Origin of the sequence: Pseudomonas sp. PSE1(2024) (genome assembly GCF_050990555.1) — a bacterium.
Classification (GTDB): domain Bacteria; phylum Pseudomonadota; class Gammaproteobacteria; order Pseudomonadales; family Pseudomonadaceae; genus Aquipseudomonas; species Aquipseudomonas aphyarum.
The window spans coordinates 57672-112540 of sequence record NZ_CP158967.1 but is presented as its reverse complement, the minus strand read 5'-3'; the positions used below and the strand labels follow the sequence as shown (position 1 = coordinate 112540).

Annotated in this window: 57 protein-coding genes (2 of these 57 cut by a window edge); 34 read left to right on the top strand and 23 right to left on the bottom strand. The window is 61.3% G+C overall.

The genetic code is table 11. The annotated features are described in order from the left end of the window. Window positions 1–129 carry the beginning of a tryptophan synthase subunit alpha gene (gene trpA / locus ABTV87_RS00545; protein ID WP_007953915.1) on the bottom strand. It extends 684 nt beyond the left edge of the window, so the window shows 129 of its 813 coding nt (coding positions 1–129); its start codon is at window positions 127–129; its stop codon lies beyond the left edge, outside the window. Continuing rightward, on the bottom strand, window positions 129–1361 hold the full coding sequence (trpB, locus tag ABTV87_RS00540) for a tryptophan synthase subunit beta (protein ID WP_007953916.1): 1233 nt from the start codon (window positions 1359–1361) through the stop codon (window positions 129–131). The genes trpA and trpB overlap by 1 nt, the downstream gene beginning before the upstream one ends. 112 nt (window positions 1362–1473) lie before the next feature. On the opposite strand from trpB, the gene ABTV87_RS00535 reads away from it, so the two are divergent. Beyond that, the gene (locus ABTV87_RS00535; RefSeq protein ID WP_085748066.1) at window positions 1474–2391 is read left to right on the top strand and encodes a LysR family transcriptional regulator; all 918 of its coding nucleotides are present in this window, start codon (window positions 1474–1476) and stop codon (window positions 2389–2391) included. Here the strand turns inward: ABTV87_RS00535 and ABTV87_RS00530 are convergent. After that, entirely contained in the window at window positions 2364–2690 is a 327-nt protein-coding gene (locus tag ABTV87_RS00530; RefSeq protein WP_221535704.1) for a DUF883 family protein, read from the bottom strand. The genes ABTV87_RS00535 and ABTV87_RS00530 overlap by 28 nt on opposite strands. A 156-nt stretch (window positions 2691–2846) precedes the next feature. Between ABTV87_RS00530 and ABTV87_RS00525 the strand changes: the two genes are divergently transcribed. Both ABTV87_RS00525 and ABTV87_RS00520 read left to right on the top strand, forming a co-directional pair. Next, the gene (locus ABTV87_RS00525; RefSeq protein WP_433898822.1) at window positions 2847–3062 is read left to right on the top strand and encodes a dodecin; all 216 of its coding nucleotides are present in this window, start codon (window positions 2847–2849) and stop codon (window positions 3060–3062) included. A gap of 128 nt (window positions 3063–3190) precedes the next feature. Continuing rightward, the gene (locus ABTV87_RS00520; RefSeq protein ID WP_085748065.1) at window positions 3191–3415 is read left to right on the top strand and encodes a DUF1161 domain-containing protein; all 225 of its coding nucleotides are present in this window, start codon (window positions 3191–3193) and stop codon (window positions 3413–3415) included. Between the two features lie 61 nt (window positions 3416–3476). On the opposite strand, the gene ABTV87_RS00515 is transcribed toward ABTV87_RS00520, so the two are convergent. Then, the gene (locus ABTV87_RS00515) at window positions 3477–4478 is read right to left on the bottom strand and encodes an LLM class flavin-dependent oxidoreductase (protein ID WP_433898821.1); all 1002 of its coding nucleotides are present in this window, start codon (window positions 4476–4478) and stop codon (window positions 3477–3479) included. Window positions 4479–4721: 243 nt separating this feature from the next. On the opposite strand from ABTV87_RS00515, the gene ABTV87_RS00510 reads away from it, so the two are divergent. Together ABTV87_RS00510 and ABTV87_RS00505 are read left to right on the top strand one after the other, a co-directional pair. Continuing rightward, window positions 4722–5153, top strand: a complete 432-nt coding sequence (locus ABTV87_RS00510) for an OsmC family protein (protein WP_433898820.1) — start codon at window positions 4722–4724, stop codon at window positions 5151–5153. A gap of 102 nt (window positions 5154–5255) precedes the next feature. Next, a complete protein-coding gene (locus tag ABTV87_RS00505) occupies window positions 5256–5495 on the top strand; it encodes a DUF1161 domain-containing protein (RefSeq protein ID WP_221535703.1) in 240 nt (79 codons plus the stop codon). Window positions 5496–5501: 6 nt separating this feature from the next. Here ABTV87_RS00505 and ABTV87_RS00500 read toward each other — a convergent pair whose 3' ends face one another. Together ABTV87_RS00500 and ABTV87_RS00495 are read right to left on the bottom strand one after the other, a co-directional pair. Further along, window positions 5502–5921, bottom strand: a complete 420-nt coding sequence (locus tag ABTV87_RS00500) for a hypothetical protein (protein ID WP_007953944.1) — start codon at window positions 5919–5921, stop codon at window positions 5502–5504. Between the two features lie 40 nt (window positions 5922–5961). Then, window positions 5962–6384, bottom strand: coding sequence for a hypothetical protein (locus ABTV87_RS00495; RefSeq protein ID WP_007953945.1), 423 nt, complete (start codon window positions 6382–6384; stop codon window positions 5962–5964). Window positions 6385–6442: 58 nt separating this feature from the next. On the opposite strand from ABTV87_RS00495, the gene ABTV87_RS00490 reads away from it, so the two are divergent. Beyond that, a complete protein-coding gene (locus tag ABTV87_RS00490; protein WP_433898819.1) occupies window positions 6443–7528 on the top strand; it encodes an aminopeptidase in 1086 nt (361 codons plus the stop codon). Between the two features lie 3 nt (window positions 7529–7531). On the opposite strand, the gene ABTV87_RS00485 is transcribed toward ABTV87_RS00490, so the two are convergent. Beyond that, window positions 7532–8182 (bottom strand): HAD family hydrolase, encoded by a 651-nt coding sequence (locus ABTV87_RS00485; protein WP_192563006.1) that lies wholly within the window; start codon window positions 8180–8182, stop codon window positions 7532–7534. Window positions 8183–8210: 28 nt separating this feature from the next. Next, on the bottom strand, window positions 8211–8756 hold the full coding sequence (locus tag ABTV87_RS00480) for a gamma carbonic anhydrase family protein (RefSeq protein ID WP_127796518.1): 546 nt from the start codon (window positions 8754–8756) through the stop codon (window positions 8211–8213). Window positions 8757–8845: 89 nt separating this feature from the next. Between ABTV87_RS00480 and prlC the strand changes: the two genes are divergently transcribed. The 3 genes from prlC (at window position 8846) to ABTV87_RS00465 (ending at window position 13339) form a co-directional block, all read left to right on the top strand. Further along, complete coding sequence (prlC, locus tag ABTV87_RS00475; RefSeq protein ID WP_103385847.1) at window positions 8846–10897, top strand: oligopeptidase A; 2052 nt, start codon at window positions 8846–8848, stop codon at window positions 10895–10897. Beyond that, window positions 10894–11184 carry a YheV family putative zinc ribbon protein gene (locus ABTV87_RS00470; RefSeq protein WP_007953955.1) on the top strand — a complete coding sequence of 97 codons (291 nt, stop codon included), beginning with the start codon at window positions 10894–10896 and terminating at the stop codon, window positions 11182–11184. Before prlC ends, ABTV87_RS00470 begins: the two co-directional genes overlap by 4 nt. A 112-nt stretch (window positions 11185–11296) precedes the next feature. Continuing rightward, complete coding sequence (locus ABTV87_RS00465; RefSeq protein WP_433898818.1) at window positions 11297–13339, top strand: M3 family metallopeptidase; 2043 nt, start codon at window positions 11297–11299, stop codon at window positions 13337–13339. Here ABTV87_RS00465 and ABTV87_RS00460 read toward each other — a convergent pair. Beyond that, complete coding sequence (locus ABTV87_RS00460) at window positions 13326–13970, bottom strand: phosphatase domain-containing protein (protein WP_433898817.1); 645 nt, start codon at window positions 13968–13970, stop codon at window positions 13326–13328. The genes ABTV87_RS00465 and ABTV87_RS00460 overlap by 14 nt on opposite strands. A gap of 298 nt (window positions 13971–14268) precedes the next feature. Between ABTV87_RS00460 and ABTV87_RS00455 the strand changes: the two genes are divergently transcribed. The 3 genes from ABTV87_RS00455 to ABTV87_RS00445 are packed head-to-tail and all read left to right on the top strand — an operon-like array spanning window position 14269 to window position 18116. Further along, window positions 14269–15015: a gluconate 2-dehydrogenase subunit 3 family protein gene (locus ABTV87_RS00455; protein ID WP_433898816.1), complete on the top strand. Its 747-nt coding sequence runs from the start codon at window positions 14269–14271 to the stop codon at window positions 15013–15015. 2 nt (window positions 15016–15017) lie between these two features. Continuing rightward, a complete protein-coding gene (locus tag ABTV87_RS00450) occupies window positions 15018–16802 on the top strand; it encodes a GMC family oxidoreductase (protein ID WP_433898815.1) in 1785 nt (594 codons plus the stop codon). Window positions 16803–16814: 12 nt separating this feature from the next. Further along, complete coding sequence (locus ABTV87_RS00445) at window positions 16815–18116, top strand: c-type cytochrome (RefSeq protein ID WP_433898814.1); 1302 nt, start codon at window positions 16815–16817, stop codon at window positions 18114–18116. A 53-nt stretch (window positions 18117–18169) separates the two neighbouring features. Here the strand turns inward: ABTV87_RS00445 and ABTV87_RS00440 are convergent, their stop codons facing one another. After that, window positions 18170–18472 (bottom strand): hypothetical protein, encoded by a 303-nt coding sequence (locus ABTV87_RS00440; RefSeq protein ID WP_007953977.1) that lies wholly within the window; start codon window positions 18470–18472, stop codon window positions 18170–18172. Between the two features lie 233 nt (window positions 18473–18705). On the opposite strand from ABTV87_RS00440, the gene ABTV87_RS00435 reads away from it, so the two are divergent. From ABTV87_RS00435 to ABTV87_RS00425, 3 genes are all read left to right on the top strand, one after another. Further along, the gene (locus ABTV87_RS00435; protein WP_433898813.1) at window positions 18706–19764 is read left to right on the top strand and encodes a PA0069 family radical SAM protein; all 1059 of its coding nucleotides are present in this window, start codon (window positions 18706–18708) and stop codon (window positions 19762–19764) included. Window positions 19765–20002: 238 nt separating this feature from the next. Next, entirely contained in the window at window positions 20003–20734 is a 732-nt protein-coding gene (locus tag ABTV87_RS00430) for a carbonic anhydrase (RefSeq protein ID WP_007953979.1), read from the top strand. A gap of 90 nt (window positions 20735–20824) precedes the next feature. Continuing rightward, window positions 20825–22351 (top strand): SulP family inorganic anion transporter, encoded by a 1527-nt coding sequence (locus ABTV87_RS00425; RefSeq protein WP_085606418.1) that lies wholly within the window; start codon window positions 20825–20827, stop codon window positions 22349–22351. A gap of 51 nt (window positions 22352–22402) precedes the next feature. Here ABTV87_RS00425 and ABTV87_RS00420 read toward each other — a convergent pair whose 3' ends face one another. Beyond that, window positions 22403–23035: a hypothetical protein gene (locus tag ABTV87_RS00420; protein ID WP_007953981.1), complete on the bottom strand. Its 633-nt coding sequence runs from the start codon at window positions 23033–23035 to the stop codon at window positions 22403–22405. Window positions 23036–23404: 369 nt separating this feature from the next. Between ABTV87_RS00420 and coxB the strand changes: the two genes are divergently transcribed. The 4 genes from coxB to ABTV87_RS00400 all read left to right on the top strand — a co-directional run bounded on the left by coxB (window position 23405) and on the right by ABTV87_RS00400 (window position 27786). Beyond that, window positions 23405–24532: a cytochrome c oxidase subunit II gene (gene coxB, locus ABTV87_RS00415; RefSeq protein ID WP_007953982.1), complete on the top strand. Its 1128-nt coding sequence runs from the start codon at window positions 23405–23407 to the stop codon at window positions 24530–24532. Window positions 24533–24614: 82 nt separating this feature from the next. Beyond that, window positions 24615–26207: a cytochrome c oxidase subunit I gene (ctaD, locus tag ABTV87_RS00410; RefSeq protein ID WP_007953983.1), complete on the top strand. Its 1593-nt coding sequence runs from the start codon at window positions 24615–24617 to the stop codon at window positions 26205–26207. Between the two features lie 114 nt (window positions 26208–26321). Continuing rightward, window positions 26322–26873 carry a cytochrome c oxidase assembly protein gene (locus ABTV87_RS00405; RefSeq protein WP_011331799.1) on the top strand — a complete coding sequence of 184 codons (552 nt, stop codon included), beginning with the start codon at window positions 26322–26324 and terminating at the stop codon, window positions 26871–26873. A gap of 25 nt (window positions 26874–26898) precedes the next feature. Further along, the gene (locus tag ABTV87_RS00400; RefSeq protein ID WP_007953985.1) at window positions 26899–27786 is read left to right on the top strand and encodes a cytochrome c oxidase subunit 3; all 888 of its coding nucleotides are present in this window, start codon (window positions 26899–26901) and stop codon (window positions 27784–27786) included. A 9-nt stretch (window positions 27787–27795) separates the two neighbouring features. On the opposite strand, the gene ABTV87_RS00395 is transcribed toward ABTV87_RS00400, so the two are convergent. After that, window positions 27796–27999 (bottom strand): twin transmembrane helix small protein, encoded by a 204-nt coding sequence (locus ABTV87_RS00395; protein ID WP_064592503.1) that lies wholly within the window; start codon window positions 27997–27999, stop codon window positions 27796–27798. Between the two features lie 72 nt (window positions 28000–28071). On the opposite strand from ABTV87_RS00395, the gene ABTV87_RS00390 reads away from it, so the two are divergent. From ABTV87_RS00390 to ABTV87_RS00370, 5 genes are read left to right on the top strand one after another with little or no spacing between them, the layout of a single operon-like run. Continuing rightward, a complete protein-coding gene (locus ABTV87_RS00390) occupies window positions 28072–28812 on the top strand; it encodes an SURF1 family protein (RefSeq protein WP_433898812.1) in 741 nt (246 codons plus the stop codon). Further along, complete coding sequence (locus ABTV87_RS00385; protein ID WP_085606407.1) at window positions 28778–29371, top strand: hypothetical protein; 594 nt, start codon at window positions 28778–28780, stop codon at window positions 29369–29371. Before ABTV87_RS00390 ends, ABTV87_RS00385 begins: the two co-directional genes overlap by 35 nt. 10 nt (window positions 29372–29381) lie before the next feature. Beyond that, the gene (locus ABTV87_RS00380) at window positions 29382–30461 is read left to right on the top strand and encodes a COX15/CtaA family protein (RefSeq protein ID WP_085606405.1); all 1080 of its coding nucleotides are present in this window, start codon (window positions 29382–29384) and stop codon (window positions 30459–30461) included. Next, entirely contained in the window at window positions 30449–31348 is a 900-nt protein-coding gene (gene cyoE / locus ABTV87_RS00375; protein WP_085606403.1) for a heme o synthase, read from the top strand. Before ABTV87_RS00380 ends, cyoE begins: the two co-directional genes overlap by 13 nt. Then, complete coding sequence (locus ABTV87_RS00370; RefSeq protein ID WP_127796507.1) at window positions 31345–31980, top strand: SCO family protein; 636 nt, start codon at window positions 31345–31347, stop codon at window positions 31978–31980. Before cyoE ends, ABTV87_RS00370 begins: the two co-directional genes overlap by 4 nt. A gap of 84 nt (window positions 31981–32064) precedes the next feature. On the opposite strand, the gene ABTV87_RS00365 is transcribed toward ABTV87_RS00370, so the two are convergent. The 3 genes from ABTV87_RS00365 to ABTV87_RS00355 form a co-directional block, all read right to left on the bottom strand. Then, window positions 32065–32838: a MetQ/NlpA family ABC transporter substrate-binding protein gene (locus ABTV87_RS00365; protein WP_007953996.1), complete on the bottom strand. Its 774-nt coding sequence runs from the start codon at window positions 32836–32838 to the stop codon at window positions 32065–32067. Window positions 32839–32912: 74 nt separating this feature from the next. Then, window positions 32913–33587, bottom strand: a complete 675-nt coding sequence (locus tag ABTV87_RS00360; RefSeq protein WP_433898811.1) for a methionine ABC transporter permease — start codon at window positions 33585–33587, stop codon at window positions 32913–32915. After that, entirely contained in the window at window positions 33587–34594 is a 1008-nt protein-coding gene (locus ABTV87_RS00355; protein ID WP_007953999.1) for a methionine ABC transporter ATP-binding protein, read from the bottom strand. Before ABTV87_RS00355 ends, ABTV87_RS00360 begins: the two co-directional genes overlap by 1 nt. A 260-nt stretch (window positions 34595–34854) precedes the next feature. Here ABTV87_RS00355 and katE point away from each other — a divergent pair, with 260 nt between their 5' ends. Further along, complete coding sequence (gene katE / locus ABTV87_RS00350; RefSeq protein WP_433898810.1) at window positions 34855–36996, top strand: catalase HPII; 2142 nt, start codon at window positions 34855–34857, stop codon at window positions 36994–36996. Between the two features lie 92 nt (window positions 36997–37088). Here katE and ABTV87_RS00345 read toward each other — a convergent pair whose 3' ends face one another. From ABTV87_RS00345 to zur, 4 genes are read right to left on the bottom strand one after another with little or no spacing between them, the layout of a single operon-like run. Next, window positions 37089–37802, bottom strand: coding sequence for a PA5502 family lipoprotein (locus ABTV87_RS00345; RefSeq protein WP_064592487.1), 714 nt, complete (start codon window positions 37800–37802; stop codon window positions 37089–37091). A gap of 37 nt (window positions 37803–37839) precedes the next feature. Next, window positions 37840–38628 (bottom strand): zinc ABC transporter permease subunit ZnuB, encoded by a 789-nt coding sequence (gene znuB / locus ABTV87_RS00340; protein WP_007954005.1) that lies wholly within the window; start codon window positions 38626–38628, stop codon window positions 37840–37842. After that, entirely contained in the window at window positions 38621–39406 is a 786-nt protein-coding gene (gene znuC / locus ABTV87_RS00335) for a zinc ABC transporter ATP-binding protein ZnuC (protein ID WP_064379570.1), read from the bottom strand. Before znuC ends, znuB begins: the two co-directional genes overlap by 8 nt. Continuing rightward, window positions 39406–39888, bottom strand: coding sequence for a zinc uptake transcriptional repressor Zur (gene zur / locus ABTV87_RS00330; RefSeq protein WP_011331783.1), 483 nt, complete (start codon window positions 39886–39888; stop codon window positions 39406–39408). The genes znuC and zur overlap by 1 nt, the downstream gene beginning before the upstream one ends. Before the next feature lie 66 nt (window positions 39889–39954). Here zur and ABTV87_RS00325 point away from each other — a divergent pair, with 66 nt between their 5' ends. Then, window positions 39955–40875, top strand: coding sequence for a zinc ABC transporter substrate-binding protein (locus ABTV87_RS00325; RefSeq protein WP_258712694.1), 921 nt, complete (start codon window positions 39955–39957; stop codon window positions 40873–40875). A gap of 41 nt (window positions 40876–40916) precedes the next feature. Here ABTV87_RS00325 and ABTV87_RS00320 read toward each other — a convergent pair whose 3' ends face one another. After that, window positions 40917–41870, bottom strand: a complete 954-nt coding sequence (locus tag ABTV87_RS00320; RefSeq protein ID WP_433898809.1) for a homoserine kinase — start codon at window positions 41868–41870, stop codon at window positions 40917–40919. A gap of 61 nt (window positions 41871–41931) precedes the next feature. Then, complete coding sequence (locus ABTV87_RS00315) at window positions 41932–42228, bottom strand: DUF2782 domain-containing protein (RefSeq protein WP_273898081.1); 297 nt, start codon at window positions 42226–42228, stop codon at window positions 41932–41934. A 74-nt stretch (window positions 42229–42302) separates the two neighbouring features. Here ABTV87_RS00315 and polA point away from each other — a divergent pair, with 74 nt between their 5' ends. Next, complete coding sequence (gene polA, locus ABTV87_RS00310; RefSeq protein ID WP_433898808.1) at window positions 42303–45107, top strand: DNA polymerase I; 2805 nt, start codon at window positions 42303–42305, stop codon at window positions 45105–45107. A gap of 427 nt (window positions 45108–45534) precedes the next feature. On the opposite strand, the gene yihA is transcribed toward polA, so the two are convergent. Continuing rightward, window positions 45535–46179, bottom strand: a complete 645-nt coding sequence (yihA, locus tag ABTV87_RS00305; protein WP_007954038.1) for a ribosome biogenesis GTP-binding protein YihA/YsxC — start codon at window positions 46177–46179, stop codon at window positions 45535–45537. Window positions 46180–46370: 191 nt separating this feature from the next. On the opposite strand from yihA, the gene ABTV87_RS00300 reads away from it, so the two are divergent. The 7 genes from ABTV87_RS00300 to ABTV87_RS00270 all read left to right on the top strand — a co-directional run bounded on the left by ABTV87_RS00300 (window position 46371) and on the right by ABTV87_RS00270 (window position 53712). Next, window positions 46371–46676 carry a c-type cytochrome gene (locus ABTV87_RS00300; RefSeq protein ID WP_045121721.1) on the top strand — a complete coding sequence of 102 codons (306 nt, stop codon included), beginning with the start codon at window positions 46371–46373 and terminating at the stop codon, window positions 46674–46676. Between the two features lie 32 nt (window positions 46677–46708). Beyond that, complete coding sequence (locus tag ABTV87_RS00295; RefSeq protein ID WP_085606391.1) at window positions 46709–47320, top strand: c-type cytochrome; 612 nt, start codon at window positions 46709–46711, stop codon at window positions 47318–47320. Window positions 47321–47520: 200 nt separating this feature from the next. Then, window positions 47521–48162: a thiol:disulfide interchange protein DsbA/DsbL gene (locus ABTV87_RS00290; protein ID WP_007954043.1), complete on the top strand. Its 642-nt coding sequence runs from the start codon at window positions 47521–47523 to the stop codon at window positions 48160–48162. A 14-nt stretch (window positions 48163–48176) separates the two neighbouring features. Next, window positions 48177–49055 carry an endonuclease/exonuclease/phosphatase family protein gene (locus ABTV87_RS00285; protein WP_007954044.1) on the top strand — a complete coding sequence of 293 codons (879 nt, stop codon included), beginning with the start codon at window positions 48177–48179 and terminating at the stop codon, window positions 49053–49055. Further along, window positions 49052–51142 carry a diguanylate cyclase gene (locus ABTV87_RS00280; RefSeq protein WP_433898807.1) on the top strand — a complete coding sequence of 697 codons (2091 nt, stop codon included), beginning with the start codon at window positions 49052–49054 and terminating at the stop codon, window positions 51140–51142. The genes ABTV87_RS00285 and ABTV87_RS00280 overlap by 4 nt, the downstream gene beginning before the upstream one ends. Before the next feature lie 101 nt (window positions 51143–51243). Next, window positions 51244–52023, top strand: a complete 780-nt coding sequence (locus ABTV87_RS00275) for an N-acetylmuramoyl-L-alanine amidase (RefSeq protein WP_007954046.1) — start codon at window positions 51244–51246, stop codon at window positions 52021–52023. Window positions 52024–52098: 75 nt separating this feature from the next. Continuing rightward, the gene (locus ABTV87_RS00270) at window positions 52099–53712 is read left to right on the top strand and encodes an EAL domain-containing protein (RefSeq protein WP_170929372.1); all 1614 of its coding nucleotides are present in this window, start codon (window positions 52099–52101) and stop codon (window positions 53710–53712) included. Here ABTV87_RS00270 and ABTV87_RS00265 read toward each other — a convergent pair. After that, window positions 53709–54869 carry the 3' portion of a KinB sensor domain-containing domain gene (locus ABTV87_RS00265; protein WP_433898806.1) on the bottom strand. 630 nt of this gene lie beyond the right edge of the window, so 1161 of the gene's 1791 nt are visible here — the last part of the coding sequence; its start codon lies beyond the right edge, outside the window — the gene reads right to left on this strand; it ends in the stop codon at window positions 53709–53711. The two genes, ABTV87_RS00270 and ABTV87_RS00265, sit on opposite strands and share 4 nt — an antisense overlap.

The following is a 54869-nucleotide window of genomic DNA, read 5'->3' as shown; positions in this document are numbered from 1 at the left end:
GGCTTTCGGCAAGCCTTTGAGGATGGCCAGCGAAGTGTCGTAGTCCGGATCACCAGCAGTGACGAAGGTCACCAGGGCGGCGCGATTCTGTTCTTTGAGTTCGGCAAAGCGGGTTTGCAGGCGGCTCATCAGTGTTTCTCCTGCTTGGAGGTTTCCATGTGGTGCATGACGGTCTGCATGTCTTTGTCGCCGCGACCGGACAGGTTGACCACCATCAGGTGATCCTTCGGCAGTTTCGGTGCGCGTTTGAAGACTTCGGCCAGGGCATGGGCGCTTTCCAGTGCCGGGATGATCCCTTCCAGACGGCAGCACTGATGGAATGCGGCGAGGGCTTCGTCGTCGGTCACCGAGGTGTACTGGACGCGGCCGATGTCATGCAACCAGGCGTGTTCAGGGCCGATGCCCGGATAGTCGAGGCCGGCGGAAATCGAGTGGGCGTCGATGATCTGGCCATCGTCGTCCTGCAGCAGGAAGGTACGGTTGCCGTGCAGCACACCCGGTACGCCGCCGTTGAGGCTGGCCGCGTGTTTGCCGGTCTCGATGCCGTAACCGGCGGCTTCGACGCCAATGATCTCGACGCTCTTGTCATCGAGAAACGGGTGGAACAGGCCCATGGCGTTGGAACCGCCACCGATGCATGCCACCAGGCTGTCCGGCAGGCGACCTTCCTGAGCTTGCAGCTGATCGCGGGTTTCCTTGCCGATTACGGCCTGGAAGTCGCGAACCATGGCTGGGTAAGGGTGCGGACCGGCCACGGTGCCGATCAGGTAGAAGGTGCTGTCGACGTTGGTCACCCAGTCACGCAGCGCTTCGTTCATTGCGTCTTTCAGGGTGCCGGTGCCGGCGACCACCGGGATCACCTCGGCGCCCAGCAGCTTCATGCGGAACACGTTGGCCTGCTGACGTTCGATGTCGGTGGTGCCCATGTAGATCACGCAGTCCAGACCGAAACGCGCGGCCACGGTAGCGGTAGCCACGCCGTGCATGCCGGCGCCGGTCTCGGCGATGATGCGTTTCTTGCCCATGCGCCGCGCCAGCAGGATCTGGCCGATGCAGTTGTTGATCTTGTGCGCGCCGGTATGGTTCAGCTCTTCGCGCTTGAGGTAAATCTTGGCGCCACCGCAGAACTCGGTCAGGCGCTCGGCGAAGTACAGCGGGCTCGGACGTCCGACGTAGTCGCGCTGGAAGTAGGCCAATTCTTCTTTGAAAGCCGGATCTTCCTTGGCCGCTTCGTATTCACGAGCCAGGTCGAGGATCAACGGCATCAGGGTTTCGGCGACGTAACGGCCGCCGAACGAGCCAAACAGGCCGTTGGCGTCAGGGCCGTTACGCAGATCGGAGGTGTTCGAAGTCTGGGTCATGGTTCGCTCCAGCGGATTTCACGAGAAGACAATGGCGTTCACTCTACCCCTGACCTTCCAGGCTGAAAACCGATAAGATCGCCACAACCTGTCAGGAAAACTCACAGATATCATGAGCCATGACCTTCCTCCGCTGAACGCCCTGCGCGCCTTCGAAGCCACCGCCCGCCTGAACAGCGTCAGCCAGGCTGCGGAGCAACTGCACGTTACCCACGGTGCGGTCAGCCGCCAGCTCAAGGTGCTGGAAGAGCATCTCGGCGTCAGTCTTTTCGTCAAGGACGGTCGTGGCCTGAAACTCACAGATGCCGGCATTCGCCTGCGCGATGCCAGCGGCGAGGCTTTCGACCGTTTGCGCAGCGTTTGCGCCGAACTCACCCAAAGCACCGCGGACGCGCCGTTCGTGCTTGGTTGCTCCGGTAGCTTGCTGGCGCGCTGGTTCATTCCGCGACTGGGAAGGCTGAATGCCGATCTGCCGGATTTGCGTCTGCACCTGTCAGCCGGAGAAGGCGATCTCGATCCACGACGCCCGGGGCTGGATGCATTGCTGCTGTTCGCCGAACCGCCATGGCCGGCAGACATGCAGGTGTACGAGCTGGCCAGCGAGCGCATCGGCCCGGTCATGAGTCCGCTGTTCAGCGGCTACCAGCGCCTGCAATCGGCACCGCCAATCGCCCTGCTCGACGAACCCTTGCTGCACACGACTTCACGCCCGCAAGCCTGGCCGAGCTGGGCGCAACAAAGCGGCCTCGACGCCAAGGCGTTGAAGCTGGGGCAGGGTTTCGAGCATTTGTATTACTTGCTGGAAGCGGCCGTCGCCGGGTTGGGCGTGGCGATCGCGCCGGAACCGCTGGTGACCGAAGACTTGAAGGCCGGACGCCTGGTCGCGCCGTGGGGTTTCAGCGAAACCCCGGCACAACTGGCGTTGTGGCTACCCAAGCGCGCCGCGGACGGGCGCGCCCGGCAATTGGCGCAGTGGCTCAGGAACGAGCTGCGCCAGGCGGATCACTCGCCGCGCTTGAACAGCAAGTAAGCGGCCAGCAGACCCAGCGCACCGACCGCCACACCGGCGGTCGTCCACGGATGTTCCTGCGCGTAATCGCGGGTGGCGATTCCGGTTTCGCGGGTTTTGACTTTGACTTCTTCGTAGGCATCGCTGAGCAGGCTGCGCGAGTGTTTCAGCGCGCTTTCAGCGTTGTTCTTGAGCGCCTTGAGGGTCTTGCGCGACTCGTCCGAAGCGTCGTCCTTCAGGCTTTCCAACGACTTGAGCAGACTCTCGATCTCCGCTTCCATGCTTTGCAACGAGGCTTTGCGTAACGAGGTGTTGGCCATGGTGGCTCTCCTGCATTGGTGATGAGTGGCGTGTGTTGGTTGGGACTTCAGCGTTTCTGGAAAGTGCAGAAAATCTGAACTTCCTCTCGCCCGGATCGCCGAAATCAACACGGCAAATCGCTGCTAGGCTCAATTGCACACTTCAAGGAGAACACCATGAGTGACCATCACACCTACAAGAAAGTCGAGCTGGTCGGTTCGTCCACCAGCAGCATCGAAGACGCCATCAACAATGCGTTGGCCGAGGCCAAGAAGAGCATCAAGCATCTGGAATGGTTTGAAGTGACCGAAACCCGCGGCCACATCAAGGATGGCAAGGCGGCGCACTTTCAAGTGACCCTGAAAGTCGGGTTCCGGATAGCCAGCAGCTGAGTTTGGTCTACGATTCTGAACTTGCGCGCTGGCCGAGTGCCATAGGAATGGCAATGCGCTACGAGGTGAGTGCATCGAGCGAACGGCTCGATGCCTGCCTTTTTTAATCCGACCAGGGAGTGCGACCGATGAAGAAGTTCATGTTGGCGGTAGGTTTGTTGAGCCTTGCGGGTGGTGCGTTTGCTGCCGGCAAGCCCTGTGAAGAACTGAAGGCCGAAATTGCGGCCAAGCTGGATGCCAAGGGCGTTTCCGGGTATTCGCTGGAGATCGTCGACAAGGGTGCGGCCAGTGGCGGCAAAGTCGTCGGCACCTGCGAAGGCGGCGCCAAAGAGATCGTCTACACCCGCGGCTGATCACGCCGGAAAAACAAAAGCCGACGCAATGCGTCGGCTTTTTTGTGCGCGGCGATCGGGTTCAGCCCTTCATGACCTGCGCCAGCAATTCGTAGGAATGCAGGCGATCGGCGTGTTCGTACAGGTCGCAGGTGAAGATCAGCTCATCCGCCTGCGTCTGTTCGATCAACACTTCGAGTTTCGCGCGGATTTTCTGCGGACTGCCGACCATCGCCAGACCGAGGAAATCCCCCACCGCCTCACGTTCATGCGGCAACCACAGACCGTCCATGGTTTTCACCGGCGGGCGCTGCACCAGACTTTGCCCACGCATCAGCGCGAGGATTCGCTGGTACACCGAGGTCGCCAGGTAATCGGCCTGCTCATCGGTGTCAGCGGCCACCAGCGGCACGCCGAGCATCACGTACGGTTTGTCGAGTACCGCCGATGGCTTGAACTGATTGCGGTAGACGCGAATCGCCTCATGCATGAAACGCGGTGCGAAATGCGAGGCGAAGGCGTAGGGCAAACCGCGCTCACCGGCCAGTTGCGCACTGAACAGACTGGAACCGAGCAGCCAGATCGGCACGTTGGTGCCGGTGCCCGGCATCGCGATCACGCGCTGATCCGGGGTGCGCGGACCGAGGAAGCGCGCCAGCTCAGCCACGTCTTCCGGGAAATCATCGGCACTGCCGGAGCGCTCACGGCGCAAGGCGCGGGCGGTCATCTGGTCGGAACCCGGCGCACGGCCCAGGCCGAGGTCGATCCGCCCCGGATACAGGCTTTCAAGGGTGCCGAACTGCTCGGCAATCACCAGCGGCGCGTGGTTGGGCAGCATCACGCCACCGGAGCCGACCCGGATGGTCGACGTGCCGCCGGCCAGATAGCCCAGCAACACCGAGGTGGCGGAACTGGCGATGCCGTCCATGTTGTGGTGCTCGGCAACCCAGAACCGGGTGTAGCCGAACTTCTCGACGTGCTGCGCCAGATCCAGCGAGTTGCGCAGCGACTGCGCCGGGCTGCCGTTCTCGCGCACCGGCACCAGATCGAGGGTGGAAAACTTTACGTCGGACAGTTGCTTCATAAACCTGCATCTCCGATTGAGGGCGCAGGTGTGTTCTTGGCGAACGCAAACCTGCCCAATTCATAAGCGTGTTCTGTGCAATGAGGGCATATACCCGAGTTTCAATAGCCGATCCGAAATTTCCTACTAAAAAAGTCAACGATTCACTTGGGCTGAACTTTGTTCCGGCGTCTATCCTCAGAAGCCTTGCAGGCAAAAACCACGACGGCGCGGCGTTTCGCGCCCGATTTGAAGGAGGCACACATGGCTATCGTGAAGAAGGCATCCGCGCATTGGGAAGGTGACCTGAAAACCGGCATCGGCTCGATTTCTACCGAAACCAGCGTCCTGCGTGAAGCGCCCTACGGCTTCAAGGCACGCTTCGAGGGCGGCAAGGGCACCAATCCGGAAGAACTGATCGGCGCCGCCCATGCGGGCTGTTTCTCCATGGCGTTTTCGATGATTCTCGGTGACGCCGGGCTCAAGGCCGACAGCATCGACACCCAGGCCGAGGTCACGCTGGATCAGGTGGATGGCGGCTTTGCGATCACCGCGGTGAAACTGATCCTCAAGGCAAAAATTCCGGGAGCGACCCAGGCGCAGTTCGAAGAGCTGAGCAACAAGGCCAAGGAAGGTTGCCCGGTGTCCAAGGTGCTGAATGCGAAGATCAGTCTCGACGCGTCGCTGGTTGGCTGACGGATTGAGCCGGATCAGAACCCGCCAGGCAAAAATGTGGTCGAATAAATGACAGCAGCTTTCGCGCATCTTCGTGCGCGCTGCTTCGATGGAGCTTCAACCATGAAACGTTTTGCCTTGGCGGTTATCTGTGGCGTGCTGGCAACGTCGGCCTTCGCAGCGCCCAAAGACTGCGAAGAACTCAAGCAAGAGATCGAAATCAAGATTCAGGCGAATGCCGTGCCCTCCTACACCCTGGAGATAGTCTCCAAAGAGGAGGCTGAAAAACACGACATCGCCATGATTGTCGGCACCTGCGACTACGGCACAAAAAAGATCATCTATCAGAAGAACGACCGCTGATCCGCCTTAGATGATGCAGTTGACCTCGCGGTCTTCGGCAACGATTTCCCGCTTGTCGTTGTACAGGCGGGCACTCGGGGTAAACGCCAGCGAACGGCCTTCGAGCAAGTAACGCTGGCCCGCCTCGAAATGATCGTAGCGGATGGTCAGATAGCACAGCCGCTCAACGGGGCCGGTCATCAGGCTGCCGCCTCCGCCGAACACTTCAAAGTCGAAGCGCACCCGCAGTTCGTGGCTGCCGGGGGTGACCTGGAAGAAACGCCCGTCAGTCAGCCGCCTGTTGTCGAGACGCTCGGCCATCAGCAGTTTGCCGCCGGGGGTTGGCGTAGAGAATTCGACCCAGGCCATATTCGGGTCGACGGGGGGCAACGGTGTCTGGCACCCGGCGAGTACGCCTGCGGCCAACAACAGCATCAACGTGCGCATGATGGATGTCCGTGAGTTCGGACATCCAGCATAACGCCGATCAGGTTCGCTGGCAGCCCGCCGGCGTGCCCTGGCCCACCACGTTGCGTTGTTGGTCATAGAGCTTGGCCCACGGACGGAAACCGATGCTTCCCGCCTGCAACTGATAACGCTGGCCGGCGTTGAAATCCTTGAATTTCACGTTCAACTGACAATCGCGCCACAGCGGCTCGGCATCCGGGCCGATGTTGGTCGCTTCGACCGGGAATTGATAACGCACCGTCAGCTCATGACTGCCGGGCTGCACTTCGAAGTAACGATGATCGACGGCAGCCTTGTTGTCGACTTCCAGCGCCTGCAACGCCGTGTCCTGTTGCCGGGCATCCAGATCGATCCAGGCTTGCGAGGGGTCAGGGGACGGCATTCCGAATCCGGCACAACCGGCCAGCGTCAGCACGCTTCCTGTCAGTATCAACATGCGCATAGCGGAGCTCCAATGGGCGGGATAGTCTTGGGCAGACTTTCCGGGGGGATTTCTTATTTTGATCAGGCCGCTTCCAAGCCATGGGTTACTTGATCGCGTTTTGCGGATTTTGTTTCCGGGTGTGATGATTTTGTTGCTCAACGGTTGCTCAAGCCTGAGCTATTACAGCCAGCTGGCCAGCGGTCAGCTGCAGCTTTTGCGGGCACGGGAGCCGGTGGCCGAGGTGATCGCCGACCCGACCCGTGACGCCAAACTGCGCACTCACCTGGCCCAGTCCCAGAAAGCCCGGGCTTTTGCCAGCGAACACCTGCACCTGCCGGACAACCAAAGCTATCGCCTCTACGCCGATATCGGTCGGCCGTTTGTCGTGTGGAATGTGTTCGCCACTCCGGAGTTTTCCCTGAGCCCACAGAACCATTGCTTCCCGATTGCCGGTTGCGTGGCCTATCGCGGCTATTACAGCCAGAGCGCGGCGCGGGGTGAAGCCGCGATTCAGCGCCTGCAAGGCATGGACGTGTCGATCGGCGGCGTCGAGGCCTACTCGACCCTGGGCTGGTTCAACGACCCGATCCTCAATTCGATGATGGGCTGGGGCGACGAGCGTCTGGCGACGCTGATCTTCCATGAGCTGGCCCACCAGCGTTTCTATGTGAAGGACGACACCGAGTTCAACGAGTCTTTCGCCACCTTCGTCGAGCAGGAGGGTACGCGGCAGTGGCGAGCGTTTCGTGGCTTGCCCCCGGAAAACGACTCGAAGCTGAAGCAGCGGGATCAGTTCATTCAGCTGATCCTCGATACCCGTTCACGCCTCGAAAAACTCTATGCACGACCACTCGCAACGGCGCAGATGCGCGAGCGCAAGGCGGCGGAGTTCGAACGGTTTCGACAGGATTATCGAGCGATGCGCGATGGCCAGTGGTCCGGCGACAAACGCTATGACGCCTGGGTCAATGCGCCGTTGAACAACGCACGGCTGTTGCCGTTCGGGCTGTATGACCAGTGGGTGCCGGCGTTTGCGGCGTTGTTCGGGCAGGTGAAGGGAGATTGGCCGCAGTTTTATGCGCGGGTCGAACATCTGGGCGGATTACCGGCGGACAAGCGCAAGACAGCGCTGCGTGAGCTGGCTGCCCTTCGCCCGGATTGATGATCAGCGCTGCAAAAACGCCTGATGCAACTCCGCCAGCGTCTCGAAGTGATACGCCGGCGCTTCGGCGCTCAGCTCTTCATGGCTGCCAAAACCGTAACCCACGGCCGCCGCATCCAGACCGTTGCTGCGAGCACCGATCAGGTCGTGCTTGCGGTCACCGATCATCAGCGTATTGGCCGGGTCCAGCCCTTCCTCGGCCATCAGATGGGCAATCAGCTCGACCTTGTTGGTGCGGGTGCCGTCCAGTTCGCTGCCGTAGATCACCTTGAAGTGTTTGGCGAAATCGAAGTGCCGGGCGATTTCCCGGGCGAACACCCACGGTTTCGACGTCGCGATATACAGCTGCCGGCCCTGGCCACTCAGGGTTTCCAACAACGGCGTGACGCCGTCGAACACCCGATTCTCGTACAGGCCGGTGACCTTGAAGCGCTCGCGGTAGAAATTCACCGCCTCCCACGCCTTGGCTTCATCAAAACCATAAAACTGCATGAATGCCTGCAACAGCGGCGGGCCGATGAAGTGTTCCAGTCTGGTCAGGTCCGGCTCATCGATGCCGAGTTTGCTCAAGGCGAACTGGATGGAACGGGTGATGCCCTCACGCGGGTCGGTGAGAGTGCCGTCGAGGTCGAATAGAACGGTCTGGTAATGCATGAAAAATCCCGGGCAATAGAGAGAAAAGTCAGAGCTGGTCGTAGCCTTCGGCCAGATGCAGGTCCTTGAGCTTCACGTAGTTCGCCGCGCTGTAGGTGAAAAAGGCGTTTTCCTTGTCGGTCAGCCGGCGAACCTGCTTCACCGGGCTGCCCACGTACAGAAAACCGCTTTCCAGGCGCTTGCCCGGTGGCACCAGGCTGCCGGCGCCGATGATCACGTCGTCCTCGACCACCGCGCCGTCCATGACGATGCTGCCCATGCCGATCAACACGCGGCTGCCGACCGTGCAGCCATGCAGCATGACCTTGTGGGCGATGGTCACGTCATCGCCGATCAGCAGCGGGAAGCCATCGGGATTGAACGGGCCGGCGTGGGTGATGTGCAACACGCAGCCATCCTGCACGCTGGTGCGCGCACCGATGCGGATGCGGTGCATGTCGCCACGGATCACGGTCAGCGGCCACACGGAGCTGTCTTCGCCGATTTCAACGTCGCCGATCACCACCGCCGAGCCGTCGACAAAAGCGCCTTGGCTCAAGCGTGGGGTGTGATTCTGGTACTTGCGAAGGGACACGATTAGTTCTCTCTCTGTCGCCGATAGCTGCGGTGGGTGTCGATTGTAATTAAGATGGGCGCATGTTTCTTCCAGCCAAGGTGCCAACCGTGAGCGTGAACAACCCTCTTCTGCAGTCCTACGACCTGCCGCCGTTCTCCGCGATCCGTGCCGAACACGTGCAGCCGGCCATCGAAACCATTCTGGCCGACAACCGCGCCGCCATTGCCGAAATCCTCAAGACCCAGGGCCAGAACCCGACCTGGGCCGGGCTGGTGCTGGCGATGGACGAACTCAATGATCGCCTGGGCGCAGCCTGGAGTCCGGTCAGCCACCTCAATGCCGTGTGCAACAGCGCCGAACTGCGTGAAGCCTACGAGTCGTGCCTGCCGGCATTGAGCGCCTATTCCACCGAGATGGGCCAGAACCGCGAGCTGTTCCAGGCCTATGAAGCCCTGGCCAACAGCCCGGAAGCTGCCGGTTTCGACGTGGCGCAAAAAACCATTCTGGAACACGCCCTGCGCGATTTCCGCCTGTCGGGCATCGACCTGCCGGAAGCCGAACAGAAACGCTACGCCGAAGTGCAGAGCAAGCTGTCCGAGCTGGGCAGCCGCTTCTCCAACCAGTTGCTCGACGCCACCCAGGCCTGGACCAAGCACCTGACCGATGAAGCCGCCCTCGCCGGCCTGACCGATTCGGCCAAGGCGCAAATGGCTGCCGCCGCACAGGCCAAAGGCCTCGACGGCTGGCTGATCACCCTGGAATTCCCGAGCTACTACGCGGTGATGACTTACGCCCAGGACCGAGCGCTGCGCGAAGAAGTCTACGCCGCCTACTGCACCCGTGCGTCGGATCAAGGCCCGAACGCCGGCCAGAACGACAATGGCCCGGTGATGGGCGAAATCCTCGACCTGCGTCAGGAACTAGCCAAGCTGCTCGGTTTCTCCAGCTTCTCCGAGCTGAGCCTGGCCACCAAAATGGCCGAGTCCAGCGATCAGGTGCTGAGCTTCCTGCGCGACCTGGCCAAGCGCAGCAAACCGTTTGCCGCGCAGGATCTGCAACAGCTCAAGGCTTACGCCGCCGAACAGGGCTGCGCCGATCTGCAAAGCTGGGACAGCGGTTTCTACGGTGAAAAACTCCGTGAACAACGCTACAGCGTCGCCCAGGAAACCCTGCGCGCCTACTTCCCGATCGACAAAGTGCTGGGCGGCCTGTTCGCCATCGTTCAGCGCTTGTACGGCATCGAAATCGCCGAACTGAAAGGTTTCGACACTTGGCACCCGGATGTTCGCCTGTTCGAGATCAAGGAAAACGGCCAGCACGTCGGCCGCTTCTTCTTCGATCTCTACGCCCGCGCCAACAAGCGCGGCGGTGCCTGGATGGACGGCGCCCGCGACCGTCGCCGCACCCTCGACGGCGTGCTGCAAAGCCCGGTGGCCAACCTGGTGTGCAACTTCACCCCGGCCGACAGCGGCAAGCCTGCGCTGCTGACCCACGATGAAGTGACCACCCTGTTCCACGAATTCGGCCATGGCCTGCATCACCTGCTGACCCGCGTCGAGCATGCTGGCGTGTCCGGCATCAACGGCGTGGCGTGGGATGCGGTCGAGCTGCCGAGCCAGTTCATGGAAAACTGGTGCTGGGAGCCGGAAGGCCTCGCGCTGATTTCCGGCCACTACGAAACCGGCGAGCCGCTGCCGCAGGATCTGCTGGAAAAAATGCTCGCAGCGAAGAACTTCCAGTCCGGCCTGATGATGGTGCGTCAACTGGAGTTCTCGCTGTTTGACTTCGAACTGCACGCCACCCACGGTGATGGCCGCAGCGTTGCCCAAGTGCTGGAAGGCGTGCGCAACGAAGTCTCGGTAATGCGTCCTCCGGCCTACAACCGCTTCCCTAACAGCTTCGCGCACATCTTCGCCGGCGGTTACGCGGCGGGTTACTACAGCTACAAGTGGGCGGAAGTGTTGTCGGCGGATGCCTTCTCGAAGTTCGAAGAAGACGGCGTGCTGAATGCCGACACCGGTCGCGCCTTCCGTGAAGCGATCCTGGCTCGCGGTGGTTCGCAGGCGCCGATGGTGCTGTTCGTCGACTTCCGTGGCCGTGAGCCGTCGATTGACGCACTCTTGCGCCACAGCGGCCTGAGTGAGGACGCGGCAGCATGAGTGAGGCACCCGTGAAGACCAAAAAACGCTTTATCGCCGGGGCGGTCTGCCCGGCGTGCAGCGAGCCGGACAAACTGATGATGTGGAGCGAGGACGATGTCCCGCACCGCGAATGCGTGGCGTGCGGCTACAGCGATACGCTGAATGCCCAAGGGCTTTCGGTACCGAAAGAACTGGGCACGAGGGTCAACACCAGCGCGCTCAAGCCGGCACCGGACAAAACGGTTCAGGCGGTGCAATTCTTCCCGAATCCGAAGCTGAAGAAAAAGCCCGACGAGCAGCACTGATCCTCAACCACCTTCCCCGATTCATCGGTGGAAGGTGGTATTGGCTTAACACCTGTCCCCCGCACTTGCTTCGTAGGCTGGCCCTTTGTGCCACGCCTCGAAGGAAGCTGCCATGCCCGACACCAATCCCCTCCTGCAACACTGGACGCTGCCACCGTGGCCAGCGATTCGCGCCGAGCACCTGCTGCCGGCCGTCAATCACATCATTGCCGACAATCGACGCATCATCGCCCAGGTGATCGCCAGTCAGGCCGAACATCCCGGCTGGGATGATCTGGTGCTGAGCATCGACGAGGCCGACGCGCGCCTCGGTGAACTCCGCTCGATTCTCGAAACGTTGTCGATGGTCAGATCTGACGATGCCACCTGGCTCGTGGAAAGCGCCAAGGCGCATCTGGCGATCAATCAGTATCGCTCCGAAAAAGCCCGAAATCGCCCGTTGTACGAGGCTTACCAGCGTTTGGCGCAGAGTTCGATCGCCGGCAGTTTCGATGAGTCGCGCAACATTGCACTGTCGCGGATTCTGCGCCGATTCAAGCAGTCGGGCATCGAGCTTCCTGCTGAACAGCAACAGGAACTGGCGCGATTGAACCGCGAGATCGGCGGGCTGGAGTACGTGTTTCTGGACAACCTCGAGCGCTGGACCGAGGCGTGGAGCAAACGTGTAGACGATATTGCGCTGCTTGCGGGCCTGTCGTCGGCGATGACGAATCGGCTGGCACTCGCCGCACGCGAGGCCGGCCATGACGGCTGGCTGATCCGGCTGGACCAGAACACCTGCCAGCACATCCTCAAGTACGCCGAGAACCGTGCCTTGCGAGAGGAATGCTATGTGGCTTACATGACCCGCGCCTCCGATCGTGGGCCGCTGGCCGGTCGCTTTGATAACGGGCCGGTGCTGGCCAAACTGCTTGCCCTGCGCCAGCAGAAAGCCCGTTTGCTCGGCCATGAAAACGCCGCGCAACTGAGCCTGGCCAAAAACAGCGCCGGGACGACCGAATGGGTCAGTGGCTTTCTCCAGCGTCAGGCGGCGCAGCTGACACCTGCCCTCGCGCAGGATGCAAAACAACTGGCGGCCTTTGCGCCGCAATGCGGAATCGACCGGGTCCAGCCATGGGACGAAGTTTTCCTCGCCGAACAATGGCGCCAGCAGCAGTTTCCCGGTGCGCTGGAAAACCTGCGGGATTACTTCCCGCTCGAAGGCACCCTGCGCAGGCTCTTTCTGTTCTGCGAGCGGATGTTCGGGATCCGCATCGTCGAGCGATCCGGTGGCGGCCACTGGCATGACGATGTGCGCCTGCTGGAAATCAGCGAGCACGAGCAGGTCATCGGCTATATCTACCTCGACCCGTTTCACCGCGACAACGCGGTGGACTTCGCCGGCACCTCCACGCTGCGCAATCGCCGGATCAACGCCGAAGGCCGCCCGGCGCTGCCGATTGCCCTGCTTTACAGCAATTTCACACCGGCCACCGATACCCATCCGTGCCGGCTCGAAACCGACGATCTGCGGGTGCTGTTTCATGAGTTTGGCCATTGCCTCCAGCACGTGCTGACGCGCTCGCCCCATCACAGCCTGTCCGGCATCCTGCAACTGGGCCATGAAGCGGCGGAGTTTTCCGGGCAGTTGTTCGAGCAGTGGTGTTTGTCGCGGGAGTTTGTGTTGTGGCTCGGCGCGCATTTTCGGACCGGCGAACGCTTGAGCGCCGCACGGGTCGACGCGGCACTGTCAGCTACTCAGTCCCATTCCAGCCGGCAACAGGCCTTGTTGCTGATGGGGGCGATGATCGACTTCGAGCTGCACCTGACCCACGGCGACGGGCGCTCGGTCGAGGAGGTCTGCACCGCTGTGCAGCGCAGCCTGGGTCCTCTGCAACTGCCGGACGATCACCGGTTCGCCAATGGATTCGATTACATGGTGACCCAGTACGACGCTTCGGTTTACGCCTACGTCTGGTCGGGTGTGCTGGCTGAGGAAGCGTTCAAGCGCTTCAGCCGGGACTGGGTGTTCAACGCGCAAACCGGCCGAGAGTTTCGTGCAATGTTCTTTGCGCCGGGTGCGGGGCGTCCGTTGCTGGATGCGGTGGAAGCGTTCATCGGCCAGCCGGTCGCCGGCCTCGTTGACGGAGAGGCCGGACGGGTTACTTCAGATTGACCGTCTGAAACCAGCTCTTCATCGAGCACGTGGCAAACGCGCTGGTGCTGCAATCGCCATTGGCCAGCGCGGTGCGCAATTTATCGACATCGGCCTGCATCACGTAGCGCACGCTGTCCCGGAAGTGCCCACTCTCACCAAAGCCGCCCTGGGTCATTTCGTTCAGGGCGTCTTCCTTGCTCCAGCCCTGCACCACGATCCGGTACATCGCCGCCATCAGGCCGGTGCGATCGGAGCCGTGCTTGCAGTGCATCAGCACCGGGCCGTCGGCTTCGGCGGACTGGATGGCACGCAGGGTCTTGAGCACATCACTGTCGTCCACGTGATTGGTGCGATAGGGCAATTGCACCTGATGGATACCGGGGGCTTTCAGCCAGTTGGAATCCGCTTCCGGCAGGAAGTTGATGACCGTGGCCACCTTCAGGTTGGTCAGCAACGGTACCGCGCCGTCATCGGGGAGCGCGCTGCGATACAGCGTGGGCGACATCTGGAACAGGTTGTATTGCACTTCTACCGGTTGCGCCCACTCGACGGGACGGGAAGCCGGAGTTTCCGCGGCCTGAGCGGGAATCCAGCTGAACAGCGCAAACAGCGACAAACAGAAAGCGGAGGAAAAACGCGTCAGGAACATGCTTTACGGCGACCGTGTGGGTTTCGTCAGTGAAGGCCGCAGCTTGCGAGCCTCGCAGTCAAATCCCTGTGAGGCGCTTGTAAAAGAATCGTGAAGACGCCGGTTCCCTTGATCGAAAAGCAGTCTTTTTTTGGCTGAATCGGTTCATCCGGTTGCTTAGCCTGCTACCATTTGTCACATCATGTTGCAGACGCGTCCCCCCTTCTCCCGGTCATTCCGGCCACGTCGCAGCCAGAAAATTCTTGAGCCGTTCGCAGAAACGGCTGACAACCATCAATGCCTGATGAGGTGCATCCCCATGTCTGATGAAGATCGAGACAACCCGCGGCGTGAGTTTTTGCGCAAATCCCTGACCCTGATTCCGGTCGTGACTCTGGCCGGCAGCGGTCTCGGCAGCACCGTGCTGCAAGCAGCGCCTGAAAGCGCGCCTGCCACAGCCCCGGCAAAATCGGCCGAGGTTGAAGCCAGCCCTTATCAGCCGAACTACTTCACCGCCGAAGAGTGGGCGTTCATCAATGCCGCCGTCGCGCAATTGATCCCCAACGATTCGCAGGGTCCAGGTGCACTCGAAGCTGGCGTGCCGGAATACATCGACCGTCAGATGAACACCCCGTACGCCGCCGGTGCGCTTTGGTACATGCAGGGCCCGTTCAATGCCGACGCCGCGCCGGAGATGGGCTGGCAGAGCAAACTGGTGCCAAAAGAGATCTATCGCCTCGGCATCGCCGCCACGGATCAGTGGGCAAAATCCATCAACGGTAAAACATTTGCCGAGCAAGACAGCGCTACCCGAGACGATCTGCTCAAGCAGCTTGAAGCCGGAAAACCGCAATTCGACGCGGTTCCGTCGAAGATTTTCTTCAGTCTGCTGCTGCAAAACACCAAGGAAGGGTTCTTCTGCGACCCGATCCACGGCGGCAACAAAGGCATGGTCGGCTGGACCATGATCGGCTTCCCCGGCGCCCGCGCCGATTTCATGGATTGGGTGGAACGCAACGAGCAGTACCCCTTCCCGGCAGTTTCGATTCGCGGCGAGAGGGCGTGAGCATGGCAACGGTAATGAAGAAGGTCGACGCAGTGATCGTCGGTTTCGGCTGGACGGGCGCGATCATGGCCAAGGAGCTGACCGAAGCCGGGCTCAACGTGCTGGCGCTGGAACGCGGGCCGATGCAGGACACCTACCCGGACGGCAACTATCCCCAGGTGATCGACGAACTCACCTACAGCGTGCGGAAAAAACTCTTCCAGGACGTTTCCAAGGAAACCGTCACCATCCGCCACAGCGTCAACGACATCGCCCTGCCGAACCGCCAGCTGGGCGCGTTCCTGCCGGGCAATGGCGTGGGCGGCGCCGGGCTGCACTGGTCGGGCGTGCACTTTCGGGTCGACCCGATCGAACTGCGCATGCGCAGTCACTACGAAGAGCGCTACGGCAAAAGCTTCATCCCCAAGGACATGACCATCCAGGACTTCGGCGTCAGCTATGAAGAGCTGGAACCGTTCTTCGATTTCGCCGAAAAAGTCTTCGGCACCTCCGGCCAGGCCTGGACCGTGAAAGGCCAACTGGTCGGTCAGGGCAAGGGCGGCAACCCATACGCCCCGGATCGCTCGAACCCGTTCCCGCTGGAAGCGCAGAAGAACACGGTTTCCGCACAGCTGTTCGGCAAAGCGGCTACGGAGGTTGGCTACAAACCCTACAACCTGCCTTCCGCGAATACTTCAGGGCCGTACACCAACCCTTACGGCGCGCAGATGGGCCCGTGCAACTTCTGCGGTTTCTGCAGTGGTTACGTTTGCTACATGTATTCCAAGGCGTCGCCGAACGTGAACATTCTACCGGCGCTGAAGCCGCTGCCGAATTTCGAACTGCGGCCTAACGCGCACGTTCTGCGGGTCAACCTCGACAGCACGAAAACCAAGGCCACCGGCGTCACCTACATCGACGGTCAGGGTCGCGAGATCGAGCAACCGGCGGATCTGGTGATCCTTGGCGCGTTCCAGTTGCACAACGTGCGCCTGATGCTGCTCTCCGGCATCGGCAAACCGTACGATCCGGTCAGCGGTGAAGGCGTAGTCGGGCGCAACTTCGCCTACCAGAACATGGGCACCATCAAGGCGTTCTTCGACAAGGACACCCACACCAACAACTTCATCGGCGCCGGCGGCAACGGTGTGGCGGTGGACGACTTCAACGCCGACAACTTCGACCACGGGCCTCACGGTTTCGTCGGTGGCTCGCCGATGTGGGTCAACCAGGCCGGCAGCCGACCGATCGCCGGCACCTCCAACCCGCCGGGCACTCCGGCCTGGGGCAGTGCGTGGAAACGCGCGACCGCCGATTACTACACCCACCAGGTGTCGATGGATGCCCACGGCGCGCATCAGTCCTACCGTGGCAACTACCTCGATCTGGACCCGGTGTACCGCGATGCCTACGGCATGCCGCTGCTGCGGATGACGTTCGACTGGCAGGAAAACGACATCAAGATGAACCGCTTCATGGTCGAGAAAATGGGCAAGATCGCCGAGGCCATGGGCCCGAAAGCCATCGCCGTGATCGGCAAGAAAGTCGGCGACCACTTCAACACCGCGTCGTACCAGACCACCCACCTCAACGGTGGCGCGATCATGGGCACCGATCCGAAGACCAGCGCGCTGAACCGCTACCTGCAGAGCTGGGACGTGCACAACGTATTCGTCCCGGGCGCCTCGGCATTCCCGCAAGGCCTGGGTTACAACCCGACCGGGCTGGTTGCCGCGCTGACCTACTGGTCGGCGAAAGCGATACGCGAGCAATACCTGAAAAACCCCGGCCCGCTGGTTCAGGCTTAAGGAGCGATGACCATGAAGACTCTCGTTATCGCGACCCTGGCCCTGCTCGGCAGCACTGCCGTTCATGGCGCCGAAGTTGATCAATCCTTGATCAAACAAGGCGAATACCTCGCCCGTGCCGGCGACTGCGTGGCCTGCCACACGGCCAAGGACGGCAAGCCGTTCGCCGGTGGCCTGCCGATGGAAACCCCGATCGGCACGATCTACTCGACCAACATTACCCCGGATAAAACCGGCGTCGGTGACTACAGTTTCGAGGATTTCGACCAGGCCGTGCGCCATGGCGTGGCCAAAAACGGCAGTACCTTGTACCCGGCGATGCCGTATCCGTCCTACGCCCGCGTCAGCGAAACCGACATGCAGGCGCTTTACGCCTACTTCATGCACGGCGTTGAACCGGTGGCACAAGAGAACAAGGCCAGCGACATCCCGTGGCCACTGAGCATGCGCTGGCCGCTGATGGGCTGGCGCTGGCTGTTCGCACCAAAGGTCGAGGACTACAAACCCGCGTCGGACGATGCCGTCGTCAGCCGTGGGGCGTATCTGGTGGAAGGCCTCGGACATTGCGGCGCCTGCCATACGCCACGGGCCCTGACCATGCAGGAAAAATCCCTGAGCGCGGCCGAAGGCAGCAGTTTTCTGTCAGGCAGTGCGCCGCTGGAAGGCTGGATCGCCAAGAGCCTGCGCGGCGACCACAAGGACGGCCTCGGCAGCTGGAGCGAGGAACAACTGGTGCAGTTTCTCAAGACCGGTCGCAGCGACCGCAGCGCGGTGTTCGGCGGCATGAGCGACGTGGTCACCCACAGCATGCAGTACATGACCGACGCCGACCTGACCGCGATTGCCCGTTACCTGAAATCGCTGCCGGCCAACGATCCTGCCGACCAGCCGCACCAGTACGACGAGAAAGCCGCCAAGGCCCTTTGGAACGGTAATGACAGTCAGCGTGGCGCGTCGGTGTACATCGACAACTGCGCGGCGTGCCACCGCACCGACGGCCACGGCTACACTCGGGTGTTCCCGGCGCTGGCAGGCAATCCGGTGCTGCAATCGGACGACCCGACTTCGCTGATCCACATCGTGCTCAAGGGCGGCACCCTGCCTGCGACGCACACGGCGCCGTCCACCTTCACCATGCCGGGTTTCGCCTGGCGTCTGTCGGATCAGGAAGTGGCGGATGTCGTGAGTTTTATTCGTGGAAGTTGGGGTAACAAGGCATCCCCTGTCACTGCGAAAGAGGTTGCCAAGTTACGCACCGACGATATGACTACAACATCAGCCGGTGATCTTGGACAAGTAACCAGCCACAACTAAGCGCAATAACCCCTGCATGATTAATCATGCAGGGGTTATTGATTCAATCGCTGTTACGGATTGGTGATACTGGCATAGGCTTTGGCCAGGGCAACCAGTTTGGCTCGATCCTGCTCACCGATTTCACCGTCACGATCCACATCGTGCTCCAGACGGCCGATGCTGAAGGTATGGCCGCCATCCCGGGAAGTCGCGGTGACAAAAATCGGATCAACCAGCATTTCGGTCTGCACGCCCGCCTCGGCATCCCAGCCCAGTTCCTTGCGCGCCAGTTGCATGGAAACCAGTGTATTGGGCTCCGATGGGCCGGGCTGCATCAGTTGCAGAAAAATACCGCGCGAATTAAAAAACGACATCATCAAATCCTTTTGTCTTTTATATGATCAAGTGTTGTGAAGCGGAGTGGATATTACGAACCTGAACAGTAAACGAACAGCCAACTTATGTTTCTTCAATTTGCACAACTGCAACTTTATCTCTAAACAAACTTACAACTAACCGCGCGATTTATTGATGGACGGCTGAACGGTAGTGGAACATCCGCCACCTTGCGGATACTGTATGCATATACAGATCAAGGACACCTGTGATGACCAGCCCATTGCCCCCGCGCGGTCGCGGCACCGCGACCAACCCGCACAACCGCTTCGCGCCGAGTCGTTCGGTGGCCGAGGATGACGGCTGGTTTCAGGAAGTGCCTTTGACCCAGGGCACCGAAGTCAGCTTCGAAACCGCGAAGACCATCATCACTCGCAACACCTCGCCGGACCTGCCCTTCGACCGCTCGATCAATCCCTATCGCGGCTGCGAGCATGGCTGCATTTATTGCTACGCACGGCCCAGCCACGCCTATTGGGACATGTCGCCGGGGCTGGATTTCGAAACCAAACTGATCGCCAAAACCAATGCCGCGCAGGTGCTGGAAGAACAGCTGGGGAAAAAAGGCTATCAATGCGCTCCGATCAACCTCGGCTCCAATACCGATCCCTATCAGCCGATCGAACGCGAACACCGGATCACCCGCCAGACCCTCGAAGTGCTGCTGCGCTACCGGCATCCGGTGACCATCGTCACCAAGGGCTCGCTGATCCTGCGCGACCTTGACCTGCTTACCGAACTGGCGCAGCAACGGCTGGTGGCGGTGATGATCAGCCTGACCACCCTGGATGATGAACTCAAACGCATCCTCGAACCCCGCGCCGCCGCACCCAAGGCCCGGTTGCGGGCGATTCGGGTGATGCGCGAGGCGGGAATTCCGGTCGGTGTGTTGTGCTCGCCGATGATTCCGATGATCAACGACAGCGAAATCGAAAGCCTGCTGACCGAAGCTCACGCCGCCGGTGCCCAGAGCGCGGCCTACATGATGCTGCGCCTGCCGCTGGAAGTGGCGCCGCTGTTCGAGGAATGGCTTGAAGCGCACTACCCGCAACGTGCGGCGCATGTGCTGAGCCTGATCCGCCAGAGCCGGGGCGGCGAGCTGTACGACAGCCGTTTCGGTGTCCGAATGCGCGGCGAGGGGCCATTTGCCGACCTGCTCGCCCAACGCTTCGCCAAAGCACTCAAACGCCTTGGGCTCAATCACCGTGAAGGCTTCAATCTCGATTGCACGGCCTTCTGTCCGCCGGGTCGCCAGATGGCGCTGATTTAGGGACAATTGGCCTATGGTTGAGAGGAAGGAATGCTTGGCCCGGTTTACGCCGGTCACGTTTTTTGTGACCTGGAACACACGTTCTAGAGCGCTTGATTCAGTTTGAGTTAAGTTTCGGCGGTTACCTTGTTCATCGAGTGACTGACGGGTCGGGATGACCCGGATGTTCTAAACAGCCACTGGCTTCACACCGGAATACACGGGAACGACTCCCCGAATCCGCCAATGAGGATGAATCATGAGTGACAAGGATAAACAGCCGTTGGCTGCGTCGGCGCAAGCCGCCCCTGTGGCGGAATCCGCCGATGCAGCGTTGAAGCATATCGTTGACGGCTTTTTGCATTTTCATCATGAGGTCTTTCCGCAGCAGGAAGAACTCTTCAAGAAACTCGCCACGGCCCAGTCGCCACGGGCGATGTTCATCACCTGCGCCGACTCGCGCATCGTGCCCGAACTGATCACCCAGAGCTCCCCCGGCGATCTGTTCGTGACCCGTAACGTCGGCAACGTGGTGCCACCCTATGGCCAGATGAACGGTGGCGTTTCCACCGCCATCGAATACGCGGTTCTGGCCCTTGGCGTGCAGCACATCATCATCTGCGGCCACTCCGATTGCGGCGCCATGCGTGCGGTGCTCAACCCGGACAGCCTGGAAAAAATGCCGACGGTCAAAGCCTGGCTACGCCACGCCGAAGTCGCGAAAACCATGGTGCAGGACAACTGCAACTGCGCCAACGAAAAAGAAAGCATGCCGATCCTCACCGAGGAGAACGTCATCGCCCAACTGCAGCACTTGCGTACCCATCCTTCGGTAGCCTCGCGCATGGCGAACGGTCATCTGTTCATCCATGGCTGGGTCTACAACATCGAAACCAGCGAAATCAAAGCTTACGACGCGGATCAGGGTTGCTTCCTGCCGCTCGACGGCAGCCATCCGATCCCGGTGGCGACGCCCAAAGCGCGCTTCTAAATCCTCCTAAAAATCTGTGTGGTTTGACGCCGGCCGCTGTTTCAGCGGTCCGGCCTCGCCACGCCTGAAGAAAACTTCGGGAGTATCGCCATGCGTGCGGCTCAATTGAAAGCTGTGTTGCCACGGGAGCTGCTCGCTTCAGTGGTTGTGTTTCTGGTCGCCCTGCCGCTGTGCATGGGCATTGCCATTGCGTCAGGGCTGCCGCCAGCCAAAGGCCTGATCACCGGGATCATCGGCGGTCTGGTGGTGGGCTGGCTGGCGGGTTCGCCGTTGCAGGTCAGCGGGCCGGCGGCGGGTCTGGCGGTGCTGGTGTTCGAGCTGGTGCGCCAGCACGGCATCGAAATGCTCGGGCCGATCCTACTGCTCGCCGGTTTCCTGCAACTGGTGGCCGGACGGCTGAAGCTCGGTTGCTGGTTCCGGGTCACGGCGCCAGCGGTGGTGTACGGCATGCTTGCGGGGATTGGCGTGCTGATTGTGCTGTCGCAGGTACATGTGATGCTGGATGCCGCGCCGAAACCGTCTGGTCTGGACAACCTCACGGCATTCCCCGGCGCGGTGGCGCAGGCCTTGCCGTCCCTTGGCTGGCAGGCCGGGTTGCTCGGGCTTTCGACCATCGCCGTGATGTGGCTGTGGGAGAAATTCCGCCCGCATTCGCTGCGCTTCATTCCGGGCGCGCTGCTCGGTGTCGGCCTGGCGACAGGTGCCAGCCTGCTGTTGGCGTTGCAAGTGAAACGAGTTGAAGTGCCAGAGAATCTCGCCGAAGCCATCGACTGGCTGAAACCAGCGGACCTGCTCAGTCTCGCCGATCCAACGCTGCTGATCGCCGCGTTCGCTGTGGCCTTCATCGCCAGCGCTGAAACCCTGCTGTCCGCCGCCGCGGTGGATCGCATGCACAGCGGCCCGCGTTCGGATTTCGACCGTGAGCTGTCGGCGCAAGGCGTCGGCAACATGCTCTGCGGGCTGGTCGGTGCGCTGCCGATGACCGGGGTGATCGTGCGCAGTTCGGCCAACGTCCAGGCTGGCGCCACCACGCGCTACTCGACGATCTTCCATGGCCTGTGGCTGTTGGCGTTTGTGCTGTTGTTGTCGAGCGTGCTGCAGAGCATTCCGGTGGCGAGTCTGGCGGGTGTTCTGGTCTACACCGGTTTCAAACTGGTGGATCTCAAGGCGTTCCGTGGTCTGGGGCGTTATGGCCGGATGCCGATGTTCACCTACGCCGCCACGGCGCTGGCGATCATCTTCACCGACCTGCTGACTGGTGTGCTGATCGGTTTCGGCCTGACCCTGGTGAAGCTGGCGTTCAAAGCTTCACGCCTGAAAATCAGCCTGATCGATCTGCCGCAGGACGGGGAAATGGAGTTGCGTCTGGTGGGCGCGGCCACGTTCCTCAAAGTGCCGGCACTGACGCAGGTGCTGGGCAGTATTCCGCCGGGCACGACGGTGCACGTGCCGCTCAATAACCTGAGCTACATCGACCATTCGTGTCTGGAACTGCTCGAAGAGTGGGGCCGGGCGAATGCGGCCAAGGGGGCGAAACTGTTGATCGAGTCGCGCGGGTTGAAGCGACGGCTCGAGGGGCGGATCCGCACCACCACCGGGATCGGTGCGGCGGGCTGAAAACATTTGGGGGAACAGAGCAATCTGTTCCCCCAATCGTTTGCGCCGAGATCAAGCCGCAGGCTGATCCAGCTCCAGGCCCACGCCCAGACGGCGGCTCATGCACGGCCAGCGTTTCCACGCCGCACCGGTGTCCGGGCTGCTGAGTTTCTCGCGGTAGGCTTCCACCGACTCCAGCGCAAAGCTGTCGTCGTCGAGCATGCTGTCCACCGCGTGATGCACCACTTCGTCGAGTTGGTTGGCAAATTCCTCACCGATCAACTGGTGAGCAATCAGATTGGCGACCGTCATGTCCAAGGGGATCAGTGGCTGGCCGAAATGCTTGATGTACAGGTCGTTGACCTCTTCGACAAAACGGTGCGCCAGATAGGCTTCGTCCAGCAGACTGTCCAGGCCCACGGGCGGCTGGATGAAGTACTGCTCGGCGATTTTCAGCACCGGTTTGATCTGCGACTCGATTCCCGCTTCCCTGGCGACTTCATTGGCTGCATCCAGCAGGTCTGGCACTTCGTCGATGTAGGCGGCGACAAATCGCGTCAGCACGCCGTTGGCGTCGGTTTCCGGCAACTGGATGGCCGGGTGCAGGTGTTGCAGTTGGGCTTCCAGCTGACGGGTCAGCTTTCCGGTTTCAATCTCGTGTTGTCGGGCTATGTGGATCTGCTCGCGCAATGCGGCGGTGTTCATGAAAACTCCAGGAAACAAGGCAATGAAATAGGGAAGACATAACTTAGCTGGCTTACGAAAAATGCTAAGACGCATTTGTCATAATTATTTCATCCTTGATGCAACGGCGTTATATCGGTTTGCCACCACTCGTCTGCATCCTTCTCCATTCGTGCCCTGGAACGCAAGTGCCAGCTGTTTCATTCGATTTACGTGCGCACATTGCATTTTTCAGCCGCTGTCTATACTCGCCAGTGAATGGAGTTAGCTGATGACGCCCGACTGCACCCGCAGCAAGGCCCGGCGATTCAAGTTCGTAGTCTGATGCAGCCGATCCCTTGCCGCAGGCGAAAGCCGGCGGGATAACAAGAACGATAAGGGGAACCCGCAATGATGCGACATCCACACGTCTGGATGGGCCTCCTGTTGTGGTCGATTTTCAGCCCGGCGCACGCTGCCTGGACTGTGAATATGGCGCCTGGAGCGACTGAAATCAGTCACGCAGTATTCGACCTGCACATGACCATTTTCTGGATCTGTGTGGTGATCGGGATCATCGTCTTCGGCGCCATGTTCTGGTCGATGATGGTGCACCGCCGTTCTACCGGGCAGGTCGCCGCAAAATTCCACGAAAGCACCACCGTCGAAATTCTCTGGACCGTCGTCCCGCTGCTGATCCTGGTGGCGATGGCCGTTCCGGCGACCGCGACCCTGATCAAGATGTACGACACCAGTGAGCCGGATATCGATATCCAGATCACCGGTTATCAGTGGAAGTGGCACTACAAATACCTGGGCCAGGACGTCGAGTTCTTCAGCAACCTGGCCACGCCCGCCGAGCAGATCCACAACAAGGAAACCAAGGGCGAGCACTACCTGCTGGAGGTCGACAAGCCGCTGGTGCTGCCGACCGGCGCCAAGGTGCGCTTCCTCGTGACCTCCGCCGACGTGATCCACTCCTGGTGGGTGCCGGCCTTCGCGGTCAAGCGCGATGCGATCCCGGGGTTCGTCAACGAAGCCTGGACCCGCATCGACAAGCCCGGCCTCTACCGTGGCCAGTGCGCCGAACTGTGCGGCAAGGACCACGGCTTCATGCCGATCGTGGTCGACGTCAAAGAGAAGGCCGACTACGAAAAATGGCTCGCCGAGCGCAAGGCCGAAGCGTTGCAGCTCAAGGAGCTGACCAGCAAGGAATGGACCCTCGACGAACTCAAGGAGCGCGGCGACAAGATCTACCACACCACCTGCGTCGCCTGTCACCAGGCTGAAGGCCAGGGCCTGCCGCCGATGTTCCCGGCCCTCAAGGGCTCGAAAATCGCCACCGGCCCGAAAGACGCGCACCTGAGCATTGTCTTCCACGGCAAGCCCGGCACCGCCATGGCGGCGTTCGGCAAGCAACTGTCGGAAGTCGATATCGCAGCGGTCGTGACCTACGAACGTAACGCCTGGGGCAACAACAAGGGCGACATGGTCACGCCAAAAGAAGTGCTGGAGCTGAAACAGGCGGAAAGCAAATGAGCCGGTCTATTGCGTACTTCGTGAACCGGTCGGGGCCCTGCGCCCCGGCCTGCCCAGTCCACTCACTTGAAGGAGACCGGCCATGAGCGCTGTCATCGATGACCACGGTCATGCCGACCACGACCACGCCCACGGCCCCGCCAAAGGCCTGATGCGCTGGGTGCTGACCACCAACCACAAGGACATCGGCACACTGTACCTGTGGTTTGCGTTCTGCATGTTCCTGCTCGGCGGCTCGTTCGCCATGGTGATCCGCGCCGAGCTGTTCCAGCCCGGCCTGCAGATCGTGGAGCCTGCGTTCTTCAACCAGATGACCACCATGCATGGCCTGGTGATGGTGTTCGGCGCGGTGATGCCGGCGTTCGTCGGCCTCGCCAACTGGATGATCCCGTTGATGGTCGGCGCGCCGGACATGGCCCTGCCGCGGATGAACAACTTCAGCTTCTGGCTGCTGCCGGCGGCCTTCCTGCTGCTGGTCTCGACCCTGTTCACCCCCGGTGGCGGGCCGAACTTCGGCTGGACGTTCTACGCACCGCTGTCCACCACTTATGCGCCGGAAAGCGTCACGTTCTTCATCTTCGCCATCCACCTGATGGGGATCAGTTCGATCATGGGCGCGATCAACGTGATCGCCACCATCCTCAACCTGCGCGCCCCCGGCATGACCCTGATGAAAATGCCGCTGTTCGTCTGGACCTGGCTGATCACCGCGTTCCTGCTGATCGCGGTGATGCCGGTGCTGGCCGGGTGCGTGACGATGATGCTGATGGACATCCACTTCGGCACCAGCTTCTTCAGTGCCGCCGGTGGCGGTGACCCGGTGCTGTTCCAGCATGTGTTCTGGTTCTTCGGTCACCCCGAGGTGTACATCATGATCCTGCCGGCCTTCGGTGCCGTCAGCCAGATCATCCCGACCTTCTCGCGCAAGCCGCTGTTTGGCTACACCTCGATGGTCTACGCCACGGCGAGCATCGCGTTCCTGTCGTTCATCGTCTGGGCGCACCACATGTTCGTGGTGGGCATCCCGCTGGTGGGCGAGTTGTTCTTCATGTACGCGACGATGCTGATCGCGGTGCCGACCGGAGTGAAGGTGTTCAACTGGGCCAGCACCATGTGGCAAGGCTCGATGACCTTCGAGACACCGATGCTGTTTGCCGTGGCGTTCGTGATCCTGTTTTCCATCGGCGGTTTCTCCGGACTGATGCTGGCCATCGCCCCGGCGGACTTCCAGTACCAGGACACCTACTTCGTGGTTGCGCACTTCCACTACGTGCTGGTGCCGGGGGCGATCTTCGGGATCTTCGCGTCGGCCTACTACTGGCTGCCGAAATGGACCGGCCACATGTACGACGAAACCCTGGGCAAGCTGCACTTCTGGCTGTCCTTCGTCGGCATGAACCTGACGTTCTTCCCGATGCACTTCGTGGGTCTGGCAGGCATGCCCCGGCGGATTCCGGACTACAACCTGCAGTTCGCCGACTTCAACATGGTCTCGTCGATCGGCGCATTCATGTTCGGTGCCACGCAGATCTTCTTCCTGTTCATCGTGATCAAGACCATCCGTGGCGGCGAACCGGCTCCGGCCAAACCGTGGGATGGCGCCGAAGGTCTGGAATGGAGCGTGCCGTCACCGGCGCCGTATCACACCTTCACCACGCCGCCGGAAGTGAAATGACTGTGGGAGCGAGCTTGCTCGCGAAGAATGATAACGCGGTGTTAGTGAAGAACCGCAGTGCCTGCTTCGCGAGCAAGCTCGCTCCCACATGGACCCATTTTGAGACTGAACACCATGGCTGACTCGATTTCGATGAAGAAGCTGGTCACCCGATTGCTCGGCGTGGTGGTGGCGATGTTCGTCTTCGGCTTTGCTTTGGTGCCGATCTACGACGTGATGTGCAAGGCGTTCGGCATCAACGGCAAGACCGCCGGGCAGTACGAGGGCGAGCAGACCGTCGATGCTTCACGGCAGGTGCGGGTGCAGTTTCTGTCGACCAACACTGCCGACATGCCGTGGGATTTCTATCCCAAGCATGACGAACTGACGGCCAACCCCGGCGCGGTCAACGAGATGATCTTCATCGCGCGCAACCCCACCGACAAACCGATGAGCGCGCAAGCGGTGCCCAGCATCGCGCCGAGCAATGCGGCGGCTTACTTCCACAAGACCGAATGCTTTTGCTTTACCCAGCAGGTGCTGCAGCCCGGTCAGCAGATCGAGATGCCGGTGCGTTTCATCGTTGACCGCGACATGCCCAAGGACGTGAAGCACCTGACGCTGTCCTACACGCTGTTCGATATCACCGCCCGACATCCTCCGGTGGCTGCAAACACTGGCGGTTAAGCGTGCCCGATAAGGAGAACAATAAATGGCAACTCATGAGCACTATTACGTCCCGGCCCAGAGCAAGTGGCCGATCGTGGCCACGGTGGGGATGTTCGTCACCGTGTACGGTCTGGCGACCTGGTTCAACGATCTGAAGGCAGCGCGCCCGGAATCCCACGGCCCGCTGATCTTTTTCGTCGGCGGCCTGTTGCTGGCGTACATGCTGTTCGGCTGGTTCGGTACGGTGATCAAGGAAAGCCGCGCGGGGTTGTACAGCCCGCAGTTGGACCGGTCGTTCCGCTGGGGCATGAGCTGGTTCATCTTCTCCGAGGTGATGTTCTTCGTCGCCTTCTTCGGCGCGCTGTTCTACGTGCGGCACATCTCCGGCCCGGCACTGGGCGGCGAAGGCACCAAAGGCATCGCCCATATGCTCTGGCCGAACTTCCAGTTCACTTGGCCTCTGCTACACACGCCGGATCCGAAACTGTTCCCGCCGCCCAAGGAAGTCATCAGCCCCTGGGGCCTGCCGCTGATCAACACCATCCTGCTGGTGAGTTCCAGCGTGACCATCACCATCGCCCACCACGCGCTGAAGAAAGGTCATCGCGGCGCGCTGAAACTGTGGCTGGCGATCACCGTGCTGCTGGGTTGCGCGTTCCTCGGTTTCCAGGCCGAAGAATACATCCACGCCTACCACGAACTGGGGCTGACCCTCGGCTCGGGCATCTACGGCGCGACGTTCTTCATGCTCACCGGTTTCCACGGCGCCCACGTGACCATCGGCACGATCATTCTGTTCGTGATGCTGATGCGCATCATGAAGGGCCACTTCGACAACGAACATCAGTTCGGTTTTGAAGCGGCGAGCTGGTATTGGCACTTCGTCGATGTGGTGTGGATCGGCTTGTTCATCTTCGTTTACGTGCTCTGAGGAACAGAGCTACCAAGGCGCGTGCGACACCAGTTGGCCGCTGTAGAAACCCCAGGCGATCAGGCCGACGGTGACGGCGGCCAACGTCACCCGAACACTCAAGGCGATCACCAGCCGATTCGAGCTGCTGTCGTCCTTGACCAGGAAAAACAGGCCGCTGAACAGGCTGACCACCGTGGCAATCAGCATCAGGACGATGGCTGCTTTGAGCATGGGAAGAACTCCGGGGGAACAAGCGATGCAGTTGAGTATAGCGATCGCACTCACTGATTTTCTGGCCCGGCCATGAAGCGCTTCCGGCCGGGCGTGGTGCCGACACTGGTGGTCGGCCTGCTGCTGCCGTTGCTGATTTCGCTGGGCTTCTGGCAACTGGGCCGGGGCGCGGAGAAAACCGCCCTGCTCGCCAGCTACGCCGAACGCCGCGCCGCCGAACCGATGGCCAGCACCGAGTTGCTGCACAGCGCCGATCCGGCGTTTCGCCGGGTGCATCTGCACGGCCAGTTCGATGCTGCCCACAGCCTGTTGCTGGACAACCGTCAGCGCAACGGCAAGGTCGGCGTCGAATTGCTGCAACCGTTTCAGGATCAACGCAGCGGCCAGTGGCTGCTGGTCAATCGCGGCTGGCTGCCGTGGCCGGATCGGCGCACGGCACCGCAATTCAACACACCGGCCGACGCCGTGAATGTCGATGCCTGGGTGTACGTCGCCCCCGGCGCGACCTTCCAGCTGCATGCCGATCCGGTCAGCAGTACCTGGCCGCAAACCGTCACCGCCGTCGAACCCGCGAAGCTGTGGAAAACCCTCGAACGCGACGGCTTCGCCTACGAATTACGCGCCGAACCCGGCCCCGCCAGCTATCAGGCCGACTGGCCGGTGGTCGCCATGGGCCCGGAAAAACACCTCGGTTACGCCGTGCAGTGGTTCGCCATGGCCACCGCCCTGCTCGGTCTCTACCTCTATCTCGGCTGGCACAACGCAAAGGAGAAACACCATGGGAGCGGCCATGAATCCACCCAGCATGTCTGAAGCAAAAGCCCCGGCCAGTCGCCGTCGCGGACGCATCCAGCTGCTGCTGATCGTGCTCGGCGTGGTCGGTCCGATGATCCTCGCCACCGGCATGTACAAGTTGCAGTTCTGGGTGCCGGAAGGTCGCAGCTATCACGGCGAACTGATCGGCAACGGCCAGACCCGCGCCGACCTCGGCATCCAGGCCGACGAAACGCGCTGGCAGATGCTGGTCACCGCGCCGAAGGATTGCGCGGTGGACTGCCAGCAACTGGTGTACCTGGCGCGGCAGATCCAGATCGGCCTGGGCCGCGAAGCCGGGCGCGCCAGCCACGCCCTGGCCGCTGCACAACCGTTGGCTGCCGACTACGAAGCCAAGCTGACCCGCGAATATCCGCAGCTGCAACGCTACCCGCTGGACGCAGCCACCTTCAGCAAGGCCACAGGCGACAAGGCCACACCGCAGCTGTGGATCATCGATCCCCACGGCAACCTCGTGCTGCGCTACGACCCGAGCGTGAAAGGCAAGGATCTGCTCAACGACCTGCGCCACCTGCTGAAACTGTCGAACATCGGATAAGGGCATCGTCATGGCCAAACCTGGATTTCGCCTCGCGCTGTTTGCCACCCTGCTGGCGCTGATCGTGGTGCTGCTCGGCGCCTACACCCGCCTGACCCACGCCGGCCTCGGCTGTCCGGACTGGCCGGGCTGCTACGGGTTCATCAGCGTGCCGAAAAGCGAAGCCCAACTGGCCCATGCCGAACTGCATTACCCCGACTCGCCGGTGGAGGCGCATAAAGGCTGGAACGAGATGATCCACCGCTACTTCGCCGGCACCCTCGGCATGCTGATTTCGGTACTGGCCGGGCGCGCGTGGGTGAACCGCCGTCATCCGGGGCAACCGCTGAAACTGCCGCTGTTTCTGCTGGCAGTGGTGTTCGCCCAGGCCGCATTTGGCATGTGGACGGTGACACTCAAGCTCTGGCCGCAAGTGGTGACCGGGCATTTGCTCGGTGGCTTCGCGACCTTGAGCCTGCTGTTTCTGCTGACGTTAAGACTGTCCGGCGTGCTGCCGGCGCTGACCGTGCCCAAGCGTCTGCAATATTGGGCGACTGCCGGATTACTGCTGGTGATCGGCCAGATTGCGCTGGGAGGCTGGGTCAGCTCCAACTATGCGGCGGTGGCCTGCATCGACTTCCCGACCTGCCACGGCCAATGGCTGCCGCCGGCGGATTTCGCCAACGGCTTTCACCTGACCCAACACATCGGCCCCAATTACCTCGGCGGGCAACTCGACAGCGATGCACGCACGGCGATTCACCTGACCCACCGCATCGGCGCCCTGCTGGTGACGATTGTCCTGCTTGGTCTGGCCTGGCAACTGAAAGTGGTGGGCATGACGCGACTGGCCGGGCTGGTGCTGATCGCCCTCGCCGCGCAGATCACCCTTGGCATCAGCAACGTGCTGTTCCATCTGCCGCTGCCGGTGGCTGTGGCGCATAACGCCGGCGGTGCGGCGCTGCTGCTGACGATGGTGCTGGTCAACTATCACGCGCGGACCAGCCTGTTTCGGGTCAAGCAACCGATGATCGCGCGCTGGCGCCTGAGCCCGCGCAAACACTCGGCGGCGCCCATCACTATTAAAGGAGAGACGCCATGGCGATTCTGATCGGCGAACGTCCGGCGCAGGCGCTGTGGCGTGATTACCTGGAGCTGACCAAACCGAAAGTCGTGGTGCTGATGCTGATCACCTCGCTGGTTGGCATGTTCCTCGCGACCCGCGCCGGGGTGCCGTGGACGGTGCTGGTGTTCGGCAACCTCGGGATTGCGTTGTGTGCCGGTGGCGCGGCGGCAGTCAATCATGTGGTGGACCGGCGCATCGATGCGGTCATGGCCCGCACCCACAAACGGCCGCTGGCGGAGGGCCGGGTTTCGCCCACGGCAGCACTGACCTTTGCGCTGGTGCTGGCGTTGCTCGGCCAGGCCTTGTTGCTGACCTTCACCAATCCGCTGACCGCATGGCTGACCCTGGCCTCACTGCTCGGCTACGCGGTGATCTACACCGGTTTCCTCAAACGCGCGACGCCGCAGAACATCGTCATCGGCGGCCTTGCCGGCGCTGCCCCGCCGCTGCTCGGCTGGACCGCCGCCACCGGCCACGTCAGCGCCGAACCGTTGCTGCTGGTGCTGATCATCTTCGCCTGGACCCCACCGCACTTCTGGGCGCTGGCGATCCATCGCAAAGAGGAATACGCCAAGGCCGACATTCCGATGCTGCCGGTCACCCATGGCGAGCACTACACCAAGGTGCACATTCTGCTGTACACCTTCGCCCTGCTGGCGGTCAGCCTGTTGCCATACGTAATCCACATGAGCGGCCTGCTGTACCTGATCTGCGCGCTCGGTCTGGGTGCCAGGTTTCTGCAATGGGCCGTGGTGCTGTACCGTGGCACTCGGCCGCACGCGGCGATCAACACCTTCAAGTACTCTATCTGGTACTTGTTTCTGCTGTTCATCGCCCTGCTCGTAGACCACTACCTACTGTTGAACCTATGACTCGAACCCAGAAAACCGTCTTCATCCTCGTCGCCGTGATCGCGCTGATTCTCGGCCTGACCGTCAACAAAGTGCTGAGCGGCAAGGGCCAGGGCGACCCGACCGCGCTGATCGACGCCGGCATCATCCTGCTGCCGCAGAGCCGCAACCTGCCGGACGTGACGATGACCAATCAGGACGGCCAACCGGTCACGGTCAACGAGCTCAAGGGCAAGTGGAGCCTGCTGTTCTTCGGCTACACCTTCTGCCCGGACATCTGCCCGACCACCCTCGCCCAGCTGCGCCAGATCAAGAGCGAGCTGCCGAAGGATGCTGTGGATAAATTGCAGATCGTATTGGTCAGCGTCGACCCGAACCGCGACAACCCTGCGCAGTTGAAGCAGTACCTGGGCTACTTCGATCCACAGTTCATCGGTCTGACGCCGAAGTCGATCGACGAGCTGCAGAAGGTGGCGAACGCAGTGAGCATTCCGTTCATTCCGGCGGATACCAGCAAGCCGAATTACACGGTGGATCACAGTGGGAACCTGGCGGTGATCGGGCCTGATGGGACGCAGCGCGGGTTTATTCGGGCGCCGTTGAATAATGCCAAGCTGGTGGCGCAGTTGCCGGTGATGTTGAGCCGCAAGTAAAAACTGAACGCACAAAAAAGGGGACGCCACTGGCGTCCCCTTTTCTTTTTGATCGTTCCCACGCTCTGCGTGGGCACGATCAAATCAGAACGCCGGCAACACCGCGCCTTTGTACTTCTCGGTAATGAATTTCTTCACTTCCGGGCTGTGCAGCGCAGCGGCCAGTTTCTTCATGGCGTCGCTGTCCTTGTTGTCCGCGCGGGACACCAGGATGTTCACGTAAGGCGAGTCGCTGCCTTCGATGACCAGCGCATCCTTGGACGGATCGAGCTTGGCTTCCAGCGCGTAGTTGGTGTTGATCAGCGCCAGGTCGACCTGGGTCAGCACGCGCGGGATGGTCGCGGCTTCCAGTTCACGGATCTTCAGGTCTTTCGGGTTCTGGGCGATGTCCTTGACGGTCGACAGGATGTTGGTCGGATCCTTCAGGGTGATCACGCCAGCCTTGGCCAGCAGCAACAGCGCACGGCCGCCGTTGGTGGCGTCGTTCGGGATTACCACGTTGGCGCCGCTTGGCAGCTCTTCGATTTTCTTGAACTTGCTGGAGTAGGCGCCCAGCGGTTCCAGGTGCACGCCGGTCACGGAAACCAGGCTGGTGCCCTTGGCCTTGTTGAACTCATCGAGGTACGGCTGGTGCTGGAAGAAGTTGGCGTCCAGACGCTTCTCGGCCACCTGGACGTTCGGCTGTACGTAGTCGGTGAAGACCTTGACCTTCAGATCCACGCCTTCTTTGGCCAGCACAGGCTTCACGAACTCGAGGATTTCCGCGTGCGGCACCGGAGTGGCAGCAACGGTCAGGGTTTCGTCGGCGTGGGCCGAGAACGCTGCAACGGCAGCCAGGGCAACGATCAGTTTTTTCATTCAGCTAACTCCTTTTTACGGCGCCCGTCTGGCGCCTGCCAGCGAATGGCCGGCTCATGTCATTACAAAACCGGTTATTTGCGCGAGAAGTGCACGACCAGTCGGTCGCCTACCATTTGCAGCACCTGCACCAGAATCAGCAGCAACACCACGGTCACGATCATCACGTCGGTCTGGAACCGCTGATAGCCGAAACGGATCGCCAGGTCACCCAGGCCACCGGCGCCGACCACACCGGCCATCGCCGTGTAGGAAACCAGTGTAATCGCCGTCACCGTAATCGCTGCGAAGATGCCCGGACGGGCCTCCGGCAGCAAGGCGTTCATGATGATCTGGCGAGTGGTCGCGCCCATCGACTGGGTCGCTTCGATGATGCCGCGATCGACTTCACGCAGGGCAGTTTCCACCAGCCGCGCGAAGAACGGGGTCGCGCCCACTACCAGCGGCGGAATCGCACCGGCCACGCCCAGCGAGGTGCCGGTGATCAGCACGGTGAACGGGATCATCACGATCAACAGAATGATGAACGGCAGCGAACGCAGGATGTTCACCACCAGCGACAGCATCGCGTACACGCCTTTGGCTTCGAGCAACTGACGCGGGCTGCACAGGAACAGCAGCACGCCCAGCGGCAGGCCGAGCAACACGGTGAACAGCAGCGAACCGCCGAGCATCATCATGGTGTCGCCGGTGGCGAGCCAGATTTCGTACCAGTCGATATTGGTGAAGAAACTCATCAGGTCTTCCATTAGCGCAACACCTCCATGTGAACGTCAGCGGCGGTGAAGCGGGCGAAGGCCGCTTCCATGTCGCCACCGGTGACGGCGAGGGTCAATTGCCCGTAAGGAATGTCTTTGATGCGGTCGATGCGACCGGCCAGGATGCTGTAGTCCACACCGGTTTCCCGGGCGACGGTACCGAGCAACGGCGCGTAGGTCGCTTCGCCCTGGAAGGTCAGACGCACGATGCGGCCCGGCACGTGAGCGAAGTCATCGCGCTGCTCGCTTTCGTCGATCTGCTCGCTTTCCTGAACAAAGCGCTTGGTGGTCGGGTGCTTCGGATGCAGGAACACATCGGCCACCGAACCTTGCTCGACGATCACGCCGGCGTCCATCACGCCGACCTGATCGCACACGCGGCGGATCACATCCATCTCGTGGGTGATCAGGACGATGGTCAGCTTCAGCTCGCGGTTGATCTCGGCCAGCAGTTGCAGGACCGACGCCGTGGTCTGCGGGTCGAGGGCACTGGTGGCTTCGTCGCACAGCAGGATCTTCGGCTTGGTCGCCAGAGCGCGGGCGATGCCGACGCGCTGCTTCTGACCGCCGGACAGCTGTGCCGGGTACTTTTTGGCGTGATCGGACAGACCGACCCGCGCCAGCAACTCGGCCACACGCTGGTCGATCTCGGCACGGGACAGTTCACCGGCCAGGGTCAGCGGCAGCGCGACGTTGTCGGCCACGGTCTTGGACGCCAGCAGGTTGAAGTGCTGGAAGATCATCCCGACCTGCTGACGGAAACGGCGCAGGCCGTTGGCGTCCAGCGCGGTGACTTCTTCGCCGTCGACGATGATCTTGCCGCCACTGGATTGCTCCAGGCGATTGATCAGACGCAGCAGGGTACTTTTTCCCGCACCGGAATGGCCAATCAGGCCGAACACCTGACCGTTCTCGATGGAGAAGCTGGTCGGGTGCAGCGCGGTGATGTCCTTACCGGCGACGCGGTAAGTCTTATGGACGTTTTGAAACTCGATCACGTAGCGAACCTTGTGGGGCGCGTTGGAAAAGGATCAGCGGTTAGCCGGGCGCGCATTTTAGCCTGTCCGTATAGAGGTTCTTAGCATTTATTTCGCAAATAACCTTCGATTTGGCAATAACAGGATCAAAGGTCATAAAAAAGGAACGCCCGAAACCCTCGTCAGTCACTACTTAAGCGACTTGAAAACCCTGGGTGCCGTGCCTGGGAAACACTCAAGCGTTCCGGAGCAATCCCGGGACAAACAGGAGTTCATGACTGATGAGTACCAAGAAACCTGCCAATGACAAAAGCCAACTGGCCGGCACCGATACCCCGGATCGCGCCAACACCAATGCCAAACTCGACAGCCTGGAGAAGTTTCGCTCGGACGCCACGGGCCAGGCCCTGCGCACCAATCAGGGCGTGAAAATTGCTGATAACCAGAACACCCTCAAGGCCGGGGCTCGCGGGCCGTCGCTGCTGGAAGACTTCATCATGCGTGAAAAGATCACGCACTTTGACCATGAGCGGATTCCCGAGCGCATCGTCCACGCCCGCGGCACCGGCGCCCATGGTTTCTTTCAGAGCTACGAGAACCATTCGACGTTGACCAAGGCCGGTTTCCTGCAGGATCCGGGGAAGAAAACCCCGGTGTTCGTGCGTTTTTCCACGGTCCAGGGGCCACGTGGTTCCGGCGACACCGTACGTGACGTGCGTGGTTTTGCCGTGAAGTTCTTCACCGACGAAGGCAACTTCGATCTGGTCGGCAACAACATGCCGGTATTTTTCATACAGGACGCGATCAAGTTTCCCGACTTCGTCCACGCCGTAAAACCTGAACCGCATAACGAGATCCCCACCGGCGGCTCCGCCCACGACACCTTCTGGGACTTCGTGTCGCTGGTGCCGGAATCGGCGCACATGGTCATCTGGGCCATGTCCGACCGGGCCATCCCGAAAAGCCTGCGCAGCATGCAGGGCTTCGGTGTGCATACCTTCCGGCTGATCAACGCCGAAGGCAAATCGCGCTTCGTCAAATTCCACTGGCGTCCTACCGCCGGCACTTGCTCACTGGTGTGGGACGAAGCGCAGAAGCTGGCCGGTAAAGACACCGACTACCATCGGCGCGATCTCTGGGAGGCCATCGAGACCGGGGACTACCCGGAATGGGAACTTGGCGTACAGGTCATCGAGGAGGAAAACGAGCACGACTTCGATTTCGACATCCTCGACCCGACCAAGCTGATTCCCGAGGAAATCGTTCCGATCACGCCGCTGGGCAAGATGACCCTCAATCGCAACCCGGACAACTTCTTCGCCGAGACCGAGCAGGTTGCGTTCTGCCCCGGCCATATCGTGCCGGGCATCGACTTCTCCAATGACCCGCTGCTGCAAGGTCGGCTGTTTTCCTACACCGACACGCAGATCAGCCGACTCGGCGGGCCGAACTTTCACGAGCTGCCGATCAATCGCCCGATCGCGCCATTCCACAACGGCCAGCGCGACGCCCAGCACCGCACGGTGATCGACAAGGGCCGCGCGTCATACGAGCCGAATTCCATCGATGGCGGCTGGCCGAAAGAAACCCCACCGGCGGCGCAGGACGGCGGGTTCGAAAGCTATCCGGAGCGTATCGACGCCAACAAGATCCGCCAGCGCAGCGAGTCGTTCAGCGACCACTTTTCCCAGGCGCGGTTGTTCTTCAAGAGCATGAGCAAGCACGAGCAGGAACACATCATCTCGGCTTACAGCTTCGAACTGGGCAAGGTTGAACGCGAGCACATTCGGGCGCGGGAAGTGAACGAGATCCTGGCCAACATCGATCTGGAACTGGCCAAGCGCGTGGCGCAAAACCTGGGGTTGCCGGCACCGGCCAAAGGCACGGTCGACGTGCCGAAAACATCACTGGATCACTCGCCATCGCTGAGTCAGGCCAACCTGTTGCCGGAGAACATCAAGACGCGAAAAGTCGCGATCCTTGCGGCCAACGGCGTCGATGGTGCGGCGATTGATGGGATGAAGAAGGCGCTGGCGGCAGAAGGTGCGCACGCCAAATTGCTCGGCCCGACCTCAGCGCCGGTGAAGACCGCCGATGGCAAAAGCCTGGCGGTGGATGCGTCGATGGAGGGTTTGCCTTCGGTGGCGTTCGACGCGGTGTTCGTGCCGGGTGGCGCGGCGTCGGTCAAGGCGTTGAGCGCTGACGGCGTGGCGTTGCATTACCTGCTGGAGGCGTACAAACACTTGAAGGCGATTGCGCTGCATGGCGAGGCCAAACAGTTGCTGGATGTGCTGAAGCTGGAGGCGGATGCCGGATTGTTAGAAGGCAAGGATGTTGGCGCGCTGACCAAGCCATTCTTTGCTGCGATCGGGCAGCATCGGGTCTGGGATCGGGAGCCTAAGGCCAAGGCTATTCCGGCCTGATAGTTTTGTAATGCCTGAAATAGTCATCGCGAGCAGGCTCGCTCCCACAGTATTCATGTTGTACCTGTGGGAGCGAGCCTGCTCGCGATTTCTTATGGCTTGCGAGGACTCAAGACTACTTGAGCAGGAACGCTGCGCAGAATCTGCTTTTTGATTTGCAGATCGAAATCCGGATCAAGCTTCTTCACACGCTTGGTGATCAACGTCGCCAGCCAAGGGTAATCATTGGTGCGCGGGGCCTGGATGCTCACCGCACAGTCGTAATTCACCACATCGGCGGCGATCGCATCCAGTTGGCGGCGAAGTTTGCGGCTATCGGTGATATTCAGCGCGACCGTGGTGCTCTCGGCGGTCGGATCGATCACCTTGGCTTTCGGCTTGGCTTCAGCGGCCTGCAGCGCTGCTTCGGCTTTCTCCAGCTCGGCCTTGCGCGCTTCGGTGATCGCGCCGTTGACGCCACCGGTCAGCGCCGGGGCCTTGGGCATCAACACGCGGGCACGGGCCAATGCGGTTGCGGCCGCATTCACATCGCCCTTCTGCAGGACGATCTGGCTGCGACGCAGATAGGCTTCGGCCAACTGGCGCTGGTATTGCTCAAGGGATTGATCGTTGGGTGTTTCGGCCTGCAAGGCTGCCAATTGGTCTTCGGCAGTGGCCAGTTCGCTGCTGGCCAGGCTTTGCTCCAGCTGTGCGATGGCCGTGGCCCGCGCATCGGGGACTTCGGCCACCGGAGGCGTGCTTTGGCAGGCGCCCAGCAGCACTGAAAAGGCCACAAGGAGCAGATAACGGGAGGCGAACGGCTTCATTCCTGCGACTCTCTATTTGCGCAAAAAACGAGCAAGTCTACACCCCTCGACGGGGCAGAACAAAACTCAGCAGAAACAGTGCGGCCGCCGTCACAACGATTGACGGGCCGGCCGGGGTATCCTTGAACCAGGACAGCGCCAGCCCGCCACACACGGCGAGCATGCCCAGCACGCTCGCGCCCAGTGCCATCTGCTCCGGCGAACGGGCGTGACGTTGTGCCGCAGCCGCCGGGATGATCAACAGCGAAGTAATCAGCAACACACCGACGATTTTCATCGCCACCGCGATCACCACTGCGATCAGCAGCATCAGCGCCATGCGCAGACCGGCCACCGGCAGGCCTTCGACTTTGGCCAGTTCTTCGTGCACGGTGATCGCCAGCAGCGGTCGCCACAGCGTCACCAACAACACCAGCACCGCCGCGCTGCCGCCGAGGATCCACGCCAGATCGGTCGGGCTGATCGCCAGCAGGTCGCCGAACAGATAGGCCATCAGGTCGATCCGCACTTCATGCATGAAGCTTAGTACCACCAGCCCGAGAGAGAGCGTGCTCGGTGCAAGAATGCCCAACAGCGTGTCGGACGCCAGTGGCTGACGCTGTTGCAAGGTCACCAGCAGCACCGCCAGCAACAGGCATCCAACGGTCACCGCCACGGTCGGGCTGACATCCAGCAGAAAGCCCAGCGCCACGCCGAGCAGAGCGGCGTGGGACAGGGTGTCGCCGAAATAGGCCATGCGCCGCCAGACCACGAACGAGCCCAGCGGCCCCGCGACCACCGCCAGCGCCAGACCTGCAAGCAGGGCGTAGAACAGAAAATCAGCCATGCTTGCAGCTATCTCCGTGAACGTGAGGTTGGCCTGTCACAGGCCCCTTGACCACCGAACCGTGCAGGTCGTGGGCGTGGTCATGATGGTGGTGATAGATCGCCAGGCTCGGCGCATTGTTGCCGAACAACTCGACGAAGGCCGGATCGCCACTGACCTGCTCGGGATGCCCGGAGCAGCAGACGTGACGGTTGAGGCACACCACCTGATCGGTGGTGCTCATCACCAGATGCAGATCGTGGGACACCATCAGCACGCCGCAGCCGTGACGGTCGCGCAGACGGGTGATCAGGCTGTACAGCTCGGCTTGCCCGGCGACATCGACGCCCTGCACCGGCTCATCAAGTACCAGCAATTCCGGCTCGCGAAGCAGTGCCCGTGCCAGCAGCACGCGCTGCATTTCACCGCCGGAAACGCTTTGCACCGGGCTGTCGATGACATGCTCGGCGCCGACTTCCTTGAGTGCCGCCAGCGCACGTGGGCGATCGACGCCCGGCACCAGCCGCAGGAAGCGCAGCACTGACAGCGGCAGGGTCGGATCGACGTGAAGTTTTTGCGGCATGTAACCCACGCGCAGTTTCGGCTTGCGCCAGACGCTGCCGCTGTCGGGTTTCAACAGCCCGAGCACGGCGCGCACCAGCGTGGTCTTGCCGGCGCCGTTGGGGCCGATCAGGGTGACGATCTGCCCCGGCTCGACGCTCAGGTGAATGTTGTCCAGCACGTTCTGCCCGGCAAACCGGACCGCCACCTGCTCCAGACGGATCAACGCATCGCTCATCAAGCCCCCCGGCAACCGGAGCAGAGGCCGACCACTTCCACGGTCTGGGCCTCGACGATGAAGCCGACATCCTTGGCGCTGTGGACGATGGCGTCGCTGATGGTTTTTTGCTCAAGTTCGATGGCGGCGTGGCATTCACGGCAGATCAGGAACTGGCCCTGGTGCGAATGTTTCGGGTGAACGCAGCCGACGAAGGCATTCAGCGAGGAGATACGGTGCACCAGACCGTTTTCCAGCAGGAAGTCCAGCGCCCGGTACACGGTTGGCGGCGCGGCACGGCGGCCATCCTGCTCGCTGAGCACCGCCAGAATGTCGTAGGCACCCAGCGGCTTGTGGCTCTGCCAGACCAGTTCCAGCACCCGCCGGCGCAACGCGGTCAGGCGCAAGCCTTTCTGTGCACACAGGGCATCGGCCTCGGACAGCGCGCTGTGAACGCAGTGCGAGTGGTCGTGGGGACGGCTGGCAATCGGTGTAATAGGCATGAGCGGCGACGAGTTTGGTTAGAGACGTTATTATGTTACCCGTTCTCGCCTCATTGAGTGGTCATCGTGTCCCGACTTTTTTCTGTTTTTGTCGTATTCATCACCGGTTTTCTGCTGATCGGTCCGGCTCAGGCCGAGGTCAGAGTCCTCACCAGCATCAAGCCCCTGCAACTGATTGCCGCTGCGGTGCAGGACGGCGTGGCGATTCCGGAAGTGCTGCTGCCGCCGGGGGCTTCGCCGCATAACTACGCGTTGCGTCCGTCCGATGTACGCAAGGTGCAATCGGTGGACCTGCTGTACTGGATCGGCCCGGACATGGAAGGATTCCTGCCTCGCGTGCTGAACGGTCGTACGCTGCCGAGCGTTGCCGTGCAGGATCTGCCGGGCATGAAACTGCGCCGCTTCGCCGCAGACAGCCATTCCCATGCCGAAGAAGCCGACGAACACGATCACGACCATCGCCCGGGCAGCCTCGATGCGCATTTGTGGCTATCACCGGTGAACGCACGGGTTATTGCCGACAAAATGGCCGCTGACCTGAGCGCCGCCGACCCGGCCAATGCCGAGCGCTATCAGAGCAACGCCAAAGCGTTCGATGAGCGTCTGGATGCACTGGATCAGCGTTTGAAGAAACGCCTAGCCAGTGTTGAAGGCAAACCCTACTTCGTCTTCCACGAAGCCTTCGACTACTTCGAAGACGCCTACGGCCTGAAACACACCGGCGTGTTCAGCGTCGCGGCGGAAGTGCAGCCGGGCGCCCAACATGTGGCGGCAATGCGCACGCGTTTGCAGGAAGTCGGCAAGACCTGCGTGTTCAGTGAGCCGCCGCTGCGTCCACGTCTGGCCGAGACCCTGGTGGCAGGCCTGCCGGTGAAGCTGGCGGAGCTGGATGCGTTGGGCGGGTACACGCCAGCTACAGCTCAGGGTTACGAGCAAGTGCTGGAGAAGCTGGGGAATGATCTGGCGGAATGCCTGGAATCGCTCTGATACAAAAAAACCGCAGCCTGCACAGGCTGCGGTTTTTTCTTTTACAGGGCGAAAGGTAGCGGCGTACTGACCGTCTGACGCTGCGCCAGCCGCTGCTCGAACTCTTTCGGATCGTGGATCAACACGTCCTGCCCGGCGAACGATTCCGCCGCGATCAGACGCGACAGCCAGAACCGCACGCACGCCACTCGCAGCATGGTCGGCCACAGCTCGGCTTCGGCTGCCGTGAACGGACGCAGTGCCGCGTAGGCACCAAGAAACGCACGTGCACGCGGGCCGTCGATCAGGCCGTCATCGTCCGAACACCAGTCGTTCAGGGCAATCGCCACGTCATAAAGCATCGGGCCAGAGCAGGCGTTGTAGAAGTCGATCAGCCCGGTCAGGTGCGTGCCTTCGAACATCGCGTTGTCGCGGAACAGGTCGGCGTGGATGTTTGCCCGTGGCAGCGCGAGAATTTTCTCTTTCTGTTGGGTGATTTCGTCCAGCGCCTTTTGCAGCAGCGCACGCGGTTCATCGCTCAGGTGCGAAAGAAACTGCGTGCCCTCTTCCAGCATCCAGTCCAGGCCACGATCGGTCTTGCGCTTGATCATGTTGTCGCTCTGGGTCGCCAGGTGCAGGTGCGCCTGCAACTCACCGACCTGCGCGCAATGCTGGGCGTTGGCCTGCTTGATGTGCTTGCCGGCCAGGCGCGGTTGCAGCAGCGCCGGTTTGCCTTTCAGCTCGCGCAGGGCCACGCCGTCAGTGGTGCGCAGTGCATAAGGCACCGGCAGATCGGCTTCGTGCAGGACGTCGAGCAGGTCGATGAAGAACGGCATTTCCTGCACCGGGCCGCGCTCGACCAGGGTCAGGACGAACTCGCCCTTTTCCATGCTGATGAAGAAGTTGGTGTTTTCGCTGCCGGCGGCGATCCCCTGGAAATCGAGCAGACGGCCGAGCCCGTAAGGGGCGAGAAAGGTTTCCAGCTCGGGCCGAGCCAGGGGGGTAAACACAGACATGGTTAAAAACTGCTCAGTTCTGGCGCCGCCATCAAACGGCGCCGATTAAAAGTCAGGAAACTTACTTCCAGGTAAAGATTTCCCACGCTGGAATCAGCATATTCGGCTGGTCGGACCGGATGTAGTTCGCGTCCGTACCATCGGCGCGCACCAGGAAATACGGTTTGCCGCCCTTCGGTGTGACCTTGATCGCATACACGAATCCACTCCGGCTGTATTCCTGAATGACCTTGTCGCCTTCCGTGTGCGTGCTAATGGTAACTTCCGGCTCCGACGACGGCGCATCATCCGCCGCGATCGCGGCCAGCGGTGAGACAGCAATCAGACTGACCAGCAGCAAGCGATTTAACGTACGCATGATAACCTTGTCCCTTTGTCGTCAACGGTCCCGCTATTCTAGCGCCGGGCCCGCCGAAAAGGTTGATTCTGCTCATGAGCCAAGCCCCCCTCGTCCTGGTGGACGGTTCGTCTTACCTGTACCGCGCCTTTCACGCGCTGCCACCGCTGACCACCTCCAAAGGCCTGCCGACCGGTGCGGTCAAAGGCGTGCTGAACATGCTCAAGAGCCTGCGCAAGCAGTATCCGGACAGCCCGTTCGCCGTGGTGTTCGACGCCAAGGGTGGGACATTTCGCGATGAGATGTACGCCGAATACAAGGCCAACCGCCCAAGCATGCCCGACGACATGCGCGTGCAGATCGAGCCGCTGCATCAGAGCGTGATCGCCCTCGGTTTCCCGCTGCTGTGCGTCGAAGGCGTCGAGGCCGATGACGTGATCGGCACCCTGGCCCGCAGCAGCGCGGCGGCCGACCGCCCGGTGATCATCTCCACCGGCGACAAGGACATGGCGCAACTGGTCGACGGCCACATTACCTTGGTCAACACCATGTCCGGTAGCTCGATGGACGTGGAAGGCGTGAAGGAGAAATTCGGCGTCGCTCCCGAGCAGATCATCGATTATCTGGCCCTGATGGGCGATTCTTCCGACAACATCCCCGGCGTTCCCGGCATCGGCCCGAAGACCGCGTCCGGCCTGCTGGTGGGCGTCAACGGCGGTCTGACCGAGCTGTATGCGCAGCTCGACATCGTGCCGACCCTGCCGATTCGCGGCGCCAAGACCCTGCCGGCCAAGCTCGAAGAGCACAAGGAGATGGCCTTCCTCTCCTATCAACTGGCGACCATCAAGGTCGACGTGCCGCTGGATATCGGCCTCGACGACCTGCAAATGGGCCCGGAAGATTCGGCCAAACTGCTTGAGCTCTACACCCTGCTGGAGTTCAAGAGCTGGATCAACGATCTGGAGCGGGACGCCAAGCGTCTGGAGCTGAGCGCTGCCACCGAGCCTGCGCCGGTCGGCGATCTGTTCAGCGCGCCTGCCGAAGAAGCGCCCGCCGCTCCGGCTGAAGCCGCGTACGAAACCATCCTCGATCAGGCACGATTCGACGTCTGGCTGGAAAAGCTGAAGAACGCCAAGCTGTTTGCCTTCGACACCGAAACCACCGGGATCGATGCGCAGCAGGCACAACTGGTCGGTCTGTCCTTCGCGGTACAGGCCAACGAAGCGGCCTACATCCCGCTGACCCACTCCTACATCGGCGTGCCGGAGCAGCTGGATCGCGACACCGTGCTGCGCGCGCTCAAGCCAATCCTTGAAGACCCGAACAAGCTCAAGGTCGGCCAGCACGCCAAGTTCGACATGAACATCCTGGCCAACTGCGCCATCGGTGGCGATCAGAACGAAGGCATCACCGTACGCGGGATCGCCTTCGACACGATGCTTGAGTCCTACGTGCTTAACTCCACCGCCACCCGTCACGACATGGACAGCCTGGCGCAGAAGTACCTGGATCACACCACCGTGAGCTTCCAGGACATCGCCGGCAAAGGCGCCAAGCAACTGACCTTCGACCAGATCGCCCTGGAACAGGCCGGCCCATACGCCGCCGAAGATGCCGACGTGACCCTGCGTCTGCACCAGACGCTGTTCGAGAAGCTAAGCGCCATCCCAAGCCTGGCCAGCGTACTGACCGATATCGAGATCCCGCTGGTGCCGGTGCTTGCTCGCATCGAGCGCCAGGGCGCGTTCGTCGACGCTGAGCTGCTCGGCATCCAGAGCATTGAGCTGGGCAACAAGATGGTCGCGTTGGAGCGTGAAGCCTTCGAGATCGCCGGTGAAGAATTCAACCTGGGCTCGCCGAAGCAACTGGGCGTGATCCTCTACGAAAAGCTCGGTCTGCCGGTGCTGAAGAAGACCGCCAAGGGCCAGCCGTCCACCGCCGAGGAAGTGCTGGCGAAACTGGCCGAAGACGATCACCGCTTGCCGAAAGTGCTGATGGAACACCGTTCCATGAGCAAGCTGAAAAGCACCTACACCGATCGCCTGCCGGAGCAGATCAACCCGCGCACCGGGCGTATCCACACTTCGTACCATCAGGCCGTTGCGTCGACCGGTCGCCTGTCGTCGAGCGATCCGAACCTGCAGAACATCCCGGTGCGCACTGCTGAAGGCCGACGCATCCGTCAGGCGTTCGTCGCGCCGAAAGGCTACAAGCTGCTGGCGGCGGACTACTCGCAGATTGAACTGCGGATCATGGCGCACCTGTCTCGCGACGAAGGCTTGATGAACGCGTTCCGCAACAATCTGGACGTGCACACCGCCACGGCGGCCGAAGTGTTCAAGGTTGAGCTGAATGAAGTGTCGTCCGACCAGCGCCGTGGCGCCAAGGCGATCAACTTCGGCCTCATCTACGGCATGGGCGCGCAGAAGCTGGGCAAGGACATCGGCGTCGACACCAAGACCGCCAAGGCCTACATCGACACCTACTTCGCGCGTTATCCGGGCGTGCGTGAATACATGGATCGCACCCGCGCCCAGGCAGCAGACCAAGGCTTTGTGGAAACGATCTTCGGTCGTCGCCTGTATCTGCCGGACATCAACTCCAACAAGCCGCAGGAACGCGCTGCCGCCGAGCGCACGGCAATCAACGCGCCGATGCAGGGCACTGCAGCAGACATCATCAAGAAAGCCATGGTGGCGGTGGATAACTGGCTGAGCGCTTCCGGGCTGGACGCCAAAGTCATCCTGCAGGTGCACGACGAACTGGTGCTGGAGGTTCGCGAGGATCTGGTCGATCAGGTTCGCGAAGAAATTCGTGTGCACATGAGTGAAGCGGCAAAACTGGATGTGCCGTTGCTGGTGGAAGTGGGGGTTGGCAACAACTGGGACGAGGCGCACTGAGGCCTCTGGGACGGGGTTTTGCCGCGACCGAGCGTCGCGGCAAAGGCACCGGAAAGCGCTTAGGCCTGATCGTTCTTTAGCTTATTCCAAAGTTTTTTGAAAAGATTCTGAACTAATCTTGCGACAGGGCACTCAGAGATACTGAATGGCTGGTGAAGCCCTTCGATGCTCCTATGTTGTGTTAAGTGTTGGCAGATATCTGAACCCCGCCCTAGCGGTTCGGAACTTAAACCCCGGAACTTCTCCCTCCCCATATGAAGTCCGGGGCTTTTTTTTGCCTCAAAATTGGCTGTAGCGCGGTCATGCTGCGTTAAAAGCGTTAGTAAAAATGCTCATTTAGGTCCCCTAAAGTCGAGCGCGACCCCGGCCGTTTTACTAACACTTTTGCCTTGCCTGACCGCACTACAGCCAATTTTCCATATTCCGATTATTCGGTCGCCGCTTCCGCGCCTTTGTCTGCCAGTTCCATCCAGCCCGCCAGCACAGTGTAGGCCTCTTCCAGGCCCATGCGTTTCGGGGCGGAGAACAGCTGGATCGTCACTTGATCGCCCCACCCCTTACGGATTTCCGACTGCACCTTGAGCAGCGTGTTCTTGGCTGCGCCGTAGGTCAGTTTGTCGGCCTTGGTCAGCAGGATGTGCATCGGCATGCCGGCGGCAACGGCCCAGTCGAGCATCAGCAGGTCGAAGTCGGTCATTGGATGACGGATGTCCATCATCAGAATCAAACCCTTCAAACTCTCGCGGCCACCGAGGTAAGCCTCAAGATGACGCTGCCAGTGTTGCTTGAGCGGGATCGGTACTTTTGCATAACCGTAGCCCGGGAGGTCGACCAGACGCCGTTCATCGTCTAGCTTGAAGAAGTTCAACAGCTGTGTGCGACCCGGGGTTTTCGAGGTGCGCGCCAGGCTGGCGTGAGTCAAAGTGTTCAGTGCGCTGGATTTACCGGCGTTGGAACGACCGGCGAACGCCACTTCGAAGCCTTCGTCGTCGGGGCACTGATCGACTTTGGCGGCACTGAGCATGAACGTGGACTGTTGGCACAGGCCGAGGATGGGATTCTTGAGTTGCATGGGATTTCCGATGTGGGCGGCGCCGGGATTAGGCGCGGAACGCGGTGTCGCTTCCGTTTCAGTGACGCCAGTATATAATGCCGCAGATTTTGTGTGTGCTTTGTCCCAGCGAAGGATGAAGTTCACGAGAGCGACAGACCTTGATTGCGCATTAGAACGCAGAACGCTCTCAACCCTGAAAAGGTCGTTTTATGACGAAATGGCTGCTGGCTGCCGGAGTCTTGATGCCGCTTTACAGCGCACAGGCTACACAGGATCCGGAAGCCGTGTACAACCGTGTTTGTGGAGCCTGTCATTCCGGCCAACTACCCATGGCGCCCAGAAGAGGCGATCAGGAAGCTTGGACGCCGAGGTTGGCGAAAGGTATGGAGACGCTGGTGCAACACGTGACCCAGGGTTTCAAGGCGATGCCGCCGCGTGGTTTGTGCATGGACTGCAGTGCCGAGGATTACCAGGCCCTCATCCTCTGGATGAGCGAGAGTAAGCCCGGTCCATAACTCTTAACCCTTAGCCGTAGTTGGATTAGCTGATGAACAAACTGATCGTGAGTCTGCTGTTGACCGTGGGAATCTCAGGCTTCGCCCATGCTGCCGGTGATGCAGCCGCAGGCCAGGCAAAAGCCGCCGTATGCGGCGCCTGCCATGGCCCGGATGGCAACAGCATGGCGCCAAACTTTCCAAAGCTGGCCGGACAGGGTGAACGCTACCTGACCAAGCAATTGCACGACATCAAGTCGGGCAAGCGCACCGTTCTGGAAATGACCGGCCTGCTGACCAACCTGAGCGATCAGGACCTGGCCGACATCGCCGCCTACTTCGCCAGCCAGAAAGGCAGCGTCGGCGCTGCCGATCCAAAAATCGTCGCTCGCGGTGAAGCCCTGTTCCGTGGCGGCAACCTCGAGAAAGGCCTGCCAGCCTGCACCGGCTGCCACTCGCCGAACGGCGCCGGCAACGCAGCCGCCGGCTTCCCGCACCTGGGTGGCCAACACGCTCAGTACATCGCCAAGCAACTGACCGATTTCCGCAAGGAAGAAGCCGGCCGCAGCAACGACGGCGACGCGATGACCATGCGCACCATCGCCCGCAAGCTGAGCGACGAAGACATCGCGGCAGTCTCCAGCTACATTCAGGGCCTGCACTAAGACGCGCGATTCGAGCGTTGTGTGCAATGGCCAACGCCTGCCACGTTAACGCTCGATTAATCCGTCGCAGCAAGTATAAAAAGGGTGGCTTTGGCCGCCCTTTTTTGTGGCCGCTGCCGTTACACTACAGAACTCATGCCCGCCAGGATCTGTCTGAAAACAGGTCGCGCGAGGCGACCAAAATTGTCCAGGAGTAAAGCATGCGTAATCTGATCATCAGCGCCGCCCTCGTCGCTGCCAGCCTGTTCGGCGTGACCGCCCAGGCCGCCGAAGCCCCTGCTGCCCCTTACGTCGAACTGAGCAACCCGGTACCCGTCGCCGTGCCTGGCAAGATCGAAGTGGTCGAGCTGTTCTGGTATGGCTGCCCGCATTGCTACGCGTTCGAGCCGGTGATCAATCCGTGGGTTGAAAAACTGCCGTCCGACGTCAACTTCGTGCGCATTCCTGCGATGTTCGGTGGCCCGTGGGACGCTCACGGCCAGATGTTCCTGACCCTGGAAGCAATGGGCGTCGAGCACAACGTACACGCTGCCGTATTCAACGCGATCCAGAAAGAACACAAGAAACTGACCGACAAGAACGACATGGCCGACTTCCTCGCCACTCAAGGCGTGGACAAGGACAAGTTCCTGGCGACCTTCGATTCGTTCGCCATCAAGGGGCAGATCGTGAAAGCCCGCGAACTGGCCAAGAAGTATGAAATCTCCGGCGTTCCAACCATGATCGTCAACGGTAAGTACCGCTTTGACATCGGCTCTGCCGGCGGTGCCGAACAGGCGCTGAAACTGGCTGACCAACTGGTGGCCAAAGAGCGAGCGACCAACAAGGCAGCCGCCAACTAAGCGCGGCAATCGCCATGCGCCGCTGGGGAACCGAACGCGTCGTTGGCCTGCATGATCCGCAGGTCAACGAGCATCACCTGGAATCGACGGGCCTGCCCGCAGACAGCCGTCTGCGCTTGCTCAGCTTCAATATTCAGGTCGGCATCAGCACCGAGCGCTATCGGCACTACCTGACCCGCAGCTGGCAGCATCTGCTGCCGCACCCCGGGCGCTCCACCAATCTGCAAAAGATCGGCAATCTGCTCGGCGACTTCGATCTGGTCGCCCTGCAGGAAGCCGATGGCGGCAGCCTGCGTTCAGGCTACGTCAATCAGGTCGAACATCTGGCCCAGCTCGGCGCCTTCCCCTACTGGTATCAACAACTCAATCGCAACCTTGGCCGACTGGCCCAGCACAGCAATGGCGTGCTCAGTCGCCTGCGGCCGTGGGCGATCGAAGACCATCCGCTGCCGGGTCCGAAGGGACGCGGTGCGATTCTGGTGCGCTTCGGCGAAGGCCCGGAAGCGCTGGTGGTGGTGATGATGCACCTGGCGCTCGGCGCCCGGGTGCGTAGCATGCAGCTGGCCTACATCCGCGAACTGATCGGCGGCTACAAGCATCAGGTGCTGATGGGCGACATGAACACCCACGCCAGCGATCTGCTGCAACACTCGCCGTTGCGCGACCTCGGCCTGCTGGCCCCGCAACTCGAAGCGACATTCCCCAGCTGGCGCCCCCAGCGCTGCCTGGACCATATTCTGCTCAGCCCGACCCTGACCCTGGAAAAGGTCGAAGTGCTGGCACAACCGATTTCCGATCACCTGCCGGTCGCGGTAGAGATTCGTCTGCCGGGTTCGCTCACGGCCGATGCATTGCCCGCGTTGAGCACTGCCCTTCGCGGAACCCCTGAATGAGCGACGAAGCCCAGCGCTGGAAAGAGAAATACCTCAAAAGCATCGAACAACAGGAAAAGCTCGAACGTCGATGGGACGCCCGGCTCGACCTGCTGCGCCGTGGCCTGGTGCGCAGCACCCTGGCGGCGGAAGGCACCGACCGCGTGGTCGATCAGTGCATGAAAGAGATGCGCGACGTGGTGCGCACCGATGACATGGACGCCGGCCTCGCCGCCTTGCTGCCGCGCCTGGAAAAAGCCGTGCTCGATTCCGAGCAGCGCCGGGAAACCCGGATCGAACAGGTCAGCACTGCACTGACTGCGCTGGTCACTCAGTTGCAATCCCTGCCCCTGCCCCGCGATGTGGCCCAGCCGCTGAAGAAATTCGCCAAGCAGCTGGACGGCCGGGTGAGTCAGGCAAGGGAAATGCCGCTGCTGCTCAGCGAACTCAGCGGCTTGCAGGGCAAGGCTTTGAGCCAGCTGGAGACCCCGGCAGAACCGGGACGCCCCGGATTGTTGCAGCGTCTGTTCGGCAGCCGCGACAACGAGGAAACGCCTGCGACGGCGACCCAGCCTGCCGTGGCGGCACCGCCCGCACCGCCAGAGCAAGCGCCCGTCACGCATGAAACAGCGCCCTTGCAGGAAGCGCCTGTCACGACCGCCGAACCGGTCGCCTCTACGCCCGTCAGCCAAGCACCGATCGCCGCCCCCGTGGCCGAACCAGCGAAAATTCCGGAGCCAACCCCCGAGTATCATGCGGAGCCGGAGGTGGTGGCCTTCGAGCCGGCCAGAATCCTCACCGAAGCTCCTACCGCCTCTAGCGAACCAGAACCCGCCGAGCCAAAACCGGAGCCGCAGGCTTTCACGCCTCCACCGGTTTTCGCGCCGACAGTGCCAACAGCCATCAACCCGGACGAACTGATCCACCCCGGCGATACCCCGCCGCCGGTGATCCTCGACAGCCTGCCCCTGCCCGAGCCCATCGCCCAGGCATTGGCCGCAATCGATCCCGAGCAATCCGAGCACGACATCCTCTACGCCCTGCCGGACTCGCCAGAACCATCCTACAGCTCGGTCGCCAAACACATCGAAGACACGCTGATCGGGTTGCTGGACGACCTGACCCTGCCGGAGCGCCACCGCCCGCAAGCCGAAGCCATGCGCGATCGCCTGAAAAACGGTCTGAACTGGTACGAACTGCTGCCGATCCTCGACGATCTGGCGACCTTGATGCTGGCGATTACCGACAGCGGCCAGCACGAATTCGAAGCTTATTTGCAGCAACTCAACGAACGCCTCGAAGCGTTCCAGAGCAACTTGCAGGCCGCCAGCGAAGGCCACGCCGACAACAGCTCCGCGGCGCGGGCGATGGACACGCAGATCCGCGAACAGGTCGACGGCTTGCAGAACAGCGTGCAGGAAGCGGCCGATCTGGATGATCTCAAGCAAGTGCTGGAAAACCACCTCGAAGGCCTGCTCGGCACGATGGATCAGCACCAGAAGCAGCGTGACGCCCGAGAACAGGAAGTCGCCGGACGCCTGAAAAGCCTGGCCGAGCGCGTCGCGCACATGGAGCAGGAAGCACTCGGCTATCGCGAACACCTTGAAGAGCAGCGCCAGAAAGCCCTGATCGACCCCCTCACCGGCCTGCCCAACCGCGCGGCCTGGACCGAACGGCTCGAACATGAAATCGCCCAATGGCAGCAACATGGCAACACCCTGAGCCTGGCCATGCTCGACCTCGATCACTTCAAACGGATCAACGATAACTACGGCCACCTGGCCGGCGACAAGGTGTTGAAGATCATCGCGACGGTGCTGCGCAAACGCCTGCGTGGCAGCGATTTCATTGCCCGATTTGGTGGAGAGGAATTTGTATTGCTGCTGCCGGCCACTCCGCCGGCCGTCGGCACCAAACTCCTGGAAACCCTGCGCGCTTCCATCGAAGCCTGCCCGTTTCACTTCAAGGGCGAGCGCGTCACGATCACGGTTTCCATGGGGCTGGCGGCGTTCCGGCCGGGAGAACACAGCGATCTGGTGCTCAAAAGAGCCGATCAGGCGCTTTACCGGGCGAAAAACGCAGGGCGTAACCGGGTGGAGCTGGGCTGAGGCAATTGTTCCATATTGTTTAAATCAGCCCTTTAAGCGTCGAAGCGCAAGGCGATACGTTACACTGTTGCATTATCGTCTTGCGTGTACTGCCCTCTGCCATGAAATTTTTTACCCTGCTCGCGTCGCTACTCTTACTGGCCGGTTGTGCCAGCGGCCCGCGTTTTGACACCAGCCATCCTTCGGTCAATCACGACAGTCGCGTGCAATTTGTGATCGTGCACTACACCTCCGCTTCACTCGAACGCTCATTGCAGTTGTTGACCCACGGCGAAGTCAGCAGCCATTACCTGATCGGCGACGACAAGAACGCCACCATCTACAAGCTGATGGACGAAAACCTGCGGGCCTGGCACGCCGGCGAAAGCGAATGGCAAGGCCGTACCTGGCTCAACTCCAGCTCGATCGGCATCGAGATCGTCAATCCGGGCTTCAAGGACACGCCGACCGGTCGCCTCTGGTATCCCTACAGCGAAGCCCAGGTGCAATCGCTGATCGTTCTGCTCAAGGACATCAGCAAGCGCCAGGGCATCAGCCCGCGCCACATCATCGGCCATAGCGACATCGCCCCGCTGCGCAAGCTCGACCCGGGACCGCTGTTCCCCTGGAAGCGCCTGGCGGCCGAAGGGCTGGGGCTCTGGCCCAACGAACAAGCCGTGGCACGCCAACAGGCGCAGTTCGACGCCGAGCTGCCGAGCATCACCTGGTTCCAGAGCCAACTGGCGCGCCTGGGCTACTCGACGCCGCAGACCGGGGAGCTGGATGTGGCGACCCGCCATGTGCTCGCGGCCTTCCAGATGCACTACCGCCCTACGCGCTTTGACGGCACGCCGGATGCGCAAACGGCAGCGTTGCTGCTGGTGCTGAATCAGACAAAATAATGACGCCCGCCCGACGGTCAGGGCGAAAGTGCAATCAGCAGCTATAACTCATTGGTAATTCTTCGGATATCCATGATGGTTGCTACCCGAGAGACGCTGCGTAGCTGGTTTTATCGCCCCTGGTTTCTGGCGATGATAGCGGCTGTCCTCAGTGCGAGCCTGCTGATCACCGGCGGGCTGTTCGTGGCCATGCGCCAGGTCGAACAAAGCGAAAGCCAGGAAATGAACGCCCAGGGCGAGCGGTTCCTGGCGCGTCTGGAGCAACTGTTCGGCCAGTTGCGCGAAAGCCTCGACGACCTCGAAGCCCAACCCTTGCGCAGCTGCGACGACGAAATGATCGCCACGTTGCAGCAAGTGACGTTCAACTACCGCTTCGTCTATGAAGCGGCCTACATGGACGCCACGCGGATCTGCTCCAACCGTCCGCGCCAGGAAGGCCTGTCGGTGATCCGTCCTCCGGACATCAAAGGCCCGACCTACAGCTATTGGCTGAACACCACCACCGAACCCGATGAAAACCGCGCAGCGCTGATGCTCGGGCGCGGCAACTTTCGCGTCGCCACTTCACGCGGGCATTTGACCGACATGGTCGACCTGTCGCCCGGCAGCAGCCTGCTGGTGGTGCTGGATCACGGGACCCGGGCGATTCCGGTACTCGGCGTTCCACAAGCCTGGCCACCCACTGAACCCTGGCCGCCGAAAACTCCGGATGCGCTGCAAGTCACCCAGTCGCACCTGATCTACCGCATGCCCACCGATAACCCGGAATACCAACTGGTGCTGATCAGCCCGCGCTCGGGCATGCACATTCCGGAGCTTTGGTGGTGGATGGTGCCGTTCTGTCTGGTGCTCGGTGCGCTGGTAGGCGTTCTGGTGTTCTGGATCGTGCGCCAGCGCCAGTCGCTGGATGCCGAGCTGCACGGCGCGATCCGCCGGGGCGAGTTGCAGGTGCTTTATCAACCGATCTTCGATCTCGACAGCCGCAACTGCGTCGGCGCCGAAGCCCTGCTGCGCTGGCGCCGGCCGGACGGCACGCTGACCAGCCCCGATTTGTTCATCCCGATGGCCGAGAACACCGGGCAGATTCGCCAGATGACCGACTTCGTCCTGCAACGCTTGCTCGAGCAGCTCGGCCAATTGCTGCGAGCCAATCCGCAGCTGTACATCTCGGTGAACCTGGCCGCCTGCGACGTGATGGTGCCGCGCATCGGCCAGGTCATGGCGCGGCTGCTGACCCTGCACCGGGTGGCGGCGCGGCAGATTGCTTTCGAGGTGACCGAACGCGGCCTGATCGATGTGGTGGTGGCCCGGGAAAACCTGCAGGCGCTGCGGGATGTCGGCCATCAGGTGCTGATTGACGATTTCGGCACCGGCTATTGCAGCCTCGCCTACCTGCAAACCTTGCCGGTGGATTGCTTGAAGATCGACAAGGCCTTCATCGACGCCCTCGGCCATGACGCCGCCAGCAGCGGTGTCGCGCCGCACATCATTCACATGGCCCAGGCGCTGGACCTGAAGGTGATCGCCGAAGGGATCGAATATGAATCCCAGGCCGAGCTGCTGAGCAGCGAAGGGGTGAAATTCGGTCAGGGCTGGCTGTTCGCCCACGCTTTGAGCGCGGTGCAGTTCATCGAACTGATCACCCGTGGTCGGCGGCTAGCCGGCCGCCGGATTGACGACGAAGCCTAGACCGCCAGCGCCATGTAGAACTGCGTGCCCTGCCCCGGCCGCGAGTAAACGCCCATCCGCCCACCGTGCAACTGCACAATTTCCTTGCACAGCGCCAGACCCAGCCCGGCTCCGCCCTTCTTGCGCCCGACTTGAACGAACGGTTCGAAGATCCGCCCTTGTTGACCGTAGGCAATCCCTTCGCCGTTGTCTTCGACGCTGATGATCACCCGTTCGCCATGGCGCCGGGCCTGCAAGCGGATCAGCCCGTCGCGCGCCGTGTGGCGCAAGGCGTTGTCGATCAGGTTGTCGAGGACTCGATCAAGCTGCGCCTGATCCGCCTGCAAGCGTGGCAGCGGGCCCTGCACTTCGACCTGCAGGGTAACGCCCTTCTGCGCCGCCGAATCGGCGAAACGCAAACGCGCCTGTTCCAGCAGATCCTCGATGGAACACGGCGCCAGCGTGAGCTTCTGCAAACCGCTCTGATAGCGCGAGAAGTTCAGCAGATCGTTGATCAGCTGCATCAGGCGCTGCATTTCTTCATTAACCGTGTCGAGCAGGTCGGACTCGCGCGACTCCGGAGGAAACTTAGCCCGCTCGCGGAACAGCCCGAAAGCCATGTGCATGCCCGTGACCGGTGTGCGCAATTCGTGGGACGCGCGCAGCACGAACTCGCTGCGCACCCGTTCGAAGGCGCGCTGTTCGGTGACGTCGTGCAAGACCATCACGGCGCCGAGGATATGCCCCTGGGTATGGCTGACCGGCGTCAGGCTGTAGGTCAGCAGGCGCGATTCGCCATCGACCTCGATGCTCAAATCTTCCGGCGCCCGCTCGAGCGTGCCGCCGCGCAACACCAGTTGTAATTGCGCATCCAGTTCCGGACGCTGAAGCGCTGTGCCCAGACCCTCGCCGAAACGGTCGCTGTCCCAGCCCAGTTGCCGCTGGGCCACCGGGTTCAAGTGTTCCAGACGACCCTGACGGTCGATCATCAGCAAACCATCATCGATGCTGTCGAGTACCGCTTGCAGGCGCTGCTGGCCAGCGAGCAGTTCGTCGACATTGGTCGCCTGATGCTCGCGCAGGGCTTCGGCCATCAGCCCGAAGCGGCGCGTCAACAGATTGATCTCCATCGCCGAGGACACCGGCAGGGTCACTTCGAAATTGCCTTGGCCGATATT

What these genes read in the sequence shown, in the direction of transcription:
- yihA (WP_007954038.1), bottom strand. Translation starts at nt 46,179, where the DNA reads ATGCAACTCAAGAATCCCATCCTCGGCCTGTGCCAACAGTCCACGTTC.
- ABTV87_RS00470 (WP_007953955.1), top strand. Translation starts at nt 10,894, where the DNA reads ATGAGTGAGGCACCCGTGAAGACCAAAAAACGCTTTATCGCCGGGGCG.
- ABTV87_RS00460 (WP_433898817.1), bottom strand. Translation starts at nt 13,970, where the DNA reads ATGTTCCTGACGCGTTTTTCCTCCGCTTTCTGTTTGTCGCTGTTTGCG.
- ABTV87_RS00500 (WP_007953944.1), bottom strand. Translation starts at nt 5,921, where the DNA reads ATGCGCACGTTGATGCTGTTGTTGGCCGCAGGCGTACTCGCCGGGTGC.
- ABTV87_RS00495 (WP_007953945.1), bottom strand. Translation starts at nt 6,384, where the DNA reads ATGCGCATGTTGATACTGACAGGAAGCGTGCTGACGCTGGCCGGTTGT.
- ABTV87_RS00445 (WP_433898814.1), top strand. Translation starts at nt 16,815, where the DNA reads ATGAAGACTCTCGTTATCGCGACCCTGGCCCTGCTCGGCAGCACTGCC.
- ABTV87_RS00280 (WP_433898807.1), top strand. Translation starts at nt 49,052, where the DNA reads ATGAGCGACGAAGCCCAGCGCTGGAAAGAGAAATACCTCAAAAGCATC.
- ABTV87_RS00485 (WP_192563006.1), bottom strand. Translation starts at nt 8,182, where the DNA reads ATGCATTACCAGACCGTTCTATTCGACCTCGACGGCACTCTCACCGAC.
- ABTV87_RS00295 (WP_085606391.1), top strand. Translation starts at nt 46,709, where the DNA reads ATGAACAAACTGATCGTGAGTCTGCTGTTGACCGTGGGAATCTCAGGC.
- ABTV87_RS00515 (WP_433898821.1), bottom strand. Translation starts at nt 4,478, where the DNA reads ATGAAGCAACTGTCCGACGTAAAGTTTTCCACCCTCGATCTGGTGCCG.
- ABTV87_RS00290 (WP_007954043.1), top strand. Translation starts at nt 47,521, where the DNA reads ATGCGTAATCTGATCATCAGCGCCGCCCTCGTCGCTGCCAGCCTGTTC.
- ABTV87_RS00455 (WP_433898816.1), top strand. Translation starts at nt 14,269, where the DNA reads ATGTCTGATGAAGATCGAGACAACCCGCGGCGTGAGTTTTTGCGCAAA.
- ABTV87_RS00300 (WP_045121721.1), top strand. Translation starts at nt 46,371, where the DNA reads ATGACGAAATGGCTGCTGGCTGCCGGAGTCTTGATGCCGCTTTACAGC.
- ABTV87_RS00320 (WP_433898809.1), bottom strand. Translation starts at nt 41,870, where the DNA reads ATGTCTGTGTTTACCCCCCTGGCTCGGCCCGAGCTGGAAACCTTTCTC.
- ABTV87_RS00520 (WP_085748065.1), top strand. Translation starts at nt 3,191, where the DNA reads ATGAAGAAGTTCATGTTGGCGGTAGGTTTGTTGAGCCTTGCGGGTGGT.
- ABTV87_RS00505 (WP_221535703.1), top strand. Translation starts at nt 5,256, where the DNA reads ATGAAACGTTTTGCCTTGGCGGTTATCTGTGGCGTGCTGGCAACGTCG.
- cyoE (WP_085606403.1), top strand. Translation starts at nt 30,449, where the DNA reads ATGGCGATTCTGATCGGCGAACGTCCGGCGCAGGCGCTGTGGCGTGAT.
- coxB (WP_007953982.1), top strand. Translation starts at nt 23,405, where the DNA reads ATGATGCGACATCCACACGTCTGGATGGGCCTCCTGTTGTGGTCGATT.
- ABTV87_RS00275 (WP_007954046.1), top strand. Translation starts at nt 51,244, where the DNA reads ATGAAATTTTTTACCCTGCTCGCGTCGCTACTCTTACTGGCCGGTTGT.
- ABTV87_RS00365 (WP_007953996.1), bottom strand. Translation starts at nt 32,838, where the DNA reads ATGAAAAAACTGATCGTTGCCCTGGCTGCCGTTGCAGCGTTCTCGGCC.
- ABTV87_RS00360 (WP_433898811.1), bottom strand. Translation starts at nt 33,587, where the DNA reads ATGGAAGACCTGATGAGTTTCTTCACCAATATCGACTGGTACGAAATC.
- ABTV87_RS00425 (WP_085606418.1), top strand. Translation starts at nt 20,825, where the DNA reads ATGCGTGCGGCTCAATTGAAAGCTGTGTTGCCACGGGAGCTGCTCGCT.
- ABTV87_RS00405 (WP_011331799.1), top strand. Translation starts at nt 26,322, where the DNA reads ATGGCTGACTCGATTTCGATGAAGAAGCTGGTCACCCGATTGCTCGGC.
- ABTV87_RS00465 (WP_433898818.1), top strand. Translation starts at nt 11,297, where the DNA reads ATGCCCGACACCAATCCCCTCCTGCAACACTGGACGCTGCCACCGTGG.
- ABTV87_RS00525 (WP_433898822.1), top strand. Translation starts at nt 2,847, where the DNA reads ATGAGTGACCATCACACCTACAAGAAAGTCGAGCTGGTCGGTTCGTCC.
- ABTV87_RS00315 (WP_273898081.1), bottom strand. Translation starts at nt 42,228, where the DNA reads ATGCGTACGTTAAATCGCTTGCTGCTGGTCAGTCTGATTGCTGTCTCA.
- ABTV87_RS00270 (WP_170929372.1), top strand. Translation starts at nt 52,099, where the DNA reads ATGGTTGCTACCCGAGAGACGCTGCGTAGCTGGTTTTATCGCCCCTGG.
- ABTV87_RS00395 (WP_064592503.1), bottom strand. Translation starts at nt 27,999, where the DNA reads ATGCTCAAAGCAGCCATCGTCCTGATGCTGATTGCCACGGTGGTCAGC.
- znuB (WP_007954005.1), bottom strand. Translation starts at nt 38,628, where the DNA reads ATGGCTGATTTTCTGTTCTACGCCCTGCTTGCAGGTCTGGCGCTGGCG.
- ABTV87_RS00420 (WP_007953981.1), bottom strand. Translation starts at nt 23,035, where the DNA reads ATGAACACCGCCGCATTGCGCGAGCAGATCCACATAGCCCGACAACAC.
- ABTV87_RS00510 (WP_433898820.1), top strand. Translation starts at nt 4,722, where the DNA reads ATGGCTATCGTGAAGAAGGCATCCGCGCATTGGGAAGGTGACCTGAAA.
- zur (WP_011331783.1), bottom strand. Translation starts at nt 39,888, where the DNA reads ATGCCTATTACACCGATTGCCAGCCGTCCCCACGACCACTCGCACTGC.
- ABTV87_RS00285 (WP_007954044.1), top strand. Translation starts at nt 48,177, where the DNA reads ATGCGCCGCTGGGGAACCGAACGCGTCGTTGGCCTGCATGATCCGCAG.
- ABTV87_RS00345 (WP_064592487.1), bottom strand. Translation starts at nt 37,802, where the DNA reads ATGAAGCCGTTCGCCTCCCGTTATCTGCTCCTTGTGGCCTTTTCAGTG.
- polA (WP_433898808.1), top strand. Translation starts at nt 42,303, where the DNA reads ATGAGCCAAGCCCCCCTCGTCCTGGTGGACGGTTCGTCTTACCTGTAC.
- trpB (WP_007953916.1), bottom strand. Translation starts at nt 1,361, where the DNA reads ATGACCCAGACTTCGAACACCTCCGATCTGCGTAACGGCCCTGACGCC.
- ctaD (WP_007953983.1), top strand. Translation starts at nt 24,615, where the DNA reads ATGAGCGCTGTCATCGATGACCACGGTCATGCCGACCACGACCACGCC.
- ABTV87_RS00385 (WP_085606407.1), top strand. Translation starts at nt 28,778, where the DNA reads ATGGGAGCGGCCATGAATCCACCCAGCATGTCTGAAGCAAAAGCCCCG.
- ABTV87_RS00400 (WP_007953985.1), top strand. Translation starts at nt 26,899, where the DNA reads ATGGCAACTCATGAGCACTATTACGTCCCGGCCCAGAGCAAGTGGCCG.
- ABTV87_RS00390 (WP_433898812.1), top strand. Translation starts at nt 28,072, where the DNA reads ATGAAGCGCTTCCGGCCGGGCGTGGTGCCGACACTGGTGGTCGGCCTG.
- ABTV87_RS00380 (WP_085606405.1), top strand. Translation starts at nt 29,382, where the DNA reads ATGGCCAAACCTGGATTTCGCCTCGCGCTGTTTGCCACCCTGCTGGCG.
- znuC (WP_064379570.1), bottom strand. Translation starts at nt 39,406, where the DNA reads ATGAGCGATGCGTTGATCCGTCTGGAGCAGGTGGCGGTCCGGTTTGCC.
- ABTV87_RS00530 (WP_221535704.1), bottom strand. Translation starts at nt 2,690, where the DNA reads ATGGCCAACACCTCGTTACGCAAAGCCTCGTTGCAAAGCATGGAAGCG.
- ABTV87_RS00430 (WP_007953979.1), top strand. Translation starts at nt 20,003, where the DNA reads ATGAGTGACAAGGATAAACAGCCGTTGGCTGCGTCGGCGCAAGCCGCC.
- ABTV87_RS00450 (WP_433898815.1), top strand. Translation starts at nt 15,018, where the DNA reads ATGGCAACGGTAATGAAGAAGGTCGACGCAGTGATCGTCGGTTTCGGC.
- katE (WP_433898810.1), top strand. Translation starts at nt 34,855, where the DNA reads ATGAGTACCAAGAAACCTGCCAATGACAAAAGCCAACTGGCCGGCACC.
- ABTV87_RS00440 (WP_007953977.1), bottom strand. Translation starts at nt 18,472, where the DNA reads ATGTCGTTTTTTAATTCGCGCGGTATTTTTCTGCAACTGATGCAGCCC.
- ABTV87_RS00435 (WP_433898813.1), top strand. Translation starts at nt 18,706, where the DNA reads ATGACCAGCCCATTGCCCCCGCGCGGTCGCGGCACCGCGACCAACCCG.
- ABTV87_RS00370 (WP_127796507.1), top strand. Translation starts at nt 31,345, where the DNA reads ATGACTCGAACCCAGAAAACCGTCTTCATCCTCGTCGCCGTGATCGCG.
- ABTV87_RS00535 (WP_085748066.1), top strand. Translation starts at nt 1,474, where the DNA reads ATGAGCCATGACCTTCCTCCGCTGAACGCCCTGCGCGCCTTCGAAGCC.